At 58.5% G+C, this 57,671-nt stretch carries 43 protein-coding genes (1 of these 43 running past the window's edge); 24 read left to right on the plus strand and 19 right to left on the minus strand.

The window, feature by feature from the left end; genetic code table 11:
- Positions 1-112 precede the first annotated feature (112 nt).
- From SLH49_RS21430 to rpsL, 4 genes are read right to left on the minus strand one after another with little or no spacing between them, the layout of a single operon-like run.
- Complete coding sequence (locus tag SLH49_RS21430; protein WP_320271190.1) at positions 113-742, minus strand: hypothetical protein; 630 nt, start codon at positions 740-742, stop codon at positions 113-115.
- Positions 739-2,856 carry an elongation factor G gene (gene fusA / locus SLH49_RS21435; protein WP_320271191.1) on the minus strand — a complete coding sequence of 706 codons (2,118 nt, stop codon included), beginning with the start codon at positions 2,854-2,856 and terminating at the stop codon, positions 739-741. The genes SLH49_RS21430 and fusA overlap by 4 nt, the downstream gene beginning before the upstream one ends.
- A gap of 15 nt (positions 2,857-2,871) precedes the next feature.
- A complete protein-coding gene (gene rpsG, locus SLH49_RS21440; protein WP_320241198.1) occupies positions 2,872-3,342 on the minus strand; it encodes a 30S ribosomal protein S7 in 471 nt (156 codons plus the stop codon).
- 12 nt (positions 3,343-3,354) lie between these two features.
- The gene (gene rpsL, locus SLH49_RS21445; protein ID WP_045998418.1) at positions 3,355-3,726 is read right to left on the minus strand and encodes a 30S ribosomal protein S12; all 372 of its coding nucleotides are present in this window, start codon (positions 3,724-3,726) and stop codon (positions 3,355-3,357) included.
- Positions 3,727-4,116: 390 nt separating this feature from the next.
- Between rpsL and SLH49_RS21450 the strand changes: the two genes are divergently transcribed.
- Complete coding sequence (locus SLH49_RS21450; protein WP_320271192.1) at positions 4,117-4,692, plus strand: hypothetical protein; 576 nt, start codon at positions 4,117-4,119, stop codon at positions 4,690-4,692.
- On the opposite strand, the gene SLH49_RS21455 is transcribed toward SLH49_RS21450, so the two are convergent.
- The 3 genes from SLH49_RS21455 to rpoB all read right to left on the minus strand — a co-directional run bounded on the left by SLH49_RS21455 (position 4,689) and on the right by rpoB (position 14,306).
- Positions 4,689-5,570 carry a DMT family transporter gene (locus SLH49_RS21455; protein WP_320271193.1) on the minus strand — a complete coding sequence of 294 codons (882 nt, stop codon included), beginning with the start codon at positions 5,568-5,570 and terminating at the stop codon, positions 4,689-4,691. The genes SLH49_RS21450 and SLH49_RS21455 overlap by 4 nt on opposite strands.
- A 246-nt stretch (positions 5,571-5,816) precedes the next feature.
- Positions 5,817-10,073: a DNA-directed RNA polymerase subunit beta' gene (rpoC, locus tag SLH49_RS21460; protein WP_320241191.1), complete on the minus strand. Its 4,257-nt coding sequence runs from the start codon at positions 10,071-10,073 to the stop codon at positions 5,817-5,819.
- A gap of 93 nt (positions 10,074-10,166) precedes the next feature.
- On the minus strand, positions 10,167-14,306 hold the full coding sequence (gene rpoB, locus SLH49_RS21465) for a DNA-directed RNA polymerase subunit beta (protein WP_320271194.1): 4,140 nt from the start codon (positions 14,304-14,306) through the stop codon (positions 10,167-10,169).
- 389 nt (positions 14,307-14,695) lie between these two features.
- On the opposite strand from rpoB, the gene SLH49_RS21470 reads away from it, so the two are divergent.
- From SLH49_RS21470 to SLH49_RS21485, 4 genes are all read left to right on the plus strand, one after another.
- Positions 14,696-15,796, plus strand: coding sequence for a patatin-like phospholipase family protein (locus SLH49_RS21470; protein ID WP_320271195.1), 1,101 nt, complete (start codon positions 14,696-14,698; stop codon positions 15,794-15,796).
- 83 nt (positions 15,797-15,879) lie between these two features.
- Positions 15,880-16,893: a catalase gene (locus SLH49_RS21475; protein WP_320271196.1), complete on the plus strand. Its 1,014-nt coding sequence runs from the start codon at positions 15,880-15,882 to the stop codon at positions 16,891-16,893.
- A 4-nt stretch (positions 16,894-16,897) separates the two neighbouring features.
- On the plus strand, positions 16,898-17,608 hold the full coding sequence (locus tag SLH49_RS21480; protein WP_320271197.1) for a hypothetical protein: 711 nt from the start codon (positions 16,898-16,900) through the stop codon (positions 17,606-17,608).
- Positions 17,605-19,002: a hypothetical protein gene (locus tag SLH49_RS21485; protein WP_320271198.1), complete on the plus strand. Its 1,398-nt coding sequence runs from the start codon at positions 17,605-17,607 to the stop codon at positions 19,000-19,002. Before SLH49_RS21480 ends, SLH49_RS21485 begins: the two co-directional genes overlap by 4 nt.
- 6 nt (positions 19,003-19,008) lie before the next feature.
- Here the strand turns inward: SLH49_RS21485 and SLH49_RS21490 are convergent, their stop codons facing one another.
- Both SLH49_RS21490 and SLH49_RS21495 read right to left on the minus strand, forming a co-directional pair.
- Positions 19,009-22,185 (minus strand): ATP-binding protein, encoded by a 3,177-nt coding sequence (locus tag SLH49_RS21490; protein WP_320271199.1) that lies wholly within the window; start codon positions 22,183-22,185, stop codon positions 19,009-19,011.
- Between the two features lie 61 nt (positions 22,186-22,246).
- A complete protein-coding gene (locus tag SLH49_RS21495; protein WP_320271200.1) occupies positions 22,247-23,176 on the minus strand; it encodes an SMP-30/gluconolactonase/LRE family protein in 930 nt (309 codons plus the stop codon).
- Positions 23,177-23,524: 348 nt separating this feature from the next.
- On the opposite strand from SLH49_RS21495, the gene SLH49_RS21500 reads away from it, so the two are divergent.
- From SLH49_RS21500 to nusG, 5 genes are all read left to right on the plus strand, one after another.
- Positions 23,525-28,300, plus strand: a complete 4,776-nt coding sequence (locus SLH49_RS21500; protein WP_320271201.1) for a hypothetical protein — start codon at positions 23,525-23,527, stop codon at positions 28,298-28,300.
- Between the two features lie 18 nt (positions 28,301-28,318).
- Positions 28,319-31,987, plus strand: coding sequence for a hypothetical protein (locus tag SLH49_RS21505; protein ID WP_320271202.1), 3,669 nt, complete (start codon positions 28,319-28,321; stop codon positions 31,985-31,987).
- An 81-nt stretch (positions 31,988-32,068) separates the two neighbouring features.
- Positions 32,069-32,569 (plus strand): GNAT family N-acetyltransferase, encoded by a 501-nt coding sequence (locus SLH49_RS21510; RefSeq protein WP_320271203.1) that lies wholly within the window; start codon positions 32,069-32,071, stop codon positions 32,567-32,569.
- 80 nt (positions 32,570-32,649) lie between these two features.
- Positions 32,650-32,853 carry a preprotein translocase subunit SecE gene (gene secE, locus SLH49_RS21515; RefSeq protein WP_320241171.1) on the plus strand — a complete coding sequence of 68 codons (204 nt, stop codon included), beginning with the start codon at positions 32,650-32,652 and terminating at the stop codon, positions 32,851-32,853.
- A 187-nt stretch (positions 32,854-33,040) separates the two neighbouring features.
- Positions 33,041-33,571 (plus strand): transcription termination/antitermination protein NusG, encoded by a 531-nt coding sequence (gene nusG / locus SLH49_RS21520; protein ID WP_320241169.1) that lies wholly within the window; start codon positions 33,041-33,043, stop codon positions 33,569-33,571.
- A gap of 133 nt (positions 33,572-33,704) precedes the next feature.
- Here nusG and SLH49_RS21525 read toward each other — a convergent pair whose 3' ends face one another.
- Complete coding sequence (locus SLH49_RS21525) at positions 33,705-34,085, minus strand: VOC family protein (RefSeq protein WP_320271204.1); 381 nt, start codon at positions 34,083-34,085, stop codon at positions 33,705-33,707.
- A gap of 39 nt (positions 34,086-34,124) precedes the next feature.
- On the opposite strand from SLH49_RS21525, the gene SLH49_RS21530 reads away from it, so the two are divergent.
- From SLH49_RS21530 to rplA, 3 genes are all read left to right on the plus strand, one after another.
- Positions 34,125-34,670 (plus strand): winged helix-turn-helix transcriptional regulator, encoded by a 546-nt coding sequence (locus SLH49_RS21530; protein WP_320271205.1) that lies wholly within the window; start codon positions 34,125-34,127, stop codon positions 34,668-34,670.
- Positions 34,671-34,935: 265 nt separating this feature from the next.
- Complete coding sequence (gene rplK, locus SLH49_RS21535) at positions 34,936-35,361, plus strand: 50S ribosomal protein L11 (RefSeq protein ID WP_320241166.1); 426 nt, start codon at positions 34,936-34,938, stop codon at positions 35,359-35,361.
- Positions 35,361-36,062: a 50S ribosomal protein L1 gene (gene rplA, locus SLH49_RS21540; RefSeq protein ID WP_320271206.1), complete on the plus strand. Its 702-nt coding sequence runs from the start codon at positions 35,361-35,363 to the stop codon at positions 36,060-36,062. Before rplK ends, rplA begins: the two co-directional genes overlap by 1 nt.
- An 85-nt stretch (positions 36,063-36,147) precedes the next feature.
- On the opposite strand, the gene SLH49_RS21545 is transcribed toward rplA, so the two are convergent.
- The 8 genes from SLH49_RS21545 to SLH49_RS21580 all read right to left on the minus strand — a co-directional run bounded on the left by SLH49_RS21545 (position 36,148) and on the right by SLH49_RS21580 (position 47,608).
- A complete protein-coding gene (locus SLH49_RS21545; protein ID WP_320271207.1) occupies positions 36,148-37,659 on the minus strand; it encodes a malonyl-CoA synthase in 1,512 nt (503 codons plus the stop codon).
- Positions 37,660-37,723: 64 nt separating this feature from the next.
- Positions 37,724-38,605 carry a bile acid:sodium symporter family protein gene (locus SLH49_RS21550; protein WP_320271208.1) on the minus strand — a complete coding sequence of 294 codons (882 nt, stop codon included), beginning with the start codon at positions 38,603-38,605 and terminating at the stop codon, positions 37,724-37,726.
- A gap of 1 nt (position 38,606) precedes the next feature.
- Positions 38,607-40,337: an AMP-binding protein gene (locus SLH49_RS21555; protein WP_320271209.1), complete on the minus strand. Its 1,731-nt coding sequence runs from the start codon at positions 40,335-40,337 to the stop codon at positions 38,607-38,609.
- A gap of 99 nt (positions 40,338-40,436) precedes the next feature.
- The gene (locus SLH49_RS21560; RefSeq protein ID WP_320271210.1) at positions 40,437-43,556 is read right to left on the minus strand and encodes an efflux RND transporter permease subunit; all 3,120 of its coding nucleotides are present in this window, start codon (positions 43,554-43,556) and stop codon (positions 40,437-40,439) included.
- Positions 43,553-44,695: an efflux RND transporter periplasmic adaptor subunit gene (locus SLH49_RS21565; protein ID WP_320271211.1), complete on the minus strand. Its 1,143-nt coding sequence runs from the start codon at positions 44,693-44,695 to the stop codon at positions 43,553-43,555. The genes SLH49_RS21560 and SLH49_RS21565 overlap by 4 nt, the downstream gene beginning before the upstream one ends.
- A 132-nt stretch (positions 44,696-44,827) precedes the next feature.
- Positions 44,828-45,505: a GntR family transcriptional regulator gene (locus SLH49_RS21570; protein WP_320271212.1), complete on the minus strand. Its 678-nt coding sequence runs from the start codon at positions 45,503-45,505 to the stop codon at positions 44,828-44,830.
- 4 nt (positions 45,506-45,509) lie between these two features.
- Entirely contained in the window at positions 45,510-46,523 is a 1,014-nt protein-coding gene (locus SLH49_RS21575) for a Gfo/Idh/MocA family oxidoreductase (protein WP_320271213.1), read from the minus strand.
- Positions 46,520-47,608 (minus strand): isocitrate/isopropylmalate dehydrogenase family protein, encoded by a 1,089-nt coding sequence (locus tag SLH49_RS21580; RefSeq protein ID WP_320271214.1) that lies wholly within the window; start codon positions 47,606-47,608, stop codon positions 46,520-46,522. The genes SLH49_RS21575 and SLH49_RS21580 overlap by 4 nt, the downstream gene beginning before the upstream one ends.
- Positions 47,609-47,776: 168 nt before the next feature.
- On the opposite strand from SLH49_RS21580, the gene SLH49_RS21585 reads away from it, so the two are divergent.
- Genes SLH49_RS21585 through SLH49_RS21625 form a run of 9 tightly spaced genes read left to right on the plus strand, consistent with a single transcriptional unit; the run spans position 47,777 to position 54,756 of the window.
- Positions 47,777-48,067, plus strand: coding sequence for a putative quinol monooxygenase (locus SLH49_RS21585; protein WP_320271215.1), 291 nt, complete (start codon positions 47,777-47,779; stop codon positions 48,065-48,067).
- Positions 48,064-48,849 carry an N-acyl homoserine lactonase family protein gene (locus tag SLH49_RS21590; protein WP_320271216.1) on the plus strand — a complete coding sequence of 262 codons (786 nt, stop codon included), beginning with the start codon at positions 48,064-48,066 and terminating at the stop codon, positions 48,847-48,849. The genes SLH49_RS21585 and SLH49_RS21590 overlap by 4 nt, the downstream gene beginning before the upstream one ends.
- Entirely contained in the window at positions 48,846-50,063 is a 1,218-nt protein-coding gene (gene otnK, locus SLH49_RS21595; RefSeq protein WP_320271217.1) for a 3-oxo-tetronate kinase, read from the plus strand. Before SLH49_RS21590 ends, otnK begins: the two co-directional genes overlap by 4 nt.
- Positions 50,060-50,707 (plus strand): aldolase, encoded by a 648-nt coding sequence (locus SLH49_RS21600; protein WP_320271218.1) that lies wholly within the window; start codon positions 50,060-50,062, stop codon positions 50,705-50,707. Before otnK ends, SLH49_RS21600 begins: the two co-directional genes overlap by 4 nt.
- Before the next feature lie 32 nt (positions 50,708-50,739).
- On the plus strand, positions 50,740-51,465 hold the full coding sequence (locus SLH49_RS21605) for a 5-oxoprolinase subunit B family protein (protein ID WP_320271219.1): 726 nt from the start codon (positions 50,740-50,742) through the stop codon (positions 51,463-51,465).
- Entirely contained in the window at positions 51,465-52,484 is a 1,020-nt protein-coding gene (locus SLH49_RS21610) for a biotin-dependent carboxyltransferase family protein (protein ID WP_320271220.1), read from the plus strand. Before SLH49_RS21605 ends, SLH49_RS21610 begins: the two co-directional genes overlap by 1 nt.
- The gene (locus SLH49_RS21615; protein ID WP_320271221.1) at positions 52,485-53,243 is read left to right on the plus strand and encodes a 5-oxoprolinase subunit PxpA; all 759 of its coding nucleotides are present in this window, start codon (positions 52,485-52,487) and stop codon (positions 53,241-53,243) included. It begins immediately after the preceding gene.
- 9 nt (positions 53,244-53,252) lie between these two features.
- On the plus strand, positions 53,253-53,915 hold the full coding sequence (locus SLH49_RS21620) for a cupin domain-containing protein (protein ID WP_320271222.1): 663 nt from the start codon (positions 53,253-53,255) through the stop codon (positions 53,913-53,915).
- 22 nt (positions 53,916-53,937) lie between these two features.
- Positions 53,938-54,756 carry a bifunctional allantoicase/(S)-ureidoglycine aminohydrolase gene (locus tag SLH49_RS21625; RefSeq protein WP_320271223.1) on the plus strand — a complete coding sequence of 273 codons (819 nt, stop codon included), beginning with the start codon at positions 53,938-53,940 and terminating at the stop codon, positions 54,754-54,756.
- Between the two features lie 229 nt (positions 54,757-54,985).
- On the opposite strand, the gene SLH49_RS21630 is transcribed toward SLH49_RS21625, so the two are convergent.
- Positions 54,986-56,758, minus strand: a complete 1,773-nt coding sequence (locus tag SLH49_RS21630) for an EAL domain-containing protein (protein WP_320271224.1) — start codon at positions 56,756-56,758, stop codon at positions 54,986-54,988.
- A 322-nt stretch (positions 56,759-57,080) separates the two neighbouring features.
- Between SLH49_RS21630 and rplJ the strand changes: the two genes are divergently transcribed.
- On the plus strand, positions 57,081-57,593 hold the full coding sequence (rplJ, locus tag SLH49_RS21635) for a 50S ribosomal protein L10 (protein ID WP_320241117.1): 513 nt from the start codon (positions 57,081-57,083) through the stop codon (positions 57,591-57,593).
- Positions 57,594-57,659: 66 nt separating this feature from the next.
- A protein-coding gene (rplL, locus tag SLH49_RS21640) for a 50S ribosomal protein L7/L12 (protein ID WP_320271225.1) crosses the window boundary here: on the plus strand, positions 57,660-57,671 show its start. Its footprint extends 366 nt past the window's final position; the window shows 12 of its 378 coding nt (coding positions 1-12); its start codon is at positions 57,660-57,662; its stop codon lies off the right edge, out of view.

Genomic DNA, 57,671 nt, shown 5'->3' on the forward strand with positions numbered 1-57,671 from the left:
CATGGCCAATCGTGCCAATGTTCACATGCGGCTTATTCCGTTCAAACTTTTCCTTAGCCATTTTTCTCTTCCTTTAGAGGGACTTCGATTGATCGCGCCTTTGGCGCGCTTGTTACAATTGCCAGGCCGATTCACGCAAGCTGTTGGCGTTGTTTGCTCCGGGCGCTGTGCTGAGCGTCGGGCTTGCGACGGCTGGCGATGCCGAACTGCCGGATGCTGCCGCAGGGCCGAAAAGCTCTGTCGCAACAGTCTCAGCAAAACGTGTGATCGTCTGCGTGTAGTCAGATTGCGGCGACCCACGGGACGCGGCACCAATGACACCGCCCGGCGCGTAGCCGTCACCCGTTCCGACAACCTGTGTCGGCGCAAGCAGCGATGTCTGCGACGCAAGCTCAACAATTGAGACCGTACCGGTCGCAGTGCTGATCCCGCCGACCAGCAATGACTGGCCGGGTGAGACGAGGCTGACCCTGTCAACATTCACAGTCACAACAACGGGCGTGCCGCCGGGATTGCCCCGACCGCGCAGGCGCGAAGACAGCGCGCGCGTGATGTCCGCGCGCACCTGTGTAGCTGGCACATTAATCGCGCGCCCCGTCACACCAGCAAACCCGTTCGTGTCAACGACCACATCCTGCACGAACATCGCACTGGATACTTGCGGGTCGATGAGCGGTTCCTCCGCGCATGCGGACAGCAAGAAAGCTGCCGCAATTGCGATAAGGGCCTTGATCTTCGTCATGCGTATTTGGCCTGGATCTCTTCTGAGATGTTGTTCGGCACCGGTTCGTAATGGTCGAACTGCATCGTGAACTGCGCGCGGCCCGAAGACATGGAGCGCAGCGTGTTGATGTAGCCGAACATGTTGGCAAGCGGCACCATTGCGTCGATGGCAATGGCATTACCGCGTGTGTCCTGACCGGATACCTGACCCCGACGCGATGTCAGGTCACCGATGATGCCACCGGTATATTCTTCCGGCGTGATCACCTCGACCTTCATGATCGGCTCAAGCAGCTTCGCACCCGCCTTGCGCATCCCTTCGCGCATACACATCCGGGCCGCGATTTCGAACGCCAGCACGCTGGAGTCCACATCGTGGAACTTCCCGTCGAGCAGTTGCACCTTGAAGTCGATTACGGGGAAGCCGGCCAGCGGGCCGCTATCCATGACGGACTGGATGCCTTTTTCGACGCCAGGAATGTATTCCTTGGGCACAGCACCACCGACTATGAGCGATTCAAACGAATAGCCTTCGCCTGGCTCGGTCGGGATGATGTTCAGCTTCACCTCACCAAACTGACCAGACCCACCGGACTGCTTCTTGTGGGTATAGGTATGCTCCACCGCGTGACCGATGGTTTCGCGATAAGCCACCTGAGGTGCACCGATATTCGCTTCAACCTTGAACTCACGCTTCATGCGGTCGACGAGGATGTCGAGGTGCAATTCGCCCATGCCCTTCATGATGGTCTGACCGGATTCCAGATCAGTTTCGACGCGGAATGAAGGATCTTCAGCAGCCAGACGCTGCAGCGCGATGCCCATCTTTTCCTGATCGCCCTTGGTCTTGGGCTCAACAGCGATCTCGATCACAGGCTCTGGGAAGGTCATCGTTTCCAGCACGACGGGATCGCTTTGCGAACACAGCGTGTCACCCGTTGTTGTGTCCTTCAGACCACCGAGCGCGATGATGTCGCCAGCAAAGGCTTCATCAATCTCTTCGCGGTTGTTGGAGTGCATCATCATCATGCGGCCCACACGCTCTTTCTTCCCCTTGGTGGAGTTGAGCATCGTGTCGCCCTTGCTCAGCACGCCGGAATAGATGCGTGTAAAGGTCAGCGAGCCCACGAATGGGTCGTTCATGATTTTGAAAGCGAGGCCAGAGAAAGCCATGTCATCATCTGCACGGCGGGCGATGTTGCGGACTTCGTCCTCATCACCCGGCTTGAAGCCCATGTAGTCGACGACGTCGAGCGGGCTTGGCAGGTAATCGATCACGGCGTTGAGGAGCGGCTGAACACCTTTGTTCTTGAAGGCAGAGCCACCCAGAACCGGCACGAAGGAAAGCGACAGCGTGCCCTTGCGCAGCAGGCTACGCAAGGTCGGCACGTCAGGCTCGTTGCCTTCGAGGTATTCCATCATCGCGTCGTCGTCCATTTCGACGGCCGCTTCGATCATCTTGTTGCGCCATTCGTCAGCCTGGTCTTTCAGGCTGTCGCGGATGGGGGCCTTGATCCAGGACGCGCCCAGATCTTCGCCCTGCCACAGCCACTCTTCCATGGTGACGAGGTCGATCAGACCTTCAAGCTCTGTCTCTGCACCGATCGGCAGCGCAACGGGCACGGCCTTTGCACCGGTGCGATCTTCGATCATGCGCACGCAGTTAAAGAAGTCAGCACCGATCTTATCCATCTTGTTGACGAAGACCATGCGCGGCACCTTGTAGCGGTCAGCCTGACGCCACACGGTTTCGGTCTGCGGCTCAACACCGGCATTGGCGTCCAGCACGCAGATCGCACCATCAAGCACAGCCAGCGAACGCTCAACCTCAATCGTGAAGTCCACGTGGCCGGGCGTGTCGATGATGTTCATCCGGTGCTTGGGCGTGTCGGCTGTCTGGCCGTCCTCGGTCCGCTCCCAGAAGGTGGTCGTCGCAGCGGACGTGATCGTGATGCCACGCTCTTGTTCCTGCTCCATCCAGTCCATGGTCGCGGCGCCGTCATGCACCTCACCAATGTTGTGCGACTTGCCTGTGTAGTACAGGATGCGCTCGGAACATGTGGTCTTACCGGCGTCAATATGCGCCATAATCCCAAAGTTGCGGTAGAGTTCGAGAGGATACTCGCGTGCCATCTGGATGTTTCCCTATTACCAGCGGTAGTGGCTGAACGCTTTGTTCGCGTCGGCCATTTTATGGGTGTCTTCGCGTTTCTTGACGGCGGAACCACGGCCATTGACCGCGTCCATCAATTCACCGGCAAGACGTTCTTCCATGGTGTTTTCGTTGCGGGTCTTGGCAGCCTTGATCAACCAGCGAATGGCCAGCGCCTCGCGGCGCTCAGGGCGGACCTCAACAGGCACCTGGTAGGTAGCACCACCCACACGGCGCGAGCGGACTTCGACGGCTGGTTTGATGTTGTCGAGTGCTTCGTGGAAGACCTCAACAGGGGCTTTTTTAAGCTTGTCTTCAACGCGGTCAAAGGCGTTGTAGACGATGCGTTCAGCGACCGATTTTTTCCCATCGATCATCAGGTTGTTCATGAACTTTGTCAGAACGATATCGCCAAACTTTGCGTCTGGCAGAACTTCGCGTTTTTCAGCGGCGTGACGACGTGACATCTATGATTTCCCTTACTTAGGACGCTTCGCGCCGTATTTCGAACGGCGTTGCTTACGGTCTTTGACACCTTGGGTATCAAGCACACCGCGCAGAATGTGGTAACGCACACCGGGAAGGTCTTTTACACGGCCGCCACGGATCAGAACAACCGAGTGTTCCTGCAGGTTGTGGCTTTCACCGGGGATGTAGGAAATGACCTCAAAACCATTGGTCAGGCGCACCTTGGCAACCTTCCGCATGGCCGAGTTCGGCTTCTTTGGTGTGGTGGTGTAGACGCGTGTGCAAACGCCACGCTTCTGGGGGCAGGATTCCAAGTGCATGGACTTGGATTTGTTGACTTTCGGCTGGCGCGGCTTGCGGATCAGCTGCTGAATCGTTGGCATCGTGTGATGTTCCCATCTATTCACATGTGCGTCCGGCAAACGCGGGGTTTCAAAAGATGTGCCGTTGAAAGCACAAAAATTCCGCAGTCGAACCCTTACCGGAGGTTCGGTGCGGTGAGTTTCCAGAGGAACAAAGCGATAGGTGCTCGGTTCTTGGCCACTACGGGGTCTGATAACGGGATAATGGGGCAGGCCCCAACCCGGATGAGCGGCGTATAGGGGGAGTCGAATTGGCTGTCAACAGGGGCCGGCCGACGGCGCGTTTCTGCTTGATTTCCGTGCCATATCAGCGGCCGTTATCTCATAACAAACCGCCTTTATTGTATAGCGCCCGCCCGTACCTGATGTCTGTCGGCAGATGCAAAACAAGCAAAAAGGCGGGATTCGCCCATGATCAGACAAATCACCCTTTCATTGATGGCCCTCGCAACCGCCGCCGGATGTGCCGCGTCGCCGACGTCTCCCACTGTCAGCGAAAGTGACGTTGACCGCGCCATGGAGGAGGCGGCCCGGATCTCGCTTTTGCCTGAAACAAGCCTTGCCGAGTTGCCCACGGGCACCGTCACCTATGACGGTCAGATCGGTGCAGATGTCAGCGGTGATGCCAATGGCAGCATCCTTGCGGACATGACGATGGTCGTCGGTTTCAGTACCAATGACGTTGACGGCAGTGTGACGAACATCAACCTGATCAACCCCGATGGAAGTCCTGATCAGTTGCTTGAAGGCACGCTCGACATCAACGGATTTGAGAGCAACGGCAACCTAAATGCTGAGGCGCGCGGTGAAGTCACCGGCGTGGACGTAGACGGGTTTGAGGTCGACTCTTTCATGAGCCTCGACCTTGATGGTGAGGTGCGCGACGACGTGATCAATGGCGACGCGGTCTATGGTGATGTGAACGGCACCGCGCGTGGTGACTTTGACCTGAACGTCGACGGGGTCTTCTTCGGCACTCAGCGCTAATGGGCATGTGTTCGCAACTGCGCCTCGCGATAAAGGGTGAATAGCCCCGTCGCCACAACGATCCCTGCGCCAATAAGCGTCAGCGTATCGGGCCACTCACCAAAGATCACGACGCCCAGGACAAGCGCAACAAGCAGGCTGGTATAGCGGAAGGGTGCGATGAAACTGATCTCACCCCGCTGCATTGCCATGACCGAAAAGATGTAGCCGACGATTAGGAAGAGCGTCGCACCGGCCAATTGCAGACCTGCAGTGACCGTCATGGGTTCCCAAGTCGTTGCCACCGCGCCAAAGACGCCAAGAATAGCAACCCAAACCGCTGCGGCGAGCGCGACCAAAAGCGGCGGCACATCCGGCGACATGCGCCGCACCGTCAGGTCCCGCAATGTGATGCAAGCGACGGTGATCAGGGCATAGATACTGAAGCTGTTGAAGGCTGCCCCACCCGGCTGAATAATCAAAAGAACGCCGACAAATCCCACAAAAATGGCCGTCAACCGCCGCCACCCCAGCGGCTCGCGCAGGAAAAAGGCCGCGGCCAGCGCGACCGATAGGGGCAAGACCTGCATGATGGCACTGATATTCGCGATCGGCATATGCAAGAGGGCGGTGATAAAGAAATAGGTTCCCGCCATCTCGCAGGCACTGCGCAATGCAATCCACCACCAATCCCGACGCGGAAGATCAAAGCGAAATTGCCCCATGAGGCGGCACAACAGGACCAGGCAAATCACAGCCCCGATCCCACGCAACATGATGGCCTGAAACAGAGGCAAATCTGCCGCCACGATCTTCATAAATGCATCATTGACGGTGTAGGCGCCCATCGCGCCCATCATCAAGAACGCACCGCGCATGTTGTCAGAAAGAATGGGCATCAGTCGGGTAACAAATGAAGTAAAAAGCCGTGCCGCGGTTTCATGAAGGTTTAAGAACAGTGTCGCAATCAATCCAAACCGGAATACCACGACATGATCGTGCGAAAATCTGTTTTTTAATTGGCTCCAATAACTCGCGGAATACCGCCATGCGCTCGCCAGCTGAACTCTGACGCAAACGGCGCAACCGCAACAAAAAAGGGCCCCACCAACGTGAGGCCCTTCCAGAACTCTTTCAGCAAGAGACTACTCTGCCGCACCCTCTGGCGTGTCGACCACAAGATCGTCGGCAAAGACATCGTCGCCGGAGACCTCGTTGGCCATCTCCATCGGCGCCGCCAGCCGTGCGGCCTCCTCAGCCTCTTCCCGACGCGCTTCGATGACGACATTGTCGCGCTCGGCGGCGATACGCGTGACACGCTGGGTAGCACCACCCGTACCAGCCGGGATCAGGCGACCGACGATCACGTTCTCTTTCAGACCGATTAGCTTGTCCTTCTTGCCCTGCACCGAAGCCTCGGTCAGCACGCGGGTTGTCTCCTGGAAGGACGCAGCCGAGATGAACGACCGTGTTTGCAGCGACGCCTTGGTAATCCCCAACAGGATCGGCTCACCTTGGGCTGGACGATCACCGCGGGCGAGTGCCTTGGCATTGGCCTCGTCAAACTCGGCCTTATCCACATTCTCACCCTTCAGCAGCACCGTGTCACCGCTGTCTTGGATCTCCCATTTCTGGAGCATCTGACGGACGATGACCTCAATATGCTTGTCGTTGATCTTCACACCTTGCAGACGGTAGACGTCCTGCACTTCGTCGATCATGTAGTCAGCAAGGGCCTCGACCCCCAGAACCGCAAGAATGTCATGCGGGGCCGGGTTGCCATCCATGATGTAGTCACCCTTCTGGACAAAATCACCTTCCGCAACCGGGATGTGCTTGCCCTTGGGCACCATGTATTCGACCTTCATCTCCGGATCCTCCGAAGACTCAATCGCGATGCGGCGCTTGTTTTTATAGTCCTTGCCAAAGCGCACGTAACCATCGATTTCGGCGATGATCGCGTGATCTTTTGGACGACGCGCTTCAAAGAGTTCGGCCACACGTGGCAGACCACCGGTGATGTCCTTGGTCTTCGCACCCTCACGCGGGATACGCGCGACAACGTCACCGGCCTTGATCTCTTGCCCGTCATCAATCGACAGGACCGCGTCAACCGACATCGGATAGGCAACCGGGTTGCCGTCATCCTTGACCGCAGGTTCGCCATCTGCACCGACCACGATGATTTTCGGGGCAAGCTCGTTTCCTTTGGGTGCTGCGCGCCAGTCGGCCACGATGCGCTGGGTCATACCCGTTGCATCGTCGGTTTCCTCGCGCACGGCAATACCGTTGACCAGGTCAACATATTTGGCCGTCCCGGATTTCTCGGCAATGATCGGCAAGGTGAATGGATCCCATTCAAAGAGCTTGTCGCCGCGCAGGATGTCCTGACCATCTTTGACAAAGACTTTGGAACCATAGCCGACCTTGTGGTTTGCCAGTTCGTTACCGTCAGAGCCTTCGATAGCGATGGTCATGTTCCGGCCCATCACGATCATCTCGCCCGATGCGTTCTCCAAAAGGTTCGCATTGCTAAAGCTGATCTTGCCAGGCTGTGACGCTTCAAGGAACGACTGCTGACCACCTTGCGCAACACCGCCGATGTGGAACGTCCGCATCGTCAGCTGTGTACCGGGTTCACCGATGGACTGGGCGGCGATGATGCCGACAGCCTCACCGATATTCACCCGTGTACCACGTGCAAGATCACGGCCATAGCACATGGCACAGACGCCATCCTCTGACTCACAGGTCAGCGGCGAGCGGATGCGCATCTTGGCCAGGCCGGATGCATCGATCATGTCCGCCTTGCGTTCGTCGATCAGTTCACCCTTCTCAACGATCACCTCGTCGGTTCCGGGCTTCAGCACATCTTCTGCGGCCACACGGCCCAGCACACGCTCAGCCAGTGAGGCGACAACTTCACCATCATTCACCGCAGCTTCAGCAGTGATCGCAGCTTCGGTTCCGCAATCAAGCTCACGCACGATGCAGTCCTGGGCGACGTCCACCAGACGGCGCGTCAGGTAACCGGAGTTCGCAGTCTTGAGGGCCGTATCCGACAGACCTTTCCGCGCGCCGTGTGTCGAGTTGAAGTATTCAAGAACGGTCAGACCTTCCTTGAAGTTCGAGATGATGGGCGTTTCGATGATCTCGCCGTTTGGCTTGGCCATCAGGCCGCGCATCCCGCCCAGCTGCTTCATCTGCGTGACCGAACCACGGGCACCGGAATGGGCCATCATGTAAACCGAGTTCGGCTCACCCTGTGATCCATCCGCCAGTGTTGGCGTGGTCCCGATTGTGTCCATCATCGCGTCGGTGACTTTGTCATTGGCTTTTGACCAGGCATCGACCACCTTGTTGTACTTCTCACCCTGGGTGATCAGACCGTCCATATATTGCTGTTCAAAGTCCTTCACCTGATCGCGCGTCTCAGCCACCAGATCCCATTTGGTATCGGGCACGACCATGTCGTCCTTACCGAATGAGATCCCGGCCTTGAACGCCTCCTGGAAGCCCATGGTCATGATCTGGTCGCAGAAGATGACCGACTCTTTCTGGCCGCAATAACGGTAGACTGTGTCGATGACCTGCTGCACCTCTTTCTTGCGCAAGAGGCGGTTGACAAGCGCGAATGGCGCTTTGGCATTCAGCGGCAAGAGCGCGCCGAGGCGCAGACGGCCCGGCGTGGTTTCAAACCGCGTCATGACCTCATTGCCTTCTTCGTCAATCTGCGGAATGCGCGCAGTGATCTTGGCGTGCAGATGCACCTCACCTGCGGTCAGCGCGTGTTCCACTTCCTCGATATCCGCAAAGGCGAGGCCCTCACCCTTCATGCCTTCACGCATGATGGTGGTGTAGTAAAGGCCCAGGATCATATCCTGCGATGGCACGATGATCGGCGCACCGTTCGATGGCGACAGCACGTTGTTTGTCGACATCATCAAGACGCGTGCTTCCAACTGCGCCTCAAGGCTCAAGGGCACGTGCACCGCCATCTGGTCACCATCGAAGTCAGCATTGAACGCCGAACAGACGAGCGGGTGCAACTGAATGGCCTTGCCTTCGATCAGCACGGGTTCAAACGCCTGGATGCCAAGCCGGTGCAGCGTCGGCGCACGGTTCAGCATCACCGGGTGTTCGCGGATCACCTCATCAAGGATGTCCCAGACTTCGGGGCGCTCTTTTTCCACCAGCTTCTTCGCCTGCTTCACAGTCGAGGAAAGCCCTTTCGCCTCAAGCCGCGAATAGATGAACGGCTTGAAGAGTTCGAGCGCCATCTTCTTCGGCAACCCGCATTGATGCAGCTTCAGTTCCGGACCGGTCACGATGACCGAACGACCCGAGAAGTCGACGCGTTTCCCCAGAAGGTTCTGACGGAAGCGACCCTGCTTGCCCTTCAGCATATCGCTGAGCGATTTCAGCGGACGCTTGTTCGCGCCGGTGATCACGCGGCCGCGGCGGCCGTTGTCAAAGAGGGCATCCACAGATTCCTGCAGCATCCGCTTTTCGTTGCGGACGATGATGTCAGGCGCGCGCAGCTCAATCAGGCGCTTCAGACGGTTGTTCCGGTTAATCACACGACGATAGAGGTCATTCAGATCCGACGTCGCAAAACGACCCCCATCCAGCGGCACCAGCGGGCGCAGTTCTGGCGGGATCACGGGGATCACCGTCAGCACCATCCATTCCGGACGGTTGCCGGATTCGATGAAGTTCTCAACGATCTTCAGGCGCTTGATGATCTTCTTGGGCTTCAGCTCCCCTGTTGCCTCTTTCAGATCAGCGCGCAGTTGCTCTGCCTCGGATTCCAGATCGATCTGGGACAGCATCTCGCGGATCGCTTCGGCCCCGATATTGGCCTGGAACGCGTCCATACCGTAAAGGTCCTGGGCGTCGTTATACTCTTCCTCGGTCATCAACTGACCATAGGTGAGGTCGGTCAGGCCCGGCTCGATCACAACGTAGTTTTCGAAATAGAGGATCCGCTCCAGATCGCGTAGCGTCATGTCCAGCATAAGGCCGATGCGGCTGGGCAGCGATTTGAGGAACCAGATATGAGCGACCGGCGCGGCCAGTTCGATATGGCCCATCCGCTCACGGCGGACCTTTTGCAGGGTGACTTCCACACCGCATTTCTCGCAGACAACGCCGCGATATTTCATGCGCTTATATTTGCCGCAAAGGCATTCGTAATCCTTGATCGGACCAAAGATACGCGCGCAGAACAGACCGTCACGCTCTGGCTTGAACGTGCGATAGTTGATGGTTTCGGGCTTCTTGATCTCGCCAAAGGACCACGACAGGATTCGTTCGGGCGAGGCCAGCGAGACCTTGATTTCGTCAAACGTTTTTGCCGGGGTGAGCGGGTTAAACGGGTTGTTTGTCAGTTCCTGGTTCATCTTCAATTCCTTGAATTGGGGTGCGTCGGGTGGGGTCGGGCGACAATTTCCTTCGAAGGAAATTGCCAAAACTCTTCAAAGAGTTTTGCTGCCCTATTCCTCGTCCTCCGCATCCAGGAGTTCCATGTTGAGGCCGAGGCCCCGGACTTCTTTCACGAGCACGTTGAACGATTCCGGCACGCCGGCTTCGAAATTGTCTTCGCCCTTCACGATGGACTCGTATACTTTCGTCCGGCCCGCCACGTCGTCCGACTTCACCGTCAGCATTTCCTGCAGGGTGTAGGCGGCGCCGTAGGCTTCCAGTGCCCAGACCTCCATTTCCCCGAAACGCTGGCCACCGAACTGGGCCTTACCGCCCAATGGCTGCTGTGTGACAAGGCTGTAAGGCCCGGTCGAACGCGCGTGAATCTTGTCATCAACGAGGTGATGCAGCTTCAGCAGGTACTTCACGCCAACCGTCACAGGGCGGCTGAACTGCTCACCCGTGCGGCCATCGTAAAGCACCGACTGACCAGAGGTTGAGAATCCTGCACGCACCAGCGCGTCGTTCACGTCAGCCTCTTTCGCACCGTCAAAGACAGGCGTCGCAATCGGCACTCCATGGGTCACGTTGCCAGCGGCTTCGATCAACTGATCCTCATCCATGCCAGCGATGCCTTCGTCATAGACGTTGTCGCCATAGACGATCTTCATCGCATCACGCACAGGTGTCAGATCACCGGAGCGGCGGTATTCATCCAGCGCCTCATCGATCTGCAGACCCAGACCGCGCGCGGCCCAGCCCATATGCGTCTCAAGGATCTGCCCAACGTTCATCCGCGACGGCACGCCCAGCGGGTTCAGACAGAAATCAACCGGCGTACCATCGGCAAGGAACGGCATGTCTTCCATCGGTACAACCTTGGAAATCACACCCTTGTTCCCGTGACGACCGGCCATCTTGTCGCCGGGCTGCAGCTTGCGCTTCACCGCCACGAAGACCTTGACCATCTTCATCACGCCAGGAGGCAGATCATCGCCGCGACGGACCTTTTCGACCTTATCCTCGAACCGTGCATCCATCGCGCGCTTCTGGATCTCGTACTGCTCGTTCAACGCCTCGACGATTTTGGCATCATCCTCGTCTTCCATGGCGAGCTGCCACCACTGACCGCGGCTAAGCTCTGCAACGCTCTCCTCGGACACGATGGAACCGGATTTGAAGCCCTTCGGACCCTTCGCGGCCTTCTTGCCGTTGATGATGTCCCACAGACGCGCGTAGATGTTGCGATCCAGGATCGCGAGCTCGTCATCGCGGTCACGAGCAAGGCGTTCCACCTCTTCACGCTCAATCTGCAGCGCACGTTCGTCTTTTTCCACTCCGTGGCGGTTGAAGACACGCACCTCAACGACCGTCCCGAAATCACCGGGTGGTAGGCGCAGCGACGTGTCGCGCACGTCAGATGCTTTCTCACCAAAGATAGCGCGCAGAAGTTTCTCTTCCGGCGTCATCGGGCTTTCACCCTTTGGCGTGATCTTACCAACGAGGATATCTGCAGGACCAACTTCGGCCCCGATATAGACGATGCCCGCCTCATCGAGGTTGCGCAGCGCCTCTTCGCCCACGTTCGGAATATCGCGGGTGATTTCCTCTGGCCCCAGCTTCGTGTCACGGGCGGCAACTTCGAATTCCTCGATATGGATCGAGGTGAAGACGTCATCGCGCACGATCCGCTCGGAAATCAGGATCGAGTCCTCGTAGTTGTAGCCGTTCCACGGCATGAACGCGACGACCACGTTCTTGCCCAGCGCCAGTTCACCGATATCCGTCGACGGACCATCGGCAATCACCTGACCCTTCTGCACCAGATCGCCCACCTTGATCAGCGGACGCTGGTTGATGCAGGTATTCTGGTTCGAGCGCTGGAATTTGCGCATGCGGTAGATGTCCACACCCGCATCGCCCAGTTCCAGATCTTCGGTCGCCCGGATCACGATCCGCTGCGCATCCACCTGGTCGATGATCCCGGCCCGTTTTGCCATGATCGCCGCACCTGAATCGCGGGCAACCACTTCCTCGATGCCCGTACCAACCAGAGGTGCCTCGGCCTGCAACAGCGGCACCGCCTGTCGTTGCATGTTCGAGCCCATCAGTGCGCGGTTCGCGTCGTCATTCTCAAGGAATGGGATTAGCGAAGCGGCAACCGACACCAGCTGCTTGGGTGAGACGTCGATCAGGTCCACGTTTTCGCGTGGGCTAAGCGTGTAGTCACCGTTCTTGCGGGTTGAGACCAGTTCGTTATTGAACTCGCCTTGCGCGTTCATGTTCGCGTTGGCCTGCGCCACAGTATGCCGCATTTCCTCGGTCGCGGACATATAGCTGACCTCGTCGGTCACCTTGCCGTTCTCGACTTTGCGGTATGGTGTTTCGATAAAGCCGTATTTGTTAACCCGCGCGAAGGTGGCAAGCGAGTTGATCAGACCAATGTTCGGCCCTTCCGGCGTTTCAATCGGGCACATCCGGCCATAGTGGGTCGGGTGCACGTCGCGCACCTCAAAGCCCGCACGTTCACGCGTCAGACCGCCGGGCCCAAGTGCAGACAGACGCCGCTTATGCGTCACTTCCGACAGCGGGTTCGTCTGGTCCATGAACTGCGACAACTGGCTGGAACCGAAGAATTCGCGCACAGCGGCTGCAGCCGGTTTCGCATTGATCAGGTCCTGCGGCATCACAGTGTCGATCTCGACAGATGACATGCGTTCCTTGATCGCACGCTCCATCCGCAGAAGACCCACGCGGTACTGGTTCTCCATCAACTCACCGACGGAGCGCACACGACGGTTGCCGAGGTGGTCGATGTCGTCCACATCGCCGTTACCATCGCGCAATTCGACCAGCGCCTTGATACATGCGACGATGTCTTCCTTACGCAAGGTGCGCATCGTGTCTTCGGCGTCGAGGTCAAGCCGCATGTTCATCTTCACACGGCCCACAGCGGACAGATCATAGCGCTCCGCATCAAAGAACAGCGTGTCGAACAGCGCAGAGGCTGAATCAACGGTGGGAGGCTCACCCGGGCGCATGACGCGGTAAATGTCCATGAGCGCGGTTTCGCGGTTCATGTTCTTGTCCTGCGCCATCGTGTTGCGCATGTAGGCACCGACCGTGACGTTATCGATGTCGAGCACGGGGATCGTCGTGATGCCCGCATCCAGCAGGTCTTTCAGCGTCCCGCCGATCACTTCACCATCTTTGTCCGTCTCAATGGTCAGCTCATCACCGGCTTCGACATAAATCGCGCCGTTTTCTTCGTTGATGATGTCCTGTGCGACAAACTTGCCGATGATGTTTTCGTAAGGCACCAACAGATCGGTCACCTCACCGGCATCGATCAGCTTCTTGACCGAACGTGGCGTGACCTTTTCACCGGCCTTGGCGATGACTTCGCCAGTTTTGGCATCGACAAGGTCGAAAGCCGGGCGGGTACCGCGCACGCGCTCTGGGAAGAACTTCGTCGTCCAGGCCTTGCCCTTGCTATCGAGATGATAGTCAACCGTGTTGTAGTAGGCATTCATGATGCCTTCCTGATCCATGCCCAGCGCGTAAAGCAGTGTGGTCACAGGCAGCTTGCGGCGGCGGTCGATCCGGCAATAGACAAGGTCCTTGGCGTCGAATTCGAAATCGAGCCAGGAGCCACGGTAAGGAATGATCCGGCAGGCAAAGAGCAGTTTGCCCGACGAATGCGTCTTGCCCTTGTCATGGTCAAAGAACACGCCGGGCGAACGGTGCATCTGGCTGACGATCACACGCTCGGTGCCGTTCACAACAAACGTACCGTTCGGCGTCATCAGGGGCATATCGCCCATGAACACGTCCTGTTCCTTGATATCCTTGACGGATTTCGCGCCGGTATCTTCGTCAACATCAAACACGATCAGGCGCAGAGTCACCTTCAGCGGCGCGCTATAGGTCATGTCGCGCTGCTGACATTCCTCAACATCGTATTTTGGCTTTTCCAGCTCATACTTAACGAATTCAAGCACAGCTGTTTCGTTGAAATCCTTGATCGGGAACACCGACTGAAAGACACCTTTGATGCCTTCACCGTCAAGCGGCGTGTCACTGTCGCCAGAGCGCAGGAACAGATCGTAAGAGGATTTCTGAACCTCAATGAGGTTCGGCATTTCAAGGACTTCGCGGATTTTACCGTAATATTTGCGTAGACGTTTCTGACCAAGGAACGTAGATGCCATAACAGCCGGGTCTCCAATAATGTCGTAAACGCGCGCTCTGGCCGGGCCACCAGAACGCACGCCCGATGAAGGCAGGACCGTCTCAATGCCCGAGGTGCAACCCAAACACCTCTCCCGAAACGATCAACTTACCTGTCAAAACGCATGCCTAAGCGCTTTGAAAGATAAGTTTCAAAAGAACCTGTTTGTCGATTTTCCGATTGTTGAGCGGGTCTGAGTGGCACCAACTAAGAGAGATTCGGTCAAAGTTCAAGGGCGATGGGGAAAATCAATAGCTTTTTATGAATGGACAGAACAGCGCTTCAGAGCCCACCCTTGAGTGCCCCAAAGGCGCGTGGATGGCTCGACGGTAAATCTTGCGCACGGCAATTGATACGCCATGATGCAGGGTGACGGAAGATAGCACCAAGAAAGCGGTGCCCAAAGGACAGGACTATGCCATGCCGTTCAAACTGATCTCTTGTGATGGTGGCGGCATTCGGGGCTACCTGACCTGTCGCATGCTGCAGGCCCTGCATCACGAAACCGGATGCCTGGATAAAGCGGACGGCTTTGCAGGCACGTCGACCGGCGGGCTGATTGCTGTTGCGCTGGCCGATGGGCGGACCCGTGGACAGGATATGGGCCGTCTGATGGATGAACTGACCCATCACTATCGATGTGATGCTGCCGTCTTTTTTCGCGAAAACGAAGAGGGGTTTCTGGACAAATCGATCGACCACCTCTTGGCAAAACTGAACCTTGCCGGTGGTCCCGGTATCCTGTCTGCGCAGTATGATCCATCCGGACTGACCGAGATGGGGCGCGGGCTTGTCGGTGACCGGACGCTTGCATCCATCTCTCCAGATCTGGTTTTGGCGGTCAATACGGTGTGCCTGCACCGCGACGACAAGGTGGGTTGGGCCCCCTTCACACTGACCAATCAGGATCTCAGCGCGGTTGGATGGCTCGACACAACTGATGTGCGCCTGCTGGATGTCGCGCTGGCGAGTGCTGCAGCCCCATCCTATTTTCCACCGCACCAGATCGTCGCGGGTGGAATGGATTACGGGTACTTCGTGGACGGGGGGATGTTTGCAAACAACCCTGTCCTGAATGGGATCAATGTTGCCATGGCAGCTGGCCATGCCCATGACCTTGACCAGATCGAGGCGCTGTCGATTGGTACGGGCAAACAACCCACCGATATCTCCGAACACATGATCAAGAACCCCGATGATTGGGGCCTTTTGAAATGGTTCGGGGTGACCTCACACGCACCGAAAGGCGCGTTGATCGAACTGATGCTGACCACCTCTGCTGAAAACCAATACTGGATGGCGCGGCTGATGCTGCAGGATCGGCTGGTGCGGCTGAACCCTCCGCTGCCAAAGATGGTTGGGCTATCGACGCATACGCCCGAAGCTTACATGCTGATGGATCATGCAATTGAGACCGGGAAGAAAAGCAAAGCATGGCGACATGCATTGGCATTGTTAGAGGCATGGTAAACCCATGCGGGCTTGTCATTAACCACGATCTATCTAAGGTGGCTCTGTCGGCATTCACAGTTGATTGGGTTTGAACAGATTTTATGAGCGATCAAGACCTTGCCGAAAAACTGGTTAGCGTTCTTCAGCGCCCTGACGGGAACACGAACCTGCGTCCCGTTCACTCCATTGGCATCAGCGCGACCGGCTTTTTCGAACCATCTCTGATCGCCCGGAACTTCTGCAACGCCGATCATTTCTGCAACGACAGATCAGAGGTGATCGTCCGGTTTTCCAACGGATCGGGTGCGGCAAACGTCCATGACGGGTGGTCCGATGTGCGCGGCCTTGCCGTGCGCTTTCATCTCTCCGATGGCACCGATACCGACCTGATTGCGATGACTCTGCCAGAGTTCTTTGCGCCCACACCCGAAGGCTTTCTGGAGTTTGCCGAGATGGCCGCGCCAAAGCCCTATCACGGGCAAACGCCATGGCAAAAGATCGCGGGGCTCTTGCAACTGATCCTGCCCAAGCGCGACCCCTATCCGGGCGAGACGATCAGCCCAGATGACGGGGCGATTGAATTTGCCGACCAGAACGCCTTTGCCCAATTGGGCGTGATGCAGGCCGCGCAGATCGGAGCACCGGTTAGTTACGTGCGCGAGGCGTATCATGCTGTGCACACCTTTGTAGTGACCGGCGAGGATGGCACCAAACGCTGGGTGCGGTTTTATTGGCAGCCTATTGCGGGTGTGCTGAAGACCAACCCTGCGGCCACGCCGGTGGATGATTACCTGCGTCAGGAACTCAAAGACAGGCTGTCCGAAGAACCGGCGCGGTTCTCGCTCATGATGATGATTGGTGAGGTTGGCGACGATTTCAACGACTCCGCCCGCCCCTGGCCGCCGCATCGCAAGCGCATCATGATGGGCACGCTCACGCTGAATACGGTGCCCGAGGATCAGGTCGCGCAATGCGAAAAGCTCAGCTTCAATCCCGGGCTTTTGACCGATGGCATTGCGCTGTCAGACGATCCGGTCCTGCAGATCCGCATCAAGGCCTACGAAGTCTCAAGCGAATGGCGGGGCGCCACGCCCTGCCCTTTCTCCAAAGGGTAGGCGTATGCAGGACAATTGGTTCAACACATATGTCAATTCCCTGCCGGATCGCGGCTGGTTCCAGTTTCTGTCGCGCTACATCGTGGTGCCCTACTGGATTTGGCGCGACCCAAAGCCGAAACTGCCCGGTGGCCCCCGTCCCTCACCCCAGCCCAGCGAAAACGTGCAGCGCATGATGAACCTGATCATGCCGCTCAAGGACCCGTCGCCCGCAGGCCGCGCCAAGGCCGCCATGGCCATCGCGCAGAATGTGGACGAGATTTTTGCGGGGCTCGACAATGTCGGCACCGTTCACTTCGCACGATTCCTGCTGATCGACAAAAACATCTGCATGATCTCGGTTTATGACGGCGATTTCAGCAATTACATCCGCGACTTCATCACAACCATTGGCAGCGTGTTTAACGAGGTGATTTCACTCGTCGACGATGCAGAACATCTGATCCCGACCGAGCACAATGTCGAAGCGTTCATCGACTGGGTGCAGGAGCACGATCTGTTCCAGGCACCCGATTTTGCCACGGACATGTTCGGGCTGCAGGATGTCGCCAAAGGTCTGCCGCCAAACCAGCCGCCGCATGCGCTGGAGACATTGCCGCGTGAATTCATTCTGCAATTGCACGCCAATCCCAACATTTCGCTCGGTGGCGGTTATCGCGCCTATCCCGGCGTCTCAGCCGCGCAAGTGCGCCAGAAATTTGGACAGGGCTGGTGAAGGATACGTTCAATCTCGCCGATATTCAGGGCAACATCCTGCGCGGTTATCGCCGCGACTTCGTGCGCCATCTGATCCTTGAAGTTACTGACCGTGCGGCAGCACGGCAGTTTCTGGGCGCTGCCGTAGCCGGTGGCCGCGATGACGTGCCGGAGATAACGCGCGACGTCACGTGGACCGTCAGGCCAAGTTATTGCTTCAACATTGGTGTGACGTATGAAGGGCTGCGCGCGCTTGGCACGCCTTCAAAGCACCTCGCGACCTTCCCGACCGAATTCATTGAAGGCATGACCAAACGCGCCATGAAGGTCGGCGACTTTGGCGACAGCGCGCCTGCGCATTGGCCCGCGCCGTTCGATCAACCGGGTCGCGTGCATATCATCGCCTCCATTCACGCGGACGACACGGCGCATCTGGATCAGGTCGCCGCCCAGGTCGGCAAGGCCTTCAACGTGCTCGGCGTGCGCAACGGGCGCAACCTGCCCGAAGGCCGCGTTTTCTTTGGCTATGTTGATGGCATTTCGCAACCCCGGTTCAAACATGTGATCGACCCCGATCAGGTGGGCGTAGATGAACCGATGGACCCGCTGGGCACGATCCTTTTGGGCTATCCAACCCGGCAAGAAGGCGTGACTTACCGCGTGCCCAGCCCGCAGGACCTGGGCTTTAACGGCACCTTCAACGCCTTTCGCGTGCTCGCCCAAGATGTGATGGGTTTCGAGAAATACCTTGATGAAGCAGCAACCCTGCTCATGGATCACCCCAAACGCCACCTTCTGGCCGATCCCGCCAATCTTGATCGGATTGGGCCGGGCCTCGATATTCACGGGGCATTGCGTGAGGTTGTTGCGGCCCAGTTCTGCGGACGCTGGCGCAATGGCGTGCCTTACGAATTGTCACCCGACGCGCAGTTTCCCGAAGAAGAGGTCTCGCTGACCAATTTTGACTACACGCACCGCTCGCGCTGCCCTGCTGGCGCACATCTGCGGCGCGGCAATCCGCGCGGCGGCCCTATCGTGCAGCGCATCGCTAATTACAGCCGCAGGCTGGTGCGGCGCGGCATGTCCTATGGCCCCGATTTCGACCCGGCCAATCCCGATGATCAGGAACGCGGCCTCTTGGGCAGCTTCATCGGCGCCAATCTGGGCGCGCAGTTTGAGGCGGTGATGTGTGACTGGATCAACCTTGGCCTGCAGGACCCCAATATCACCGGTGCAAATGACCCGCTTTTGGGCGCGAATACGCCAGAGACAAGCTGGTTTGACATGACATTGCCCGATGGAGACAGCATCCGGCTGCTTGGCATACCGCGCCTTATTCAGACCCGTGGTGGCGCCTATACCTTCCTGCCCAGCATCGCCGCGCTCACCTATCTGGCTGAATTGTGGGGTTAAGGCGCTTCAGGCAAGTTCCGCCAACGCATCGTTGATCCGCGTCAGCATTGGCGATGCGCCCGATGTCTCAACGATCACCTGCGCTTTGGTGAGATGATCGCGCGCCAGATCGGGCTTTTTCTTCGCCTTATAAAGCAGCCCCAAAATCATGTCGCAACGTGCGATATAGTGACCCGTGTCGTCAAATTGCGGGTTTTGGCGGATTTGTTCAATCATGCGGATCAACCGCTTTTCGCCAAACAGCCTGACCTGAATGATCGCGCGCAGGTTCCGAAAGAGAACCGAAAGTGACCCGTCCCCTTCGCCGGTCAGGATCGCAAGATAAAGCTCGCACAAAAACAGCCGCGCCCAATCGGCGGCCACTTGCGTGCCTTCTTCACTGCGCTTTGAAATCGCCGCCTCGATCTGTTGCAGCCCGGCGGTGATCTCTCCTTTCAGAGCGAAAGCGACACCCAACATCGTCGCAGGCCCCATGGTGAAAAGAGTCCAGCCTTTCGCCTCGCAAGCCGCGATATGTGCCTGAACCAATTCTGGCGCTTCAGGTTTTTGCAGCGGCACCAACGCAGCGACACGCGCCGCTTCGGCAATGGCCAGTTCAAACTCAACCTTTGAGGCATTACGAGCCTCTTCCGCCATCTCAAGCGCCAGCGCGTGATTGTCGGTCACCATTGCGGTCAGTGCCTTCATCGCGGTGCCGTAGCCGAGCGAGCGAGGATCATTATTGGCGGTGCCTGCAACAATCATGCGCTCAGCCGCGGCATGCGCGCGCGCGACGCGTCCGCGGGTCAGTTCGTTCCACCCCAAAGTGGCAAGAAAGAAGTTCTGGATATAGGCGTCATCGATGCGTTTGAGGTTTGCCTCGATCTCCTGCGTTTTCGCGGCAAAATCCGCGTTATCCATGGGAGCAAAATAAATCGACACCGATAGTTCACTAACCATCGCGTAGGCCAGCGATGTCGGATCGCCAAGCCGCTTGGCCATGCCGGTCAGTTCCTGCTGGATCTGGTGGGCCTTGTAGTACTTTCCGTTGCACACAAGGCAGGCAATGTAGTGATGCAGAAACAGCGCGTGATCAGGATTATCCCCGATCCGGGCAAGGATCGGGCGAACGTCGCCCGCAAGAGCGATCATCTGATGCACGCGCAAGGAAATATTGGCGCACAAAGCGAAATAGCTCAGGAAGGACGCAAACTCCGCGTCCGTCGCACAGGTCGGATCGCTTTGATAAAGCGCGAGTGCAGCAGTGAAATAGCCGTTCGCCTCATCCAGTGAATAGACGCCGAGGCTCTTTTCCGCGGCCATCGCGCTATAACGAAACGCCTCATCATTGCGCGATGTCTGCGCGTAGTGAAAGGCGAGCGTCTCTGCCGCCTCTTGCAGGCGGTTCGCGCTGCGGGCCGCCAGCGCATCGGCAACCGCCAGATGCAATTGGCTACGGCGCGTCGCCACAAGGCTTTGATACACGCAATCGCGCAACAGGGCGTGTTTGAAGATGTAGTCGGGCGAATGCGCCTCGCGATACAGCACATCCTGCGCCTGTAAACGGTCTAGCGCGACGTCGATATCGTCAGGCCCATCAACCAGACCGGACAATACACCTGAGCTGAACCTGCGCCCAATAACAGAGGCAGCTTGCAGCAACTCCTGGTCCTTTGGCTGCAATTGCGCAACCCGCGCAGTCAAAAGGCTGCGCATTGTCAATGGCAAGTGGCTGCCAGCTTCGCTCACGTCAAAATGCGCCGCGCCGCCATCAATCCGCAGCGCGCCCTGCTCCAGAAGAAAGCTCAGGATCTCTTCGCCGAAAAGCGGGTTGCCGCCAGCACGCTCACTCAATTGCCGGGCCAAGGCGTCAGGGAGTGTTTCAACGCCTAGACGGTACTGGGCGAGGTGGGCAATGTCGTCAGCACCCAAAGGCTGCAAGGCCAGCGTTTTGACCACTGCAGCATCTAGCCAGGGCGGAGTATATTCCGGGCGGCGGGTCTGGATGATCAGGAAGTTCCGCAGATCGGGCGCATCAACAAGATCACGCAACAACGCCTCGGATGCGGTGTCGATCCAATGGCAATCCTCAATCAGCAGAACAACCTTTTCGCGCACGCAACGTGCACGCAGCAATTCCGGCAGCAACTCCCGGGTCCGGAGCCCGATCAGGACACCGTCCAAACCCTCCAGCACACCAGCTGGCGGCTTCAGGCCCAAAAGGTTCAGCAACAGCGCGTGGTTTTCCTCACCGTAACAGTCCCACGCCTTCAATCCCGCTTCGAGCTTTTCCGCGATGCGTTCGGGCTCGTCTGTTTCGCGAATCAGAAATCCGCTGCGGATGATTTCAAGAAGCGGCAGGAAGGGCGTGTTCTGCCCGTCTGCAAAGCAATGGCCGCGCAGCACGACCGCCTCTTCGGTGCCAATCCGGCGCAGGAACTCAAAAACAAGGCGGGTTTTGCCCAGGCCCGGCTCTGCCACCAGGTCGATCACCTGCTTTGTATCGTGCACCTGAGTGAGCGCATGGGCCATCGCGTTCAACTCATCTTGTCGCCCGACATAGTTGCTGAGCCCCTGCGCGATGGAGGCGTCAAACCGCGTCGCCCTTGCATGCACGGCGTCCAGCACCCAGATCTTTTGCGGATCTGCAAAACCTTTGATCTGCTCTTCACCAAAGTAGGTCAGATCGGTAACCCAGCTGACCAAGGCTTGGGTCGTATCACAGATCATAGTTCCAGCTGGGGAGGCCATCTGTTCGATACGCGACGCAAGGTTCACCGTGCTGCCCACCGCCGTTGCGGGGCCATCCGCGCTTCGCACGGCGGCCATGACCACATCGCCGGAACTGATCCCCACGCGCATAACAGGATGCACACCAAACTGCGCCTCAAGATCAGCGGCGGCATCGGCAAAGGCGGCGTGGATCGCAACCGCCGCACGGCAAGCCCGCAAAGCCGGATCCTCCAACGCATCGGGGATCCCGAAAAGCGCCATGATGCTGTCACCCGCAAAGTCGCGGACGGTCCCACCATGTTCGACAACGACACGGGTGAGCATGTCATAGACGATGCGCACGAAAGCCACGCTTTGTTCTTCGCCCAGCTTTGCGACCGTAGCGGTGTAACCCACCATATCGGCAAACAGCACCGATACCTGGCGCCGCTCGCCCAGATCGGTTGGTTGTTTGTCGAAATGGGTATTCATGTCCCTCATACCGGTCGGTCGTCTATCTGACCTTGCCCCGCATTGCCATGTCCGATCTGCGTCAGGCCGTGAAAGCCAGCTTCAGACCCGGGCGCGGCCATCTTGTTTTGTAAATCTTGCCGGTGCTTGATGCAGTGATCCAAAGATCCTGCATGTCCGCGCCGCCAAAGCACATATTGGTGGTGAAAAGATCGGGGATGGCCACATGTTCGGTGCTGCCGTCAAGGCTGAACACAGTGATGCCACCATTGAAGATGGTCCCAACGCAAACACGCCCATCCGCCTCGACCTTCAGGCTATCAAGCCATTGGTATCCCGGCAGAGTCTGCACAACATTGCCTGGCATGCCTGACAACGGTCCCGGCTTCACCTGACCCGGCCCGGTGATCTCACACGCCCAAAGGCGGCCAAAAACCGTGTCAGATACATAAACGGTACCACCATCGGGTGACAGGCCCACCCCATTTGGCATCGGGATCGTTGCGGCCTTTACCAGCGTATTCCCATCAATCGTCGCGTAGTAGAGGCCGCCGTAGCGGGTACTTTCCGCGTCTTCGATCCCGGTATCCGTGAACCAGAACCCGCCGGATGCGTCAAAAACGATGTCATCAGGCGCAATCAGCCGCTTACCTTCATACGAGTCAAAGAGCTGCGTAACCGTACCGCTTTCCAGATCAACGCGATGGACTGACCCGCCCTCGTAATTGGGGCGGATCGGGGCGGGCACCGTGATCTGAACGCCTTCATGCTCATAGGGCACAAAGCTGTAAACGCCGCCATTATTGCAGACATAAGCCGCGCCATCCGGTCCGATCGCCACACCATTCGGCCCACCGGGTATTTTGGCGATTGTCGTTGTCTTGCCATCCGGGGCAAGCCGAACCAGCGTCTCTTCTTTAATGTCGACGAACAGGACCGCGCCGTCGTCCATCGCAACGGGTCCCTCTGGAAAGCCCAGACCGCTGCACACTTCTTCCAATGCGATTGTCATTTCTTCCCCACTTCCAACCCTTCATATGGTTATCAGGGCCTAAAAGGGAATGGCGACATTTTTTTGGCGTGGGGACATGACACGCAGCTAAGCGGCGGCCACGTCCCTTGCGTTAGGTCAGTTTTGGCCCTCGCAAACTCCTTGACAACCTGCTTCGCCACGCGAGTTGCCCCTAAAGTGGGCAAAATATAATGCTCATTTTCAATAGGTTATGCAAACCGCAGCGCACCACTAGAGATACAGTGGTGATCGAATCGGCAAATTGTGATATTTTTGTCAACAATTAGATGCTGGTTTTTCATACAGTTCGATTTTTCTGAACGCCATTTTTAGCTTGGATTGACCAAGATGGATTTAGACAGATTTGCCGCTTTGCGGCAGCGATTGACCGTCGATATTTCACCCGACAATGCACGCACTGCCCAGACACTGCATCAGGTTGATGCCGCCCTCTCCGTCCTGTCGGACGCCAATGAGATTTTGATCAACGCCGCACAGGACCTGTTATTCGATCTGCCGGGTGTGGCACCCATCGAGACCCCTGATATCCCCGATGACGAACTAATCAAATCAGCGCTGGAAAGCCTGGGCGAGGATGTCGATACGCTTTTGCGTCAGGACGGCGTAATGCTGATCCGCAGACCAACTGGCACGCGGATGTTCCTTGATAGGGTTGATGAGAACGTCTTGCAGAACGTGGCACCGACATTCCTGTTTGAACCGCTGAGGGACAGGTTTGGTCGCGAGTTTGACATCGGCATCCTGACACCTGCGGTCCGGCTTGCGGTGCTGCCGTCGCCGGGTGCTGCACCGGTGATGCTCTTTACCTCGGCGCGTAAACCGCGCAGTGGCGCCCAGCGCATCACCATCACCGGCGGCACAATCTGGGTCGCGGCGTCCCTTTTGGATCCGAGCGCGGGCGCTGATGGCTATATCGGTCTGCGCGTCACTGGTGGGAGACTGGCGCTTCAAAACGGGGTCAGCGTTAGCGGTGATGACGTGATCCTTGGCGGGCCGCTGGCTGGCGCGTTGACGTTTCAACCGGACCCGTCGCCAATCTCCACGGCCCGTGTCGAAACAGCCGCGCCTGAAGACTTTCGCATCGTATTTGCGTCTGGCATTGCAAACGCGGCAGAGTTCTCGAACGGGGCGGCCAAGGCAGATGGTTTATCGCTCGAATTCCGGGCCATTGGCGATATGCGCCATGATGATGTCCACGATCAGATCATCTTTGACTGCGAGGTCGGCCCGGAGCGCATCGACACCGCCGACTTTGCCTTTGAAACGGCGAAGATGACCGGCAAGACGGGGCTTGGCAAAGGTGGTTTCGCAATACCCCTCACCCGTACCGCCACGCCGCGCAGCTTGCCCGAAGCCGCAGGGCAATATGCATGGGTCAGCGTCTTTACCGACAGCGTGAAGGTCACATGGCGCGGTGGGCCGGCGTCAGAGGCGCGACTTGATGATGCGCGGCTCGCGATTGGGCCTGACTGTTTCACGATTTCGGCGGCAGAAGCGCGTCCCGGCGCTGTTGGCGATGCCCATAACTTTCGCCTATGGCGTCTGCCGGGCAGCGCGCATCACGCCAAGATCAGCATCGGCCTAACCACCCCGTTCCCCGCCACATTTGGGTGCGGCGCAGATGGTGGCGATCTGGTCCGCTTTACGGGGCTCTTTGACGACGTCTTTGATCGCCCCGTCGATGCCAGAGGCGGGCCGATCCCGATGGTGTCTGAGCCTGTCATTGTCCAGATCACCGGACCCGCTGACGATCAGAATGTCGGCATCACCCTTGCCGATCCGGCGCGTGATATCCCGCCACGGCGGAACATGATGGCGATTGAAAACGCCTATCTTTCTGTCAACACAAATCGCCTTGCGCTGCTCTTGGGCAAGCTCGCCCAAGGCACCGATGTCTTTGACGCGGCGGTCGCGACCCTGGTGCCAGTGATGGGATGGATCCCCACATTACCGGACCCTTATGTCGATAACCTCTCGGTTGGCGAGAACGACCTTTTACGCCGAGAAACTTTGACGACCTTGCTGGGCGTTTTCCGGTGGGAAACCGGCGCGGCGGAATTCGGGTTTCTGGGGCAATTGTCACGGGCCACAAGCGGCAAGGCAACACCCAGCCGGGGCCGCCCACGGCCCGCGCCGCAAAACGACCTGAACCCGCCCTATCGCAGCCAGACCGAACAAGGTGCCGTGATCCCGCAACGTGGCCGCTTCGACTTTCCGCTGGCCTCGGCAGCGCTGCCGCCACAAACGCCAACCGGTGATCCAGCGGATGCCACGCAAGAGGCTATCGGCAACTTCAGCGCCGATCTTAAGCGGCTTGGCATCGACCGGGGCAGTTGCATGCTGCTGGACGTCTCGACCGCGCGCGACCAAATCGGTGTTCAGATCGAAGAGCGGCAAAGCAGTATCGCGGGTGGGGGCATGTTCGTCCTTGGCCTGCGTATGGGCGCGCCATTGGCCGCCCTGCGGGTCTTTGCGTTGCCCCAGATCCAGTGGGAACCTGTACGCACCCTGCCCAAGGATCAGGACCCGATCACCTTGGGCATCTTCCCAACACCGCTAGCTTCGGCGGACGATGGTGGCGCCACGGTGCTAGCCAGCAATGCCGCGGTGCTTGCAGCCGCGATCCCCGAGATCACGCTCGATCACCAGATCGCCGAACTCAGCACCGGTGATCCGCTCAATGTCGTCTCCACCCTGCCGTTCGGCATGCGCATGCTGGTCAAACTGCGCCCGCCGGGGCCACTTGAGGATGCGGTGGACATCATCAGGCCCGTTTTCCCGACCGAAAGACCGCTTGAGGGCGGCATTCAGGTCAGCATGCGGTCAGAGGTCAATGTGTCTCGCAATGGGGACAGCCAAAGTGCGGCCTTTGAAGGGCGCGCTGTGCAATTCCCGAATGGCGTTGCGCTCGATACTGGTGCACCGCTCAACATCAGCGTGCTCGGTGCGACCGTTGGCAATGAAGGATCGGTTGAGACCCTGTTCAACCAGGAATTCGGCGGCGCCAATGCGCGCGTGCCGCTCACCCGCTACGATATCAGCGGCTACGGCGCGTCCACCTTCAGCGACTGGATGAACCCCAAGGGCAGCTTTGCCGAGACCACGCGGGCCAATTTCCAGGTTGTGGTGGGGCGCACGCTGCTTGAGATCGTGAAAGTGGCGAGCGTGCTTTATCCATGGGGGATCCGCGTCACCCGCTCTGTCACGATTGAGCGGCGCGGCGGCGGCGGTGTCGTTCGCCGCGACAGTGGCTGGCAGGCACAGTCGCCGGGTCTTTTCGATTTCACGACCGATACTGTGCCCGCGCAGCCCTATGAAATCCATCCCGGCCTGATCCGCGGCATCCACGACATCGACCGTATCCGGCCCGCGGGTGAGGAACTGACCCTGCCCGGCACCGGGCGGGTGCTGCCCATGGCCTTTGACGCCAATGTCACAATCGACGGCGCGCCAGAGCGGACACGGGCCGAGGGGCTGATCGGCTTTCTGCATCTGGCGCATCAAACGCCGCTGCCGCCCGGTCCAGGCCAGCCCTTGTCGCCGGCGGACCTTGCCGCCCTTGTGCTTTATCAAGGCGGCATCGGCGGACCCGTTGATACTGAAATCAATGTCGGCGGATCAGGTTTCCGCGCCCGCGCCACCCGGATTGAGGTGGCTCTGGCCGAACGCGCGGGGCAACCGGTCTTCGTGGGCGCCGTCCGCACAATGCCGATCTTTGGCACCGCCGGGTCGTGGTCGGTCGTCTCCGGCCCCGGTCCATCGGTGGGCGGCGGTGGCGACATTGCGGCGGCCACCGATGGCGCGCCCATCCTACGCGAGGGCATCGCGCAGCCCGCATCAGGCAACACTGTCAATGCGCCAGGTGTCGGACGCTACCGCATCCGCGATGCGGCGGACCTTTTCCGTGGCGGTAATCCAGAGGTGGAATATGGCCTCTTGCAGGCCGATACCGCGCATCGGTTCCTGTTCCAGCGACCCGAGATCGCGCCCGGACAGCCGCGCATCGTGTCGGACCTGCCACCGGCCTTCGCTGATTTCTATGCGGCCTCATCTTCTAAAGCGCTGTTCCCACCGCTGGGCAACGCCATCGCGCTGATCGACAAAAACTACTGGCTGAACGTCCAGATCGAGACGGGCTATCTCTCCCTTTCGCGCGACGTGGAATTCCAGGCGCCGCGGGGTGACCTGATCCTGGCGGAAACCTCAGCGGATCGTCTGCGCATCAGCTATGACAACGCAGAATTGCGTTTTCAGCTGCAGCCGGACAACTGGAAACTCGAATTCCCGGGCCTAGAAGTTTGGACCGAGGTTCAGGACCTGCCAAACATGAGTGGCGCGCGCGCCACCGTCAAAGGTGGCACGGGTCAGCGCGCCCGACTGGACGAAATCGAAACGCTGATGAGCCCCGTGCTCGAAAATCTGTTGTCAGCGATGCCATTCCTCGACCAACGCGGAAAGGCTGGCCCGGTCGATCTTGGCGTGAGCAATCTGAAGGTGACGCCGAAAATCTCTTATGGCTTCGACGTAAGGTTCCCGCCAATTCCCAAAGATGAAGACGGTAACGAGCTTGATGGTTCCGCCATTGCGATCCGTCTCTTCGCCCTGTCCGAGCTTGGCATTGAAAACGAACTTGGCGTCACTGACGAGTCGCTCTTCATCGGCACAAAGGTTGGCTTCGAGGCGCGCTTTGCCATACCGGCTGGACCCGTGGCCATCCTGTTCGGCTTTAGCCTGACAATGGGCGGAAAGGCGTTTTTGACCGGCCCCGATGCGGGCAAGGCCAAAGGTCTGATCGAGGTGCGGCTTTACGTCGGTCTGCAATGGGGCGGCAAGCTGGGGGCGTTCCAGTCGACTTTCGCCGCCGGCTTTGGGTTGCTCCTGATCCGCGGCAGCGAAACCGGGATGGGCGGCTTTGTCTTTCTTGAGATCAAAGCAAAACTCACGCCGGTGGCCAGCCTGAAAATTTTTGGAGAGTTCGCCTGCGTGCAGATCGAAAAAGACGGTGAAAAGAAGCGCCGGTATCAGGGCTTTGTCGGCGTTAACATTTCGATCTTCATGATCATCTCCATCAAATTCCAGGCTGATGTCAGCGACGAACGCTAAAACGAAGGAACCCTGGCCATGATTAGTCCGCCACGCCTGACATTTTGCACATATCTCTCGTCCTGGTCGCCCGAAGACACGCGGCTTGAGGCGAATATCCTGATCATCCCCGTCGGTGATCCCGGTGATCCGCTGACCGATGGTCTCGCCGTTCCCAACGGCCCGCCCTTTGCGGGGGCAACGATTGAGGTACAGGCGCATATTGGCGACGATCCGACCATTCTGCCCACGCTGGCTGATGTGCCTGCCAGCACATCAATGCTGCTCAACCCGCCGCCGGATCAGGCCGCCATCTTTGATGAGTTCCGCGATACGTTGGACCTCAGCCTACCGCCGGAACCGGCAATCCGGGCAGGCTCTTCGAACCTCAAAAAGTACCTACCGCTGTCCTATCGAAAAAGCTTTGGCTTTACCGCACCAAGTACACCGCTTGCGGTGATCGACGATAGCTACCACTGCGCCAAACGCTGCCCACCGTCGAAAATTGCCGAACCCACGCCAAATGATGAACGGCTCAGCTGGGGAGAGCTTTTTGCTATGCTGCTGCGCCAGCCACAGGTCGCGCGGGCTGCGGGGTTTATCCACACGATCAGCCTCGATGTTGGGACAACTTACCAAAATGGCGGCTGGCTCTTTGTGACATTGGGGGCGGGTGGTGCCTATCATGATCAGGTCACCGCCGATCCGACATTTGCGCGCTGGTTTGCCACGCGTGTGCCCATCCTTGATGCAACCCCGCGCCCGGTCTTTACATCCGTGCTTTTCCCCGTCGCTGCCGATGCAACTGCCGCAGCTACCTTCGGTCCGCTCGATCAAGTCTACCCTGAAGCCATCGCGTTCGATGACGGTTTCGCGAAAATCGTCCATGCAAGTCAGCCTCGCTCTACCGACGCAAATGATGAAGAGGATGAAGACGGAGAAGATCGTTTCCCACCCCCGCTGATGGATGCGGGCCTTCGGTTGGGTTGGGACGACGAATCCATCGTGGAACGGCTCGACCGAGGACTGTCTGTTGCATCGCCCGATGGGCAGCCCTTGCCCGATGCGCCGTCCGGTGCGGCGGGATACCGGATTGATGTACGGGCACCGGGGACGGCGAACTGGAATTCGCTCTGCCGCATTGCATCGCCGGGGATGAGCATCGGTACGGCCAACTTGCCTGCCTTTGAAACCGAATTGACGGTCGAGGTGCACCCAGCCCAGCTTGATAAACAATACTGGCTGCCGCCCAGCTATACCCAATGGCGTGGCGGGTCGCTTGTTGCGGACACTGCGGCCCTTCGCGATGTGCTGGGTGAGCCACAGGATGCGCCCCTGCCTTATGATCCGGTCGGCGCGGATGCCCTGCCGCTGCACTATGGGGAAACCTACGAGTTCCGCGTACGCATGGTCGACGCGACCGGTGGCGGCCCGCAGGTTGATGAGGTGGCCGTCAACAGCGCCGAGGCCCCCATCGCCCGCCACATGTTCCGCCGCTATGTGCCGCTGGGTGAATTGGGCAATGAGACCGCGCCGGATGCCGATATCGGAGAATTCACGCTCTCCCGTCCGGGGATCGGCTGGCCGCAGGCCGCCTTTGCCGATGCGCCAAACGCCCTTGATCGCATGGCGGCGCAAGCGCAGGCAAACCAGCTTGCCGGAGTAGTTCGCCCGCTGGCTCTGCCCGACCCTGATGCACAATTTGTCGAGTTTCGCATCATGGTGCTGCATCCGCGCCTTGACCCGCTCGCCGATGATCAAGGCTTTGTGGAGCTTTACCGGACCACGCGCGCCTTTCCAGATCTTGACCCCACAGGCGCAGAGACCGGGCCTCTGACCGTCGTGTCCACCATGGTTGATTGCGCGAGGCTTAGTGACATCACATGGCCTGACAGTGCTGCACCACCGGGATCACTGACCGGCCCGTTGATGCTCCCGACAGGGCGCAAGGTGCGAGTCGTTGCCCATGCCTTGGGATCGGAGCGGTCCAATTACTGGGGTGTGCCGACCGTTCGCCGTGGCCCCCCGCGCGTGCTGACACCCATACCCATTGAGGTCTTGCCCACAACCGAGCCTGTGGTCTTTCTGCAAAACGCCGACGCTGAACGTATCGCCTCGGTCCATCTGCGGCCCGACCCCTCGACCGACAGCCTTTCGGAGGCGACCGTGACCCGCCGCCGCCCGTCGCGCACATTGGCGACAAGGCTTGCTGGAGCCACCGGCCTTGTCGAGGATGAGGCGGTCCTTCTGCCAGAGGAAGGCAGGCGCACGATCTTCGCCTGCCACGGGCTCAAACATGCGATGGCGCCGGACAGGTCGAGTGTCCTACTCAGTTCACCTGATGAGCTGGGCGCACAATGGCTGAATGTTATAAAGCTGACGCTTGAGCGAGACTGGACTTGGCTGGCCTATGCCGGTGCTACATTCAACGTCACAAGGCGGATCGAACTGATCGCCCCCGGCCCGGATGTCGGCACATTTTGGGAAGATGATCTGGGCACCATCGCGATCCAGAATACGATCAGCCCACGCGCAGCCAAGGGTGAGGTTAATCGCGACAGTTTCGACTTCTGCCTGATCGACGGTTTCAAACCGCCGGTCGCGGAGATGAGCCGGAAGCCGCATCAACTGTCTGTCACCTACACTGTAACGCTCAACCTCAAGGGCGGCGGCACCGAGACCGCGACGATCAGCAACAACCTGCCCGTCACCGCCCCGCCCCGGCAGGTCCCCAAGATCGTCGCGACCGGCCATGCCTTTGGCGACTATAAGATCTTTGGTGATTATGAAGGTACCGGCGTGCGCGACCGAATGCTGTGGGTTGAGTTTGAGGAACCGCTGGACGATCCGCGCGATGCGTTCTTTGCGCGCGTCCTTGCCTCAACCACCGATCCGATGCTGATGCCCGATGCAGAGCCCTTGGCGGACCCACCCGCCTATGACAAAGCACCGCTTGATCCCGAATTCGTGCGGATCATCCGACCAGATCAGGTGCAGGATTTGTCGGGTCTTGGCGTGGCGCAGCGTATGATCCCCTGCACGCCTGAAAATGGTGAACTGGTCCGGCACTATCTGTTGCCGATCCCGCCGACGCTGACCGCATCCTCGCCCGAACTCTTCGGGTTCTTTACGTACGAGTTCACGGTAGGCCATGACGTCGTCGACCCACAGGACCCTTGGTGGTCGACCGCACAGGCGCGCTTTGGCCCGCCGCTGATACTTGAAGGCGTCCAGCACCCCGCGCCCGCATTGCCAATCGATGTGCATCGCAATGGCGTTATCGACGAATACGCATTGTCGTCGGCCTTTGCCCGCCCGGTCAAGGACGGCATCAACTATATGCCGCTGCAACCGGCGACCGAGATCTGGTTTGTCGTTTATGCCCGTATCGCCCGCGCTGACGGGGAAAGCTGGCAAAACGTGAAGCTCGGCATAAGGAAAAGCAGGCCCGCACGGCGCAATCGCCGCACGCAAGGCTCCAACATCGGCGGCGCAACCCGCGCCGAGGGCCGGTTCAAGGAAGCGGAACTGACAGATATGCTCGCGGATTACGGGCTGCCGCAGGACACGCCGCTGACTTTCCTCGCCGTGGAGTTGTTGCCGGAACCCAACGGGTTCTACGATGCGCCACTCAGCGGTGATCTGGGCGATGTACGGGTTCTGCGCACCTCGCGCCTTGTCTCAGCCGGGGATCGGTGTTGCATTTGATAGAGGGGCTGCGCCCTGTCATATGAGGGCAATCTCTGTCGCATAGGTGTTCGCAAAACTTTCGACCACGGCAACATCACGATGGATATCCGCCCCGCAACACAAGACGATCACCACTGGATCATCAATTGTCTGCAAGACAATTGGGGTAGCGAGATCATCGTCATCGACCAAGAGCAGATCGACGCATCGCACGCGCCCTGCCTGATCGCATCCCCACATCAAGGGCTTTTGATTTACCGCGACAAGGGCGCGGACGAGGTTGAGGTGATCGCGATCAAGGCTTGTCTGCCGGGCCAAGGCACGGGGCGGCACCTGCTGGACCACCTTGTTGCGCAATGCCGGGCGGCGCAAAAGCGCTGCATCATCGTGACGACCACAAACGATAATCTGCCAGCGCTCCGCTTCTATCAAAAATACGGGTTTGGGTTGCTGGAGACGCGCATTAGCGCAGTGAACAGGGCCAGAGAAACGATCAAGCCCGAAATCCCGATGCGCGGCCACGACGGCATCCCGATCAGCGATGAAATCGTCCTGCGCCTTGCATTGGATCAAAAGCAAGATAATAGGACCGGAACGTGACGCCGCGTGACCTCGCGCGGGCTTGAAATCACACCGCAGAGGCCGTATGTCCCCGTTGTTTCCAAAAAGGACAAGCAACAATGGCCACCACCAATCCTCTCAAGTTCATCCAAGAGGTGCGCGCAGAAGTTTCCAAGGTTGTGTGGCCAACCCGGCGCGAGGTATTGTTGACGACGGTGATGGTCTTTATCATGTCGGCCTTGACGGCGGTGTTTTTCTTTTTGGTTGATCTTTTGATCCGCAATGGTCTGACCGGCGTTCTGTCCTATTTCGGCGGCGCATGACGCGGCTGAAATTGCAGATCCCCTCTTGAAAACAACGGGTGGCGGCGGTATCAGCCTGCAATCTTCCGAAAATGGCGTGCGGCGACGGGTGTTGCGCGCCGCTTTTGTTTTCGGGACTGGCGGATGACCCGTCAGGCACAAATGCAACTGGCCCGGCACGGGCGATGGACGACAAGGTACGCAAATCATGGCCAAACGCTGGTATTCGGTAAGCGTTCTCTCGAACTTCGAAAAGAAGATCGCAGAAGAAATCCGCACGAAGGCGGAAGAACGTGGGCTGGATGAACAGATCGACGAAGTGCTGGTGCCGACCGAAGAAGTCATCGAGATTCGCCGCAACAAGAAGGTGACCGCCGAGCGTCGCTTTATGCCCGGCTATGTGCTTGTGCATATGGAGATGTCCGATGAGGGCTATCACCTGATCAACTCCATCAACCGCGTGACCGGTTTTCTTGGCCCCCAAGGCAAGCCCATGCCTATGCGTGATGCAGAGGTCGAGGCGATCTTGGGCCGCGTACAGGAAGGCGAAGAAGCGCCACGCACGCTGATCAACTTCGAGATCGGCGAGAAGGTGAAGGTCAACGATGGCCCGTTCGAGGATTTCGACGGCCTGGTCGAGGAAGTAGACGAAGAGAACCAGCGTCTGAAGGTGACAGTCTCCATCTTTGGTCGCGCCACACCGGTGGAACTTGAGTATACGCAGGTGACGAAGCAGTAGATCGTTGGGCTGCATAGTTGAGGGAAGGGGTGCGTGAGCGCCCCTTTTTCTATGCCCAATGGCTGTTTGGAGCCCAAAATGACGAATGCTGCAGAGACTTCAAACGATCGCTAAAGGAAAACGAGCTCCTGCACTACCCTGCGCCGCCGGTCAAATCCTGGGCAAGCATCATCGCGTTACCGTCGGGATCATAGAAGGTCGCTGTCTTCACCATGCCTTCAACAACATCGGTTTCGCCGTCAAATTTTACTCCGGCCTGTTCCATTTTTTGCCGCGCCACATCCAGATCAGCGATACCGAAGACAGGAACACAGTTTCCAGGCGCAGGTTCCGTGTGTTCGCCCAGACCGATTGTCACGCTGGTCGTTTTTGTCTGAAGCTCTGACCACCCAACCTCATCCGCGTGGTAGATCGTTTCGAACCCAAGCATACTGCCGTACCACTCAGCACTTGCATGGCGGTCTTTGACTGACAGCGCGATGGTGATGGTTTCTTCCAGTGAGATGAGTGACATGGTCTTCCCTTATGTGCACGAATATATTAACTATACTTTATGGACATAGGAACCTTTGTCAACACGACCTCAAGGGCTTGGGCCATTCCTATTCTGTCGAGCCTGCATGTAGGCATTGCCGGAAGACAGGCGCCGCTACTTGCTGCCACCGGAGCGAGCAGGACTGCTTTCGCGCAAAGCATGGACCACCTCATTGCGATCGGACTGTTGGAACGAAACCCCGGCTATGGCCATCCGCTGCGCCCAGAGTTTCGACTGACAGAGCTTGGAGTTTCCGCTGCTGCCCTTGCGAACAAAATTCAAAGTGTCACTGCTGAAGGAGATCAGGATTTGCTCCGGCGCTCATGGACCTTGCCGGTTCTGACCGCAATCCATCAGCCGCGTCACTTCAATGAGATTAAACGAAACCTGCGAACAATTACGGATCGCGCCTTGTCGCAGACGTTGAAAACGATGGAAACCAGAAGCTGGGTTCACCGACATATTGACGAAGCCGCCCGCCCGCCACGATCTATGTATTGTGCTGTGAACACTGGTGGTTTGATAAGCAGTGTTGCGGCCAGTGAAATCAGCTTTCCCGGGTAAGCAGTCCTTCTTTGGGAAACAACGAATGACGGCAAAGCCCGCACTGCCGACCCTGGCTTTGTCGGACAACAAACGCATTTTACATAACACCACCCTCGAAAACCCCTTGCAACAAAGATGATTCACCTCTAAGCGGCACGACTGTCGTACCCATCGGGCGCGGCAATCCATTGTGGGAGGTGCGGCGCGCGCGCGTGTCCAGCCGGACCACACAACGAAAAGCCCTGCGGTCGCGACCGATGGGCGTTGGAAAAGGAGAAGGCCAATGGCCAAGAAAGTCGTGGGTACGCTCAAACTGCAGGTCCCTGCAGGGCAAGCCAACCCGTCCCCCCCTGTGGGCCCTGCGCTGGGTCAGCGCGGCATCAACATCATGGAATTCTGCAAGGCATTCAACGCCAAAACCGGCGATATGGAGCCTGGCGCGCCATGCCCCACCATCATCACCTACTATCAGGACAAGTCGTTCTCGATGGAGATCAAGACGCCGCCTGCGTCTTACTACATCAAGAAGGCCGCAAAGCTTAAATCAGGCTCGCAGACGCCCGGTAAGGCCGTCGCAGGCTCGATCACCGGCAAGCAGGTGCGTGAAATCGCGGAAGCGAAGATGAAGGATCTCAACGCCAACGACATCGACGGCGCGATGCAGATCATCATGGGTTCTGCCCGCTCCATGGGCATCGAGGTGAAGTAATGGCAAAGTTTGGTAAGCGTACAGCAGCCGCACGCGCTGCATTCGAAGGCAAAAGCAACGTGACTGTCGCTGAAGCTGCAGCTTTGGTCAAAGACAATGCCAAAGCCAAGTTTGACGAGACTGTCGAAATCGCGATGACTTTGGGTGTCGACCCGCGTCACGCTGATCAGATGGTGCGTGGCACCGTTTCTTTGCCGCACGGCACAGGCAAGACCGTCCGCGTGGCTGTCTTCGCCCGTGGCGAAAAAGCAGATGAGGCGAAAGCGGCGGGTGCCGACATCGTTGGCGCCGAAGACCTGATGGAAACCATTCAGGGCGGTACAATCGATTTCGACCGCTGCATCGCAACACCTGACATGATGGCCATCGTTGGTCGTCTAGGTAAAGTGCTTGGGCCCCGCAACCTGATGCCAAACCCACGGGTTGGCACGGTAACCATGGACGTCAAGCAGGCCGTCGAAGACGCCAAGGGCGGTCAGGTCCAGTTCAAGGCGGAAAAGGCTGGCGTTGTGCATGCCGGGATCGGTAAGGCGTCGTTCAGCGCCAAGCAGATCGAAGAAAACATGCTGGCTTTTGTCGATGCGGTTGGCAAAGCCAAGCCATCGGGCGCCAAAGGCACCTACATGAAAAAGATCGCGGTCAGTTCCACGATGGGTCCGGGCGTATCTGTTGATGTTTCCTCGGCAACCGGCAACGACTGATCAGACCGGAAGCGTCGCGTCATAGCTACTCGAAAAGCCCCTCATCGCAGGGGCTTTTTTCTTTGGAACAGAATGCGTCAGCGATCTATGCAAACGTGTCGGCGTAGGCATCACGCAGGGCTTTCTTTTGCACCTTCCCCATTGCATTGCGTGGCAGTTCGGGCAGCACAAACAATCGGCGTGGGCATTTGTACTTTGCTAGGTCATTTGCGGCACGAACGAGGATTGCATCCAGATCAATCGTGCCTCCGTCCTGCGCCACCAGAACGCCCACAACACCCTCCCCGAAATCAGGATGCGGCACGCCGATTACCGCGCTTTCCAACACACCGGGTTGTGCATCGAGCACCTGTTCGACCTCTTTGGGGTACACGTTGTACCCGCCTGAGATGATCAGGTCCTTGCCACGTCCCACAATGTAGACATAGCCGTCATCATCCACGCGGCCCAGATCGCCGGTGATAAAGAAGCCGTCCGGGCGGAGTTCCTGCGCTGTCTTTTCGGGCATTTGCCAATAGCCCTTGAACACGTTCGGCCCGCGCACTTCGATCATGCCCGTTTTGCCCTGCGGCAAAGGTGCGCCCGTTTCGGGGTCTGTAATCTTTAAGTCCACATCCGGCAGCGGAAACCCGACCGAACCGATGCGCCGCTCGCCCTCGTAGGGGTTTGAGGTGTTCATATTCGTCTCGGTCATCCCGTAGCGTTCCAGGATCGTATGATCGGTGCGGTCGGCAAAGGCGTGATGTGTCTCGCTCAGCATGGGCGCGCTGCCGGATATGAAAAGACGCATATGGGCGGTCAGGTCGCGGTCAAACCGCGCATCCGCCAGCAGACGCGTGTAGAATGTGGGCACGCCCATCATGGTGGTCGCACGCGGCATCATGGCGATGACCTGATCAAGATCGAAGCGCGGCAGAAACAGCATCCGCCCGCCGGTCAACAGCATGATGTTGGTACCGACAAAAAGACCATGGGTGTGAAAGATCGGCAAGGCATGCAGCAGCACGTCATCGGGCGTGAAATGCCAGATATCCTTCAGGGTTTGGGCGTTGGACAACAGGTTCACCTGCGTGAGCATTGCCCCCTTCGACTGCCCTGTCGTTCCGGACGTGTAAAGGAAGGCGGCCAAATCATCCGAGGCGCGTGGGACCGTCTCGAACTGTTGGGGATGTGCGCGCGACAAGTCGATGAATGAACCGCTGCCATCGCCATTGAGCGTCTCTAGCCGCGCCCCGGTGGCTTGCGCGACCGGCGTCAATCCTTCGGCCAGGCTTTCATCGCACAGCACGATTTTTGCGCCGCTATCGGAGACGAAATAGGCGACCTCGGTCGCAGTATAAGCCGTGTTCAACGGCAAAAAGATGATCCCCGTCTGCACACAGGCGGCGTAAACCGCCAGCGCTTCGGGCGACTTTGCAATCTGCACGGCAGCCCGATCACCGGGCAGAAGTCCTGCCGCCTTCAGGGCATGCGCAAATTGCGCCGCCTTTTCAAGGAACGCAGCATAGGTGACCTCGCCACCATCGGGCATTTCCAGAAACACCGACGGACTGCCCTCATGCGGGGCGAAAAGCGCGTCATAAAGCGGATTGGGCACCTGCAACCTCCGGCAAAGCTATTTGCCCCTTGTTAGGCGGTTTACCGGCGATGAACCATCCGCCTTACAACAACCCGTCCGGCATCGCCTGTTCGGCCGCCGTGTTGGCACGGCGGAAGACGAGCGTGACAAGGGTCGAGACGATCACGATGAAGAGCGAATAAAGCACCGGCACCGCCATATAGCTTTGCGCCTCGGTCCCCGAAAAGGTAAACGCGATGATCGCGACGGCAAGCGGGCCGTTCTGGATGCCTGTCTCAAGTGCAACGGTCCGGGCATTGCGCGGATGCAACCGCAGCCCCCGCGCAAAAAGATAGCCAATCGTGATCCCCACAAGGCCCAGTCCAATCGCAGCAATGTAGGTGGCCGAGGTTGTGGTCATCAAAAACTGCCAGTTGCGCGGCACCCAGCTGACCATCAGAAAGACAATGAAAAAGAGCGCAAGAAGCGAGCCGAAGAACTCCGTCACCGCACCAACATTCGCATTCAACCGCCGCATCACCATCCCGATGGCGACAGGCACCAGCAGCAGAACAAGCGTGGCGATGATGTTTTCGCGCGGGATTTCAAGATCGAGTGCTGCCGAGTAGAACACCAGAATGATCGGGATCAAAAGCACACCAAACACGGTGGACGTCACCGTCATCAACACCGAAAGCGCCAGGTTCCCTTTTGAGAAATAGGTGAAGATATTCGACGTCGTCCCGCCCGGCATACAGGCCATGATCAGCACGCCAATGGCGATGGCTTCGGCCAGCGGCAAGAGCGTGATGAGCAGAAAACCGATAAACGGCATAAACCCGTATTGTGAGATCACGCCAATCGCCAAACCATAGGGGCGGCGCAGCGCCAGGTAAAAGTCGCGCGGTGTCAGCGATGCACCCATGCCCAGCATGATGACAAAGATCATCAGGGCCAGCAGGGCCTGTTCAAATGCTCCAACCATGTCAGGCCTGCTCTTTCACTTTTGTCTTGGCGTCTTCTTCGGCGCGTAAATCCTTGCGGAGGATCTTGCCCACGTTGGATTTGGGCAATTCGTCGCGGAATTCGACCTGCTTGGGCACCTTGTAGGCGGTCAGATGTTCTTTGCAGTAGCTTCGCACGGCATCGACCGTCAGCGTGTCATCCTGCTTGACGATAAAGGCCTTCACCGCCTCGCCCGACGCGCCATCGGGCACACCGATCACGGCAACCTCGTTCACACCGGGATGGGCCGCCAGCATGTCTTCGATCTCATTCGGATAGACGTTGAAGCCAGACACAAGGATCATGTCCTTCTTGCGGTCAACGATGCGGAAATAGCCGTCAGGCTCCATCACCGCGATGTCACCGGTCAAGAGCCAGCCATTCTGGATCGTCTTTTCGGTCTCTTCGGGCTTTTTCCAGTAGCCCTTCATGATCTGCGGCCCCTTGGCGATCAACTCGCCCACCTCACCCACCGGCACGTCCGCACCGTCTTCATCGACGCAGCGCACATCTGTTGATGGGACCGGCACGCCAATCGAATTGGCCCGCGATTTGCCCAGCGGGTTGAAGGTGAGAACGGGGGACGATTCAGTCAACCCATAGCCTTCCACCACGGGCTTGCCCGTCACCTCTTCCCAGCGGGCAGCGACGGCACCTTGCAAGGCCATCCCACCAGCGGAGGCGAATTTGAGGTGTTTGGGCGGTGTGTCGAGAAACCAGACCTCATTACAAAGCCCATTGAACAAGGTGTTCACCCCGCTCAGCCAGGTAATCTTATAGTTCTCGAACGCGCGTTTCATGCTGGTCAGCGGGCGCGGATTAGGGATGAGGATATTGCGCGCACCGATGGAATAGAAGCCGAGGAAATTCACGGTAAACGCAAAGACGTGATAAAGGGGGAGTGCTGTCAAAGCGACTTCCTTCCCACGCTCCAGCGATTTGATGAGTTCCATGGTTTGTTCCATGTTCATCAAAAGGTTGCTGTGGGTCAGCATCGCGCCTTTCGAGACGCCGGTTGTGCCGCCAGTGTATTGCAGACACGCCACATCGTCGGGTGAGACATCGCGGCGATACCCATCAACCGCGTTGTGCAATTCGGCATGTTTGGTGCGCCCCGCTACAATTGCATCGGGCAGACGAATATGAGGCAAAGTGATAGGTTTGACGCTTTTGTCCCAGTATTTCTGAACAAGCCCCACAATCCATTTGGGCAAGGCGGGCATGAACTCGGCCACGCGCGTGACGATCACATTAGGGATCGGGTGACCATGCATCGCCTCAACCAGTTTGTCGGCGAACATATCGACGATCAATATCGCCGAAGGCTCTGCATCGGCAAATTGCTTGGCCATCTCTTCGGCTGTGTAAAGCGGGTTGACGTTGACCAGCACGCAACCGGCCTTGAAGATCGCCATGGCCATGACCGGATAGGCAAGGCAGTTGGGCACCTGAATGGCAACGCGGTCGCCGGTGCTCAGTCCCGCCACCTCGCGCAGGTAGACGGCCAGCGCATCCGACATCTCATCGGCTTGTGCAAAGGTCAGCGTGCCGTTCATCCCATTAGGCAAGCACGTGGTAAAGGCGGGCAGATCACCGTAAGTGTCAGCGGTCGCGCTGATGAAATCGCCGATGGTGCGGAATTGCGGCCCGTCGATTTCGGCCCGCACATCAGTGTCGTAAAGCGCAGTCCAGGGTTTGTCTGTCCTGTCCATCCGTTCCTCCCAAAACTTTAGAGGACACTAAAGCGAAAGGTGCATTTGTGAAGACAGCAAAAACGTGACGTAAGGACATAAACCTCTGAGGAGCGTCATTTATTCCGCCGCCGCAAGCAACGGCCCGGTTTCGAACCGCTTGGCTCGCCTTTCTGCCAGCATCAGCATGGCAGGCGTGACAAGCAGCGTCAGGATCGTGGCAAAGACCAGACCACCAGCAATCGCCGCCGATAATTCAGTCCACCATTGGGTTGACGGCGCGCCATAGATGATCTCGCGCGTGAAGAAGTTGATGTTGAGCCCGATGACCATCGGCATCAGCCCCAGCGCCGTGGTGATCGACGTCAACACCACAGGCCGCAAACGTTGCGCGCCTGTACGCAAGGCGGCCTCAAGCGATGACAGCCCTTGGGACTTGAGCTGATTGAAGGTGTCGATCAGCACGATGTTGTTGTTCACCACGATGCCTGCCAAAGCGATCACACCAATCCCGCCCATCACCACGCCAAAGGGGCGACCGGTGATCAGAAGGCCCAAGAGAACGCCCGCGATGGAGAACACAATCGCCGACATCACGATGAAGGCCTGCCAGAAGCTGTTGAACTGCGTCAGCAGGATCAGAAACATCAGCCCGATGGCCGAGAAGAAAGCACCGATGAGGAACGTCATCGCCTCTTCCTGATCTTCCGCCTCTCCGGCAAAGTCGATTTCGACACTTCCGGGCAGGTCGAGGCGATCAATTGCGCCTTGCAGTGCGATGATCTGGTCATTGGGCAACACGCCGGGGGCCACGTCTGCGGCTATGGTGATGACCCGCTGTTGATCAATCCGTGTGATCACCCCGCTTTGCGGTGAGGGGCGGAAGGAGACAAAATTCGAAATCGGCACGAGGCCCGCATTGGTTGGCACACGCAGCGCCTCAAGCTCAGCCAGGGTTCGGTCAACTGCAGGGAAGCGGACCACGATATCAACCTCATCATCGCTGCCTTCGGGCCGGTAATCCGCGACGGTGATCCCTTGGGTCAGCAATTGCACCGCCTGCCCGAGGAGCGCGACATCCGCACCGCTGCGCGCCGCCTCTGACCGATCCACTTCGATCTGCCATTCGACGCCGGGATTGGGCCGGCTGTCGATCACGTCGATAAAGCCGCCCAGACGCTCCATCTCGGCCAGGATCAGATCAACCGCCACTTCCTGATCAGCCGCGACGCGTCCCAGAACCTCCAGATTGATAGGCTTGCCGCCACCAGGACCGCCCGCATCGGTTTCCACCAGCACCTCAATTCCAGGAATTTCGGCCATGTCTGCCCGGATATCCTCAGCGATCAAGGCAACGGGACGCCGCGTGTCCCATTCCGCCAGCTCCAGTTGGATGGCTCCGATAGTGTCGCTGCCTTGCCCGCTGCCACCTGACCGAGCGTAAACGCTGGCGATTTCGTCGTAATCGGCCAATCGCGCCTCGACATCGCGGACAAGCGCATCTTGTTCATAGACGGAGAAGTTATCCTTCGCCCGCACGCTGACCTGCGCATATTCCGGCTCCACCTCCGGGAAGAAGGTCAGTCCGCTACCCAATGACCCATAGAGGGCAAAGGCGCCAACAAGCGAGATCACCGCGAGGCTGAGCGTCGTCCAAGGCCGCAAGATCGACCACTCCAGAACGCGGATATAGCCGCCCATAAAGCCGGTCATCTGGCGCGGATCGCCGTACTCTGCTGCATAAAGCTGCGCCTTGGCTTTTGCGGATTGCGCGCGCCGTTTGCCGATCAAACCGCCCATGACGGGGATAAAAACAAGCGCCATGAAAAGCGAGGCAGCAAGCGTGCAGATTACCGTGATTGGCAAGAACTTCATGAACTCACCCACAACACCGGTCCAGAACAGAAGCGGGAAGAACACGCACAGCGTCGTTGCCGTAGAGGCGATGATCGGCCACGCCATCCGCTTGGCTGCCCGGGCATAGGCCACTTTTGGGCTGTCGCCCTCATGCAGGTAACGGTCGGCAAGCTCGACCGTGACAATCGCCCCGTCCACCAGCATCCCCACAACAAGGATCAGCGAAAAGAGCACCACGATGTTCATGGTGTAACCCATGAAATAGAGCACCGCCACGCCAGTCAGGAACGCCCCCGGAATGGCCAGCCCCACCAAAAGCGATGAACGCAGGCCAAGCGCGTAAACGATGACGATCATCACCAGAATGATCGCTGCAATCACATTCGCCTCAAGGTCGGACAGCATATCCTGCACGGTCTGACTTTCGTCGAGCGTATAGCGAACCTGCACGGTTTCGGGCCAATCGGCCTGTGCGGCATCGATGACATCGCGCACCTCGTCCACGGTCTGGATGATATTGGCCCCGACCCGCTTTTTCACTTCCAGCGCCAGCGCCGGTTGGCCGTCGATCCGGGCAAAGCCTGTCGGGTCTTCAAAGGTCTGCCGGATCGTGGCCACATCGGCAAAGGTCACAACCGTTTGCCCGCGCACGAGGATCGGCAGTTCGAGCACATCCTCATAATCCTCAATCAGACCGGGGACTTTCAGCACGAGCCGCCCGGCCTCGTTTTCAATCGCACCTGCGGCGATGAGCTGGTTGTTGCGCGTGATGGAGCTAATCAACTCGTCAAACGAGATGTTGTAGGTCTCAAAAACGGTTGGATCGATCAGCACCTCAAGCAATTCGGTGCGTTTGCCCGCCACATCCACCTCAAGCACGCCACCCAACGATTCGATATCGTCGCGTAGATCTTCGGCGAGGGTGTTGAGCGTACGCTCTGGCACTGGCCCCGATAAGACCACGGTCAGGATAGGGAACAATGCCGTATTGATCTCGATCACCGTCAGGTTGGCGTCCTGCGGCAGCTCATCTTCGGCTTTGTCCGCCGCCTCACGCACCTGATCCAGCGCCTCATCTGCATCAAATCCCGGCTCGAACTCCAACTGGACGCTGCCATACCCTTCGCTGGCCGTCCCGGTCATGCTCTTGAGACCGGTGAGCGACGCAAACTCCGCTTCCATCGGCCCCAAGAGCACATCTTCCGAGTCTTCGGGTGAGATGCCGTCGACACTTGCCGATACGTAGACGACCGGGATCGGAACCTCTGGATTGCTCTCTTTGGGGATCGCAATGTAGGCGATCGTGCCAATGGCCAAGAGGAAGACCAGCAGCAATTGCACAACCTTGCTGCGGTCAAAAGCGGCGTTAATGAGGGCGTTCATCGGCTGGCCTTTGCGGTTACGTCAGCTGCTTGTGGACGTGGGTCAACCACATCGCCCGCATTCACAAAGCCCTGTCCCACAGTGATGATGTCGGCCTTCTCGGCCAGACCCGTTACCCAGATCCCGTCGGTCTGGGCGCGCACGATCTCGACCGGCTGAAACGCCACCGTCGCATCATCTTCGACTGTCTTGATGCCCAGATCACCCTCGGGCCCCAAGGACAGAATAGCGGGCGAGATGAAATGCCCCCGCGCCTGGCCCGTCGGGATGGTCACACGCGCGCTCAGCCCCGCGGGCATCAAACTGTCGGGGTTGTCGACCATCACTTCCACGCGGAAGGTCCGGGTTTGCTGGTCGGCATTGCTGCCGATAAAGCCCACCGTGCCTGCCAAACTCTCACCCGTGATAAAGTTGACCTCGGCCTGCTGGCCCTTTTCAATACGCGAAAGCGCGATCTGTGGGACCTGGATGACAACTGTCAGCGGGTCGTTATCCACGACCTCCGCGACAACATCGCCCATGCTCACAAACTCACCTTCGTCGAGCGTGAGGTCATTCAACCGCCCGGTAAAGGGTGCACGGATGATCGTATCGTCCACCTGTTCGCGCGCGGTCACGACCGACGCCTCAGCCGCGGCAAGCGTGGCGCGGGCTTGCGTCACACGGTCCTCCGTGGCGATGCCGCGCACCTGCAAGGACACCGCATTGTCGAAATCGCGGACCGCCTGTTGCAGTGCCGTCTCTGCCTGACGCAACTGCGCCTCGGTCGTGGCGGCATCGATGCGGCCAATCTCTTGCCCGGCATTCACAAAATCGCCCCGCGCCACCGTAACTTCGGTGACCTGCCCCATCGCCTCGGCCCGGATACCTGTCGCGCGGTCCGGTAACGATTGCCCTTCGGCCGAGAGGACCAGCATCACGTCTTGCGCTGATGACGGCATCACGGCCACTGCGACGGGGCGCAGGCCACCATCTTCCGCTTCTGTCGTCTCCTGCGGGCTGGGAAAGATGAAACCGCTTCCCATCCACAACACGAGCGCCAGCGCCAGGCCAATCGCGATCCACTTTGACCGACCGGAACCCGCATCACTGTCAAATCTCAGTTGCCCCGCCAAATCGGGCCGATGATCGTCTTTCATGAATACGTCCTCAAATGCATCCGGGCCTACCTGGCCGAGGCCCTTACGTGGACGTTAAGTAAGGACGAGATGTCGCAGTTACCAGAACCCCACCAGCAAAGCGGCAAAATTCAACGCATGCCGCTTAAAACCTTAGAGCATATGCATCCTATTCTGGCGCAGAAGGTTGATCAGAACCTCCTTGGCCGCCGTCCGGTGGGCGTAGTGTACGTCATGCGCGGTCTTCGCGTCTCCGGCACGGATCGCCTCGACCACGCTGCGGTGATCCTTGTTCGATTGCGTCGGCAAAGGGCGCATGTAAAGCGTCACCGCCTTGGCCCGGCGCACCTGATCACCCATCAACGCGGCAATTGTCACCACCCGCGAATTGCCGCCCAGCCGGGCAAGCTCGGTATGAAACGCATCATCCGCCGCCGCCCATGCCTCGCGATCCCCCGCAGCAAGAGCCGCTTCCATATCGCTGATCGTGATTTCCAGCGTGGACAGGTCCTCCGCCGCGTACCGCTTTTCGGCAGCTTTCGCGGCAGACATGCTCTCAAGCTCGGTCAGCACATCGTAGATTTCGATCATGTCCTCGATGGAAATCGGCAGGATTCGGACGCCCTTGCGGGCCCGCACCTGTAACAGGCCCTGCCCTTCCAAAAGAAGTGCCGCCTCGCGCACGGGCGTGCGCGACATGCCCAGACGGGCGGCCAACTCGCTTTCCAGATGATCCGACCCTGCCGGAAGCGCGCCAGAGAAAATCAGGTTTCGCAACTCTTCCACCGCGATGGCCGAGTTGCTTTTTGATTTCTGCGCTTGCGACGGCATTGACTTAAACTTTCACTTTCTGACCGGTCTCAGCCGACCGGTAAACCGCCTCCTCTATGCGAATGACCTGCAGGTAATCTGCCGCCAAATTCTCAAGCGGTTGCCCTGACATTAGTCCCGAAACGACGTGCAATTGCAATGCATGCGTGCAATCGCCGCCAAAACCCTCATGAGCATCGGGTGGCAAAATGACGGTTTCGCTCTGTGCCCCATGCTTGCGAAGACCAAGCGATCCGTCCCCACGCAGGGTCAGCACACCCCCGCTACCCTCGAACGTGGCCTCGCCCATCGTGCGGCGCGGATTGTCGGCGGCGTGATCAACGTTGCGGTTACCATCGAACACCGCGCGAACACCCGCTGCGTGGTCGAGAACAACGAAACCCGCATCTTCGCCCGCAATGACGGGGTTCACGCGCCGCAAATCGGCATAGACCGCATGAGGTGGCCCAAGAAGGTATCGAAACGTATCGATCCAGTGCACGCCGGTCTCGTGGATCAAAAAGCGTTTCATCTTCTGAAAATAGGGCTGCCGCGCAAGATAGGCATCCGCCCCTTGCCCGTCACCGGGGCGCAGGCGAAAGGTCACCTGATACAGATCACCCAAACTTCCCTGATCCAGCACTTCTTTGGCCCTGCGATACCACGGCTGAAAGCGGAAGTTCTCGTGCACGATCAGCGGCACATTGGCCTCTTGGGCAAGCGCCACCATGTCTTCCGCCTCGGCCAGGTTCTCGCAAAAAGGCTTTTGGCAGATGATCGCCTTGAGGTTTTGATGCGCGATGGCCGTCCTTATCGCCTCCGCATGTCGGACGGGCGGCAGGATCAGATCAACGATATCGGGCTGCACCGCATCAAGCATTGTAGCGAGGTTTGTGAAAGCCGGCGCGCCCGTCGCCTCTGCCTTTTCGCGCACCTGATCGCAGACGCCCACCAGTTCCACATGCGGGATCCGGCGCCAACTATCGATATGAAACTGGCTGAAGTAGCCCGCGCCAACACAGGCAACGCGCAAGGTCATGCGCCAAGGGCCGTCATAACCGCCTCGCCCACTCCGGCAGTCGTATTGCCGCCGCCCAGATCAGGGGTCAGGTTGTCAGGCTGCAACAAAACGGCCTCAACCGCATCACGCAAGCGTTGCCCGTCCTCGATCATCGCCGGAACGTGATGACGCGTGCCGAGCCATTCCAGCATCATGGCGGCAGACAGGATCATCGCCATCGGGTTGGCCTTGCCCTGGCCTGCAATGTCAGGGGCCGAGCCGTGACAGGGTTGGAACACCGCCTGGTTCAGCCCGATATCCGCTGATGGGGCCAGGCCAAGCCCTCCCATCAGACCCGCGCCAAGATCGGACAGAATGTCGCCAAACATGTTCTCTGTCACAAGAACATCAAAATCCCAGGGTTTCTGAACCATCCAGAGCGCGGTCGCATCCACATAGGCATGATCGGCGGCCAATGCGGGATGCTTCGCTGCCTCTGCATCAAAAAGTCCCCGGAAATAAGCGAATGCGCGAAAGACATTGGCCTTGTCCACGCATGTCACGAGGCCCGCCCCCACGCCACGGTTCTTACGGTCTTGTGCCAACTGAAAGGTGAACCGGAACAGCTTCTCAGAGATGTCGCGGGTAATCAGAAGCGTCTCACGCGCCTCATCAGCGCTGACCTCGCCCCGGCCTTGGGTATGAAACAAACCTTCTGTGCTTTCGCGGATCAGCACAAAATCAATCTCGCGGCCTTCGGGGATTTTGAGAGGCGTCGGATGCCCCGGGCCCACACGCACGGGCCGCACGCCTGCGAAGAGGTCAAACGCCTTGCGCAGATCGATCTGCGGGGAAATCTCGGTCCCATCCTCATAGCGCACGTCTGGCAGACCCATCGCAGATAATAGGATCGCATCCGCCGCAGCCGCTGCCTCCAGAGATGCCGCAGGCAGACTTTCTCCGGTCTTTGCATAATGCGCCGCGCCTGCCGGGTGGGTCGCGAAGTCCAGGGCATAATCCGCTTGTCCTGTCGCCAGCTCAGCAAGAAGGCGGACCGTCGGCTGCATGATCTCGGGGCCGATGCCGTCGCCCTCAAAAACAGCGATCTGAAATACACGAGACATAATGCCTATTCCTATACCTGAGCTTCCACTTGAATGTATACATTAAACCATGCACAAATACTTGCAATATCGAACACCCACCCGCCATGATGATCAGGCGAAAGAGTATCAGAGCGCGCAAGCCATTGGAGCCTATGGTCTGGGCAGGCGCGCAAAGGAAAACTTAGAATGTACGCTGTTTGTGTGACGCTAACCCTCAAGCCCGGCAAAGCTACCGAGTTCATGCCTTTGATGCTGGAAAATGCGCAGCTCTCTTTGCGTGATGAGCCCGATTGCCACCAATTTGACGTTGCCACCAACAGCCACGATCCCGACGCCGTCTTTCTTTACGAGCTCTATACCGACAGCGCGGCCTTTGATGCCCATTTGACAAGCGCACATTTCCGCGCCTTTGACACCGCCACTCACAACCTTATCGCAGAAAAAACCGTTCACACCTGGGACCGCGTCACACAATGAGCGATTGGGAAGTTCACGCGATCAAATATGCCGACCGCAATGCGCGGACCCGGGCCGACAGCTTTATCTTCGATGACAATCACGACGCGCCGCATGCGATGGACTACTTCATGTGGCTCCTGCAACGTGGCGACGAGGTTATTCTCGTCGATACCGGCTATGACGATGCAGAAGCCGCTGCGCGTGACCGTCCCATACGCCTCAATCCCGGCGAAGCGCTGGCCCCCTTTGGCCTGAAGCCCGAAGATATCACCACCATCATCGTCACGCATCTGCACTATGACCATGCGGGCGGCCTGCACCTTTTCCCGAATGCGACCTTGCATATGCAGGCCGCGGAAATGGCTTTTGCAACGGGCCCCTGCATGTGCCACGACACGTTGCGCATGCCTTTCACCGCGGCGCATGTGTGTGAGGCGATCAAGCGGCTTTATACCGGGCGGCTGATCTTTCATGATGGTGACGGAGCTGTGGCCGATGGGGTGACGGTGCATTGCATCGGCGGGCATTCGCGGGGCCTGCAATGCGTCCGCGTGCGAACGTCAGCAGGCTGGCTCGTGCTGGCTTCGGACGCAGCGCATTATTATGAGAATTTCGAGGCCCGCAAACCGTTCCCGATTGTCGTTGATCTGCAAAACATGCTCGACGGTTTCGACACGCTGCACAGGCTCGCCTCCAAACCTTCGCTAATCATTCCTGGCCATGATCCACTGGTCCGCGAGAACTTCCCGCAAGGGAAGGCCGAGCACATCACCCGCCTCGATCAGGGTCCAAAATCGTGAAGATCGGCGTCATTGCCGATGATTTTACCGGCGCCTCCGACATAGCACTCACGCTCGCCGAGGGCGGCATGCGGACGGCACAATTCGTGGGCATCCCCGATCCCAAGACAGATGTTGAGGCGGGCGTGGTCGCACTAAAATCCCGCACAATCCCCGTTCAGGAGGCGATTGACCAGAGTCTCGCTGCCTGCGACTGGCTCCTCACCCAAGGCGCGGAGCAGATCATTTTCAAGATTTGCTCCACCTTCGACAGCACCGATGCAGGCAATATCGGCCAGGTGGCCGAGGCATTGGGCACGCATCTTGGGGCCAAACACATCCTGACATGCCCGGCATTTCCAGCAAACGGTCGCAGTGTCTATATGGGCCATCTGTTCGTGGGTGACGTGCTGTTGAATGAAAGCGGCATGCAGGATCACCCGCTGACGCCCATGAAAGACGCCGATCTGCGCCGGGTCCTCGCGCGACAGACGAGATGGCACGTGGCGCAACTCCCACATGCCCTGGTCTCGCAAGGCCCAACCGCAATGGCACAGGCCCTGCCCGCAGGTCCCGCCATGGTGATCGTTGACGCCATTTCCGAGGCGGACCTTTACGCCATTGGAAAGCTGGCAAAGGGGCAAAAGCTGCTCACAGGCGGTTCAGGCATTGCATTGGGCCTGCCTGCGAATTTCGGCGCGGATCCCGCAACCCCGCCATGGCAAGCCATCTCAGGACCCGGCGTTGTTCTGTCAGGTTCCTGCAGCCGAGCCACCCGCGGACAGGTCGCCCACTACAAAACCAGCGCCCCTTCTCTGGAAATCAACGCTGATGATGTCATGTCCGGTAAAGTCCAGATCGATGATCTCGCAGAATGGGTGCTGGACCAGCCCATACCGCCACTTATCTATTCCTCTGCCGATCCAGAGATCGTCGCCGAGGCGCAGGCCAACCATGGGCGCGAGACGATTGCCTCCAGGATCGAAGCACTTTTCGCCAACCTTGCCGCCGCACTCGCTGCAAGGGGTGTCAAACGCATTGTGGTAGCGGGCGGCGAAACCTCCGGGGCCGTGGTCACGGGGCTCAAGGCCCAGACCCTTTACATTGGGCCGAAACTTGCCCCCGGCGTGCCCGCCCTGCGGCACGGCGATATTGCGCTCGCGCTCAAATCCGGGAATTTTGGGGCGGAGGACTTTTTCACCACAGCATTACGCGACATGGAAACAACGAGATGAGCGAAGAGGCCAAAACGCGCGAAGACATCACCCGCTTTGCCAAGTCCATTTTTGAACGGGGGCTGACCAATGGCTCTTCGGGCAATATCTCGGTGCGACTGTCCCACGGCGATATCCTGATCACCCCCACCGGCAGTTCGATGGGTTTTCTCGATCCCGCGCGGATCAGCCTGATCTCATCTGACGGCGCGCATCTGGCAGGCGACAAACCAACCAAGGAAATCCCGCTGCACACGGCCTTTTACGACACCCGCCCCTCAGCCGGCGCTGTTGTCCATCTCCATTGCACCTACGCTACCGCCTTGTCGATGCTGCCCGACATCGACCGCGAAAATGTCCTGCCGACATTGACCCCTTACGCGATCATGCGTCTGGGCAAGGTCAAATGGCTGCCCTTCTTTGTACCCGGCGATCCGGCGATGGGCGCGGCGGTGCGCGCCATCGCGGGCAGGCACAGTGCAGTGCTGCTCGCCAATCATGGGCCGGTCGTTGCGGGCGATGCGCTTGCTGGGACCGTCTATGCGATGGAAGAGCTGGAAGAGAACGCAAAGCTCGCTATCCTCACACGCGGCCTTAACCCTGTCGGCATGACCGTCTCAGAGGTGGCGCAGGTCGTCCAGCAATTCAATGTCGATTACGGCTAGGCGACGTCGGCAGTTGCGCCTAAGACTTGACCATGAATACTGAACCGGAACTGCGCCCGCTTGGTGTTGATGGCATTCTCGTGCGTTTTTCGCGGTTTCTGACCGATGAAGCCAATGCCCAAGCACTCGCCTTTCGGGACAGGCTCGCCTCAGCTGGCATTACCGGCGTTACCGAGGTTGCGTCTTCATTGACCTCAGTTCGGGTCGGTTTTGACCCGTCCAAGACAACACGAGACACCGTTGGCAAGGCTATCCAGTCGCTTGCAACTGAGCGGGCACTACAGGACACCAGCCCGAAAAGGCTGTGGCACATTCCAGCCTGTTTTGGCCCCGAACATGCCCCACAGCTGGCCGAAGCGGCGGCACTGGCGGGTCTTTCAGTCGATCAGGCGATTGCCGAAATCACCGCGCAAGAAACACGTGTCATTGCCATCGGTTTTGCGCCCGGACAGGCCTATCAAGGCATGCTGCCCGATCATTGGGATATCCCCCGTCAAAGCGCACTGACCGAAAGCCTGCCGCGTGGGGCGTTGATTACGGCTGTGCGCCAGTTGATCATCTGGGCCGCCGACGCGCCGACCGGCTGGCGCCATATCGGTCAGACGGCGTTTCGCGTGTATCAGCCCGATACACCCACGCCCTTTGCGTTTGAGCCCGGCGACCGCGTGCGGTTTCACGCGGTTCCTGACAGCGCCTTTGCTGATATCAGGGCGGACAGCACCACAAATGGCGGTGCGCGATGCGAGGTCTTGCGCTGATGCCACATCTGACAATCCATCACGCGGGGCCTGGGCTAACCGTACAGGACCTTGGCCGCCCGGGATGGAAGGCGCAGGGCCTCTCAGCGGGCGGCGCCGTTGACCGGCGCGCCCTTTTCGAGGCTGCGGCGTTACTGAGAGCTTCACCACAGCAGGCGGTGATCGAAATGATGGGCTTTGGCGGCACGTTCAGTACCGATAGCGATACCCGCATCGCGCTGACAGGCGCGCAGATGCAGGTCGATATTGATGGTATGCCTATCGCTACGAACCAGACCCACCACCTGCAAACAGGGCAGAAACTGACGATCGGCGGGGCCGGTACCGGCGTCTTTGGCTATCTGACTTTGGCAGGCGGGATCGCAACAACGCCCGTTATGGACAGCCGCTCGGCCCATCTGACCGCAGGCATGGGCTCCCTGCTCTCAACGGGTGACCGGCTGCCTTTTGAACCGGACCCTGCACCACTGACCTCTCCCGTCGCATTGTCGGTGGAGGACCGGTTCACCGGCGGCACAATCCGCATCATGCCGGGGCCTCAGACTGACTTCTTCAGTCAAGAAACGTTGCAGCGCTTTACCGAAACGCCCTTTACCCGCAGCCTCCGGGGCAATCGGCAGGGTGTCCGGCTCGATCATGATGGGCCAGGTTTCTCTGTTGATGGAGGGCGCAACATCGTCTCCGACCTGATTGTGACGGGCGACATCCAGATGACAGGGGACGGCATTCCGTTTGTCCTGCTTGCCGAATGTCAGACCATCGGCGGCTATCCCCGCATCGGCACCGTGATCCCTGCGGATTTGTCGAAAGTCGCGCAGGCGGCACCCGGCACGCCCTTGCGCTTCACGTTTCTGAGCGTCGAGGAGGCGGACGCCACCGCCAAGTCAGACGCCGCTCTCCTGAGGGAACTCACCACCACATGTCGCCCAATCATCCGCGACCCGCATGACATTGCCGATCTGCTCGGCTACCAGTTGATCAGCGGGGCAACACCCGGTGACGATCTTGAAAGGCCCTGAATGACACGCAACGTCGATCTGAACTCCGATATGGGCGAAGGCTTTGGACCCTGGAAGATGGGCGATGATGCCGCCCTTTTGGACATCGTCACCTCGGCCAATGTCGCATGCGGCTTTCACGCGGGCGACCCGGATGTGATGGACCGGACCATGCGCACCGCCGTCGAAAGGGGTGTCGGCATCGGCGCGCATCCCGGCTTTGCCGATCTCAAAGGGTTCGGGCGGCGCAACCTGCCGATCTCACATAAGGAATTGGTAAATGCCGTCGCCTATCAGCTTGGCGCAGCACAGGCGATGGCCAAACGTGCGGGCGGCAAAGTGCGGCATCTGAAACTGCACGGGGCGCTGGCCAATATGGCGTCGGTCGATCACGCACTTGCGCGAGTCTGTTATCAGGCCGCGCTCGATGTCGATCCGGATATCGTGGTCATGGTGCTGGCCGCTACCGCACAAGAGGAAACGGCGCGCGAACTGGGATGCAATTGGGCGGGTGAGATCTTTTCCGACCGCGCCTATAACGACGACGCCACGCTTGTCGACCGTAGCCTGCCGGGTGCCGTACTCCATGATGCCGCCATCGCCGCGCCGCGCATTCTGGAGATGTTAAAAGCCGAAGCGATCATCACAAATTCCGGCAAACACATTCCCTGTCAGATCGACACGATCTGCCTGCACGGGGATACGCCGGGTGCTGTAGCGATGGCACGCGGTATCCGGCAACATCTGTCGGAGGCTGGCATCACGCTGGCACCGCTTTAGGGGCTTACGATGAAACTCAACGCCGATTTCAGCCAACGTGTCCTGATCCAGACGGATGACATGCCGTGGGTAGCCTCGCCCATGCCCGGCGTCGAAAGGCGCATGCTCGACCGGATCGGCGATGAGGTGGCGCGAGCGACATCTATCGTGCGCTATGCGCCGGGCAGCACATTCTCCGCGCATACGCATAATGGTGGTGAGGAATTCATCGTTCTTGAAGGTACCTTTCAGGACGAGCATGGCGATTATCCGGCGGGCACCTATGTGCGCAATCCGCCGACCACTTCTCATACGCCGGGCGCAGAAGACGGCTGCACGATTTTCGTAAAGCTCTGGCAGTTCGCCCCCAATGACCGGACCCAGTTCCGCATGAAGATGGATGAGGGCCTACCGGAGGATCGTGTGAGCAGCAAAATCCTGCATCAGGACAGCCGCGAAACGGTACGGTTCGTAGCGATGGAACCGGGTGCGATGCTTGAAGAAACGCCCAATGGCGGGGCCGAGATATTGATGATCGGGGGGGCCGCGACGGAAGCCGGGGATAGATTGCAAAATGGGGCGTGGCTTCGACTGCCGGAGGGCGCACCCCTGCGCTTGATCGCCGGTGAGGCAGGTGCAAAGCTCTGGATCAAGACCGGGCATCTGCCATATGCCACGGCGCCCAAAGTCTGACGTTTCAAAGAGCGGCACTAGAATGACAAAACCAACCTATTATACGCCCAAAGGCGGGCTGCCGCCGCAAACGCAGCTTTTGTCGGACCGCGCGGTATTCACCGATGCGTACGTCGTAATCCCCAAGGGCGTGATGACCGATATCGTCACCAGCAACTTGCCGTTCTGGGACAAAACCCGCGCCTGGGTGCTCGCCCGCCCGCTCTCTGGCTTTGCGGAGACTTTCAGCCAGTACATTGTTGAAGTCAGCGCGGGCGGCGGAAGCGACAAACCGGAAACGGACCCCGCTGCAGAGGCCGTGCTGTTTGTTACAAAAGGGGCGCTCACGCTGACCGTTGCAGGCGAGACCCACGCGATGAAACCGGGCAGCTATGCCTATGTCCCGCCGCAAGCGAATTGGGCGCTTCTGACCGACGAAGGCGCGACCTTCCACTGGATCCGCAAGGCTTATCAGGCTGTTGAAGGGATCGCCCCTCCGACCGCCTTTGTCACACATGAAGACAATGCCGAAACCACTGCAATGCCGGACACAAATGGCGCTTGGACAACGACGCGCTTTGTCGACCCCGCAGACATGCACCACGACATGCATGTCAATATCGTCACCTTTCAACCCGGCGCCGTGATCCCCTTCGCCGAAACCCATGTGATGGAGCACGGGCTTTATGTGTTAGAAGGCAAAGCGGTCTATCGGCTTAATCAGGATTGGGTGGAGGTTGAAGCCGGTGATTTCATGTGGCTGCGCGCCTTTTGCCCGCAGGCCTGTTACGCGGGCGGTCCGGGGCCGTTCCGCTATCTGCTTTATAAGGACGTCAACCGCCACATGCCGCTGAGTGTCTAGGCGACGCATGCACCGCGCTGCCGGGATTATTGATCACATGTTTCCAACATTCTTGTGGTTCGCCACGAGACGTCGAAGCATCCCGCGCTTATGTGCGTCTAGCTTATCGGGAAAGAACAAACGGGAAGCCAAAAATCCAGGGGTTTTGCGCGAGTGTCCTAGCCATCTGGCATTCTCCATTCCAACAATCGGCGTTGTGGCACTCGCAGTTTCCAGTTCCCATCATCGCTTACAGACCGGCGGCACGCCACGTGCTCTGTTGTGTGTCGAGAAACGTTGCCAAATCTGCCTCGTTTAACGGGCGCGACAAAGCGTAGCCTTGGAAAATGTTACATCCGAGCGCTCTGATCACGTCGATGTCGTTCTGTGTTTCGACGCCTTCTGCCATTGCTTCAATACCAAGGCCACGCGTCATATCCAAAATCGCTGACACGATGCTGCGCTTGACCGGTTCTGTCACAGCCGCCTGAATCAGGCTGCGGTCCACCTTTAACCGGTCGGGCCAGATCTTGAGCAAACCGGTGATCGACGCCCGCCCACTGCCGAAATCGTCCGTTTCAATCCGCACCCCCATTTCGCGCAATTGGGTCAGGTTTTCCTCAAACTGAGGTGTTTCACGGCTTTCGTCGAAATAGATCGTTTCAAGCAACTCGACCGCGAGACGGCAGCTGCGATCAACCCAGATCTCATCAATTTCCTTCGGCAGTTCGGGGTCGACCAAACGCGCCGCACTGATATTGACCGAAACCGACGGCAGTATCAGTCCCTGTTGTTTCAGCCGCGCTGCCGTATCTAACGCCTGGCGGAGCATGTGGCGATCAATCTCAGCCAGTAGTCCAAGCTCTGCTGCCGAATCCAGAAATGTGCCGGGCAGCAATAGCCCCAGTTCGGGATGTTGCCAGCGCACCAGCGCCTCTGCACCGACAACTGCGCCGGTTCCCACATTCACCTGCGGCTGAAAGTAGGCAACAAATTCCTGCCGTTCAATTGCAGCAGGTATATCCGCGGCCAGACGTCGGTCTGCCCTGATCTGTGCCTCCATCTCTGATGTCGTTTCGCAAACCATGTTGCGTCCGCCACGCTTCGCCGCGTAAAGCGCGACATCAGCATTCGCAAGCAGACGGCTGGGTGATACGCAGCCATTTTTGGCGATGGCAAAACCAACGCTTGCACCGACGGTTGCGCGTTGATTGCCGTGGCAAATCGGGGCAGCCATCGCCTCAACAATTGCGTCACCCACCCATTGGGCAAGATCGGATGTGACACCGTCCTGCATGATGATCAGAAACTCGTCACCACCCACGCGATAGACAGCGCCCTTGTCACTGACCACAATTGAGATGCGGCGCGCCGCCTCGGAAAGAACCGTGTCACCAGCCGGATGACCAAGCGTATCGTTCACCCATTTGAACCGGTCTAGATCGACATGCAAAAGTCCGACCGACGCGTAAGCGTTGTCCAAAACAAGCTTCAAATCTCGCTCAAAAGATCGCCGGTTGCGCAGCCCGGTCAGCGCGTCGACATAGGCCGCCCTCTCAAGCGCATTGCGCGTCTCATCCAATTCACGATTACGTTCGGCCAGTTGGGTGTTGGTTTCCACCAGACGCTGCATCGCCTCTTTTTCATGGGTGATGTCGTGACCGGTGCCACGATAGCCGATAAAGGTACCGTCATCGGCAAAGAGTGGTTGGCCAGCAACACGCATCCATAGCACCGATCCATCGGTTCGCCTGTTGATCGAATACTCAAAATCCTTGAAAGGACGACAAGCGTTCAGATCGGCAATATGTTCATCCCACTTAGCCAAGTCAGCCCGATCACTGGCCACGATATCGCGCCTGCGGCCGAGGATCTCGGCCTTGGGGATCTTGGTAACTTCTTCCATACGGCCCGAAAAATAGGTAAAGCGATGCTCGGCATCGGTCTCCCAGAACCAATCCGACGCAATGCCCGCAAAATCTTCGAGATCGCGGATCTTGGTGTCTTTTTCTTCAGCCATCATGGTTTCATAGCGTGAAGGAATTGAGCAAGTGTTAGCGCCAGCAAGTGCAAAGAGAGACAGAATGGGGCTTGGCAACGCGGCTTGGGGCCAGTAACCACACGTCATTGCCCCGTCTCGTGATTCGTCGGGGCTTTGTTCGTCCGAGACGGTGGGTCGGCCTTGCGCCAATAATTCCTGCCTGAGACGGGATAGACCGGAATGATCTGAGGCTCTCCTCGGCTCCAACGGCTCAACCCCCGTATCCATTGGACATCGACTGTCAGCGCGTTCGCGTGCTGTCAAAATTGAGCCGGGAAGCAATTCCCAAACTTGGAGTGAAACTGTGGATAGAGCACAAAAAGAACAGCTGGTCGAAGATCTCGGCCAGATCTTTGAAAGCTCTGGCGTCGTCGTGGTTGCCCACTACGAAGGCATGACAGTTGCCGAAATGCAGGACCTGCGCGCAAACATGCGTGAAGCGGGCGGGGCCGTGCGCGTTGCCAAGAACAAGCTCGCCAAGATTGCTTTGGACGGAAAGCCATGCGCGAGCATCGCTGAATACCTGTCCGGCATGACCGTGCTTGCCTATTCCGAAGACCCAGTGGCTGCGGCCAAGGTCATGGATAACTACGCCAAAGAGAATGACAAGCTCGTCATCCTCGGCGGTGCTATGGGCGATCAAGCACTTGACCCAGCTGGTGTGACATCAGTTGCCAAAATGCCAAGCCGCGAGGAGCTTATCGCTTCGATCGTGGGCTGCATCGGGGCACCTGCATCCAACATCGCCGGGGCCATTGGCGCGCCTGCTTCGAACATCGCGAGCATTCTTTCGACCATCGAAGAGAAAGCTGCATAAGGCACTGACTTGACTTGAGGTTTACCCTCACGTTGGAACACACAAAACGGAAACGGAAAGCATAAAATGGCTGATCTG

The sequence above is a fragment of the Cognatiyoonia sp. IB215446 genome, from assembly GCF_033963825.1.
Classification (GTDB): Bacteria; Pseudomonadota; Alphaproteobacteria; order Rhodobacterales; family Rhodobacteraceae; genus Yoonia.

Bases quoted from the DNA above. Each gene is read 5' to 3' on its own strand.
- SLH49_RS21605 (WP_320271219.1), top strand. From the start codon at position 50,740: ATGAATACTGAACCGGAACTGCGCCCGCTTGGTGTTGATGGCATTCTC.
- nusG (WP_320241169.1), top strand. From the start codon at position 33,041: ATGGCCAAACGCTGGTATTCGGTAAGCGTTCTCTCGAACTTCGAAAAG.
- SLH49_RS21630 (WP_320271224.1), bottom strand. From the start codon at position 56,758: ATGATGGCTGAAGAAAAAGACACCAAGATCCGCGATCTCGAAGATTTT.
- rpoC (WP_320241191.1), bottom strand. From the start codon at position 10,073: ATGAACCAGGAACTGACAAACAACCCGTTTAACCCGCTCACCCCGGCA.
- SLH49_RS21525 (WP_320271204.1), bottom strand. From the start codon at position 34,085: ATGTCACTCATCTCACTGGAAGAAACCATCACCATCGCGCTGTCAGTC.
- SLH49_RS21450 (WP_320271192.1), top strand. From the start codon at position 4,117: ATGATCAGACAAATCACCCTTTCATTGATGGCCCTCGCAACCGCCGCC.
- SLH49_RS21585 (WP_320271215.1), top strand. From the start codon at position 47,777: ATGTACGCTGTTTGTGTGACGCTAACCCTCAAGCCCGGCAAAGCTACC.
- rpoB (WP_320271194.1), bottom strand. From the start codon at position 14,306: ATGGCATCTACGTTCCTTGGTCAGAAACGTCTACGCAAATATTACGGT.
- fusA (WP_320271191.1), bottom strand. From the start codon at position 2,856: ATGGCACGCGAGTATCCTCTCGAACTCTACCGCAACTTTGGGATTATG.
- rpsG (WP_320241198.1), bottom strand. From the start codon at position 3,342: ATGTCACGTCGTCACGCCGCTGAAAAACGCGAAGTTCTGCCAGACGCA.
- SLH49_RS21615 (WP_320271221.1), top strand. From the start codon at position 52,485: ATGACACGCAACGTCGATCTGAACTCCGATATGGGCGAAGGCTTTGGA.
- secE (WP_320241171.1), top strand. From the start codon at position 32,650: ATGGCCACCACCAATCCTCTCAAGTTCATCCAAGAGGTGCGCGCAGAA.
- SLH49_RS21505 (WP_320271202.1), top strand. From the start codon at position 28,319: ATGATTAGTCCGCCACGCCTGACATTTTGCACATATCTCTCGTCCTGG.
- SLH49_RS21530 (WP_320271205.1), top strand. From the start codon at position 34,125: ATGGACATAGGAACCTTTGTCAACACGACCTCAAGGGCTTGGGCCATT.
- SLH49_RS21560 (WP_320271210.1), bottom strand. From the start codon at position 43,556: ATGAACGCCCTCATTAACGCCGCTTTTGACCGCAGCAAGGTTGTGCAA.
- SLH49_RS21565 (WP_320271211.1), bottom strand. From the start codon at position 44,695: ATGAAAGACGATCATCGGCCCGATTTGGCGGGGCAACTGAGATTTGAC.
- SLH49_RS21455 (WP_320271193.1), bottom strand. From the start codon at position 5,570: ATGCCCATTCTTTCTGACAACATGCGCGGTGCGTTCTTGATGATGGGC.
- SLH49_RS21600 (WP_320271218.1), top strand. From the start codon at position 50,060: ATGAGCGAAGAGGCCAAAACGCGCGAAGACATCACCCGCTTTGCCAAG.
- SLH49_RS21575 (WP_320271213.1), bottom strand. From the start codon at position 46,523: ATGACCTTGCGCGTTGCCTGTGTTGGCGCGGGCTACTTCAGCCAGTTT.
- SLH49_RS21610 (WP_320271220.1), top strand. From the start codon at position 51,465: ATGCCACATCTGACAATCCATCACGCGGGGCCTGGGCTAACCGTACAG.
- rplK (WP_320241166.1), top strand. From the start codon at position 34,936: ATGGCCAAGAAAGTCGTGGGTACGCTCAAACTGCAGGTCCCTGCAGGG.
- SLH49_RS21550 (WP_320271208.1), bottom strand. From the start codon at position 38,605: ATGGTTGGAGCATTTGAACAGGCCCTGCTGGCCCTGATGATCTTTGTC.
- SLH49_RS21475 (WP_320271196.1), top strand. From the start codon at position 15,880: ATGAGCGATCAAGACCTTGCCGAAAAACTGGTTAGCGTTCTTCAGCGC.
- rpsL (WP_045998418.1), bottom strand. From the start codon at position 3,726: ATGCCAACGATTCAGCAGCTGATCCGCAAGCCGCGCCAGCCGAAAGTC.
- SLH49_RS21490 (WP_320271199.1), bottom strand. From the start codon at position 22,185: ATGAATACCCATTTCGACAAACAACCAACCGATCTGGGCGAGCGGCGC.
- SLH49_RS21510 (WP_320271203.1), top strand. From the start codon at position 32,069: ATGGATATCCGCCCCGCAACACAAGACGATCACCACTGGATCATCAAT.
- SLH49_RS21625 (WP_320271223.1), top strand. From the start codon at position 53,938: ATGACAAAACCAACCTATTATACGCCCAAAGGCGGGCTGCCGCCGCAA.
- SLH49_RS21495 (WP_320271200.1), bottom strand. From the start codon at position 23,176: ATGACAATCGCATTGGAAGAAGTGTGCAGCGGTCTGGGCTTTCCAGAG.
- SLH49_RS21555 (WP_320271209.1), bottom strand. From the start codon at position 40,337: ATGGACAGGACAGACAAACCCTGGACTGCGCTTTACGACACTGATGTG.
- SLH49_RS21500 (WP_320271201.1), top strand. From the start codon at position 23,525: ATGGATTTAGACAGATTTGCCGCTTTGCGGCAGCGATTGACCGTCGAT.
- SLH49_RS21620 (WP_320271222.1), top strand. From the start codon at position 53,253: ATGAAACTCAACGCCGATTTCAGCCAACGTGTCCTGATCCAGACGGAT.
- SLH49_RS21570 (WP_320271212.1), bottom strand. From the start codon at position 45,505: ATGCCGTCGCAAGCGCAGAAATCAAAAAGCAACTCGGCCATCGCGGTG.
- SLH49_RS21580 (WP_320271214.1), bottom strand. From the start codon at position 47,608: ATGTCTCGTGTATTTCAGATCGCTGTTTTTGAGGGCGACGGCATCGGC.
- SLH49_RS21480 (WP_320271197.1), top strand. From the start codon at position 16,898: ATGCAGGACAATTGGTTCAACACATATGTCAATTCCCTGCCGGATCGC.
- SLH49_RS21590 (WP_320271216.1), top strand. From the start codon at position 48,064: ATGAGCGATTGGGAAGTTCACGCGATCAAATATGCCGACCGCAATGCG.
- SLH49_RS21430 (WP_320271190.1), bottom strand. From the start codon at position 742: ATGACGAAGATCAAGGCCCTTATCGCAATTGCGGCAGCTTTCTTGCTG.
- rplA (WP_320271206.1), top strand. From the start codon at position 35,361: ATGGCAAAGTTTGGTAAGCGTACAGCAGCCGCACGCGCTGCATTCGAA.